34 protein-coding genes and 3 pseudogenes (1 of these 37 only partly in view) are annotated in these 42,518 nt (G+C 72.4%); 18 read left to right on the forward strand and 19 right to left on the reverse strand.

Going from position 1 to position 42,518, the window contains the following annotated elements:
* Together ACZ5VC_RS24045 and ACZ5VC_RS24050 are read right to left on the reverse strand one after the other, a co-directional pair.
* A protein-coding gene (locus ACZ5VC_RS24045) for a hydrophobic protein (protein ID WP_469122086.1) crosses the window boundary here: on the reverse strand, window positions 1–9 show its beginning. Its footprint begins 162 nt before the window's first position; 9 of the gene's 171 nt are visible here — the first part of the coding sequence; it begins with the start codon at window positions 7–9; its stop codon lies off the left edge, out of view.
* A 42-nt stretch (window positions 10–51) separates the two neighbouring features.
* Complete coding sequence (locus ACZ5VC_RS24050) at window positions 52–402, reverse strand: PRC-barrel domain containing protein (protein ID WP_469122087.1); 351 nt, start codon at window positions 400–402, stop codon at window positions 52–54.
* 405 nt (window positions 403–807) lie between these two features.
* Here ACZ5VC_RS24050 and ACZ5VC_RS24055 point away from each other — a divergent pair.
* The 5 genes and pseudogenes from ACZ5VC_RS24055 to ACZ5VC_RS24075 all read left to right on the forward strand — a co-directional run.
* Window positions 808–1,149, forward strand: a pseudogene (locus ACZ5VC_RS24055) (CBM35 domain-containing protein); the annotation flags it as partial.
* A gap of 212 nt (window positions 1,150–1,361) precedes the next feature.
* The gene (locus tag ACZ5VC_RS24060) at window positions 1,362–1,751 is read left to right on the forward strand and encodes a cellulase family glycosylhydrolase (RefSeq protein ID WP_469122088.1); all 390 of its coding nucleotides are present in this window, start codon (window positions 1,362–1,364) and stop codon (window positions 1,749–1,751) included.
* Between the two features lie 100 nt (window positions 1,752–1,851).
* Complete coding sequence (locus ACZ5VC_RS24065) at window positions 1,852–2,604, forward strand: PIG-L deacetylase family protein (protein WP_469122089.1); 753 nt, start codon at window positions 1,852–1,854, stop codon at window positions 2,602–2,604.
* A 44-nt stretch (window positions 2,605–2,648) separates the two neighbouring features.
* On the forward strand, window positions 2,649–3,260 hold the full coding sequence (locus ACZ5VC_RS24070) for a hypothetical protein (RefSeq protein WP_469122090.1): 612 nt from the start codon (window positions 2,649–2,651) through the stop codon (window positions 3,258–3,260).
* 93 nt (window positions 3,261–3,353) lie between these two features.
* Window positions 3,354–4,187, forward strand: a complete 834-nt coding sequence (locus tag ACZ5VC_RS24075; RefSeq protein ID WP_469122091.1) for an enoyl-CoA hydratase/isomerase family protein — start codon at window positions 3,354–3,356, stop codon at window positions 4,185–4,187.
* Window positions 4,188–4,229: 42 nt separating this feature from the next.
* Here the strand turns inward: ACZ5VC_RS24075 and ACZ5VC_RS24080 are convergent, their stop codons facing one another.
* Window positions 4,230–5,120, reverse strand: a complete 891-nt coding sequence (locus tag ACZ5VC_RS24080; protein ID WP_469122092.1) for an SDR family oxidoreductase — start codon at window positions 5,118–5,120, stop codon at window positions 4,230–4,232.
* Between the two features lie 178 nt (window positions 5,121–5,298).
* Here ACZ5VC_RS24080 and ACZ5VC_RS24085 point away from each other — a divergent pair, with 178 nt between their 5' ends.
* The 6 genes from ACZ5VC_RS24085 to ACZ5VC_RS24110 all read left to right on the forward strand — a co-directional run bounded on the left by ACZ5VC_RS24085 (window position 5,299) and on the right by ACZ5VC_RS24110 (window position 11,423).
* On the forward strand, window positions 5,299–5,907 hold the full coding sequence (locus ACZ5VC_RS24085) for a helix-turn-helix domain-containing protein (protein WP_469122093.1): 609 nt from the start codon (window positions 5,299–5,301) through the stop codon (window positions 5,905–5,907).
* Between the two features lie 95 nt (window positions 5,908–6,002).
* A complete protein-coding gene (locus ACZ5VC_RS24090; protein ID WP_469122094.1) occupies window positions 6,003–6,971 on the forward strand; it encodes an NADPH:quinone oxidoreductase family protein in 969 nt (322 codons plus the stop codon).
* Window positions 6,968–8,155, forward strand: coding sequence for an acyl-CoA dehydrogenase family protein (locus ACZ5VC_RS24095; protein WP_469122095.1), 1,188 nt, complete (start codon window positions 6,968–6,970; stop codon window positions 8,153–8,155). The genes ACZ5VC_RS24090 and ACZ5VC_RS24095 overlap by 4 nt, the downstream gene beginning before the upstream one ends.
* A complete protein-coding gene (locus tag ACZ5VC_RS24100) occupies window positions 8,152–9,228 on the forward strand; it encodes an acyl-CoA dehydrogenase family protein (RefSeq protein ID WP_469122096.1) in 1,077 nt (358 codons plus the stop codon). The genes ACZ5VC_RS24095 and ACZ5VC_RS24100 overlap by 4 nt, the downstream gene beginning before the upstream one ends.
* Before the next feature lie 236 nt (window positions 9,229–9,464).
* Window positions 9,465–9,659 (forward strand): hypothetical protein, encoded by a 195-nt coding sequence (locus ACZ5VC_RS24105; RefSeq protein ID WP_468709793.1) that lies wholly within the window; start codon window positions 9,465–9,467, stop codon window positions 9,657–9,659.
* 147 nt (window positions 9,660–9,806) lie between these two features.
* A complete protein-coding gene (locus ACZ5VC_RS24110) occupies window positions 9,807–11,423 on the forward strand; it encodes a hypothetical protein (protein WP_469122097.1) in 1,617 nt (538 codons plus the stop codon).
* 67 nt (window positions 11,424–11,490) lie between these two features.
* On the opposite strand, the gene ACZ5VC_RS24115 is transcribed toward ACZ5VC_RS24110, so the two are convergent.
* The 4 genes from ACZ5VC_RS24115 to ACZ5VC_RS24130 form a co-directional block, all read right to left on the reverse strand.
* A complete protein-coding gene (locus tag ACZ5VC_RS24115; RefSeq protein WP_469122098.1) occupies window positions 11,491–12,282 on the reverse strand; it encodes a VOC family protein in 792 nt (263 codons plus the stop codon).
* Between the two features lie 120 nt (window positions 12,283–12,402).
* Complete coding sequence (locus ACZ5VC_RS24120; protein ID WP_469122099.1) at window positions 12,403–13,641, reverse strand: phosphodiester glycosidase family protein; 1,239 nt, start codon at window positions 13,639–13,641, stop codon at window positions 12,403–12,405.
* Window positions 13,642–13,980: 339 nt separating this feature from the next.
* Entirely contained in the window at window positions 13,981–14,688 is a 708-nt protein-coding gene (locus ACZ5VC_RS24125) for a hypothetical protein (protein WP_469122100.1), read from the reverse strand.
* Window positions 14,685–16,319, reverse strand: coding sequence for a protein kinase domain-containing protein (locus ACZ5VC_RS24130; protein WP_469122101.1), 1,635 nt, complete (start codon window positions 16,317–16,319; stop codon window positions 14,685–14,687). The genes ACZ5VC_RS24125 and ACZ5VC_RS24130 overlap by 4 nt, the downstream gene beginning before the upstream one ends.
* Window positions 16,320–16,689: 370 nt before the next feature.
* Between ACZ5VC_RS24130 and ACZ5VC_RS24135 the strand changes: the two are divergent.
* Window positions 16,690–16,943 (forward strand): annotated as a pseudogene (locus ACZ5VC_RS24135) (fasciclin domain-containing protein); the annotation flags it as partial.
* An 83-nt stretch (window positions 16,944–17,026) separates the two neighbouring features.
* On the opposite strand, the gene ACZ5VC_RS24140 reads toward ACZ5VC_RS24135, so the two are convergent.
* Window positions 17,027–17,254 carry a DUF5133 domain-containing protein gene (locus tag ACZ5VC_RS24140; RefSeq protein ID WP_468709783.1) on the reverse strand — a complete coding sequence of 76 codons (228 nt, stop codon included), beginning with the start codon at window positions 17,252–17,254 and terminating at the stop codon, window positions 17,027–17,029.
* A 230-nt stretch (window positions 17,255–17,484) separates the two neighbouring features.
* Between ACZ5VC_RS24140 and ACZ5VC_RS24145 the strand changes: the two genes are divergently transcribed.
* The 3 genes and pseudogenes from ACZ5VC_RS24145 (at window position 17,485) to ACZ5VC_RS24155 (ending at window position 22,158) form a co-directional block, all read left to right on the forward strand.
* Window positions 17,485–19,038 (forward strand): SDR family oxidoreductase, encoded by a 1,554-nt coding sequence (locus ACZ5VC_RS24145; RefSeq protein ID WP_469122102.1) that lies wholly within the window; start codon window positions 17,485–17,487, stop codon window positions 19,036–19,038.
* An 82-nt stretch (window positions 19,039–19,120) separates the two neighbouring features.
* Window positions 19,121–20,493, forward strand: a pseudogene (locus tag ACZ5VC_RS24150) (cryptochrome/photolyase family protein).
* 81 nt (window positions 20,494–20,574) lie between these two features.
* On the forward strand, window positions 20,575–22,158 hold the full coding sequence (locus ACZ5VC_RS24155; protein ID WP_469122103.1) for a molybdopterin-dependent oxidoreductase: 1,584 nt from the start codon (window positions 20,575–20,577) through the stop codon (window positions 22,156–22,158).
* Between the two features lie 332 nt (window positions 22,159–22,490).
* Here ACZ5VC_RS24155 and ACZ5VC_RS24160 read toward each other — a convergent pair whose 3' ends face one another.
* The 5 genes from ACZ5VC_RS24160 to ACZ5VC_RS24180 all read right to left on the reverse strand — a co-directional run bounded on the left by ACZ5VC_RS24160 (window position 22,491) and on the right by ACZ5VC_RS24180 (window position 30,978).
* The gene (locus ACZ5VC_RS24160; protein ID WP_469122104.1) at window positions 22,491–23,441 is read right to left on the reverse strand and encodes an NlpC/P60 family protein; all 951 of its coding nucleotides are present in this window, start codon (window positions 23,439–23,441) and stop codon (window positions 22,491–22,493) included.
* A gap of 142 nt (window positions 23,442–23,583) precedes the next feature.
* Window positions 23,584–27,477, reverse strand: a complete 3,894-nt coding sequence (locus ACZ5VC_RS24165) for an nSTAND1 domain-containing NTPase (protein WP_469122105.1) — start codon at window positions 27,475–27,477, stop codon at window positions 23,584–23,586.
* Between the two features lie 149 nt (window positions 27,478–27,626).
* Window positions 27,627–27,992, reverse strand: coding sequence for a hypothetical protein (locus ACZ5VC_RS24170; protein ID WP_469122106.1), 366 nt, complete (start codon window positions 27,990–27,992; stop codon window positions 27,627–27,629).
* 213 nt (window positions 27,993–28,205) lie between these two features.
* Entirely contained in the window at window positions 28,206–30,230 is a 2,025-nt protein-coding gene (locus ACZ5VC_RS24175; protein ID WP_469122107.1) for a phosphocholine-specific phospholipase C, read from the reverse strand.
* A gap of 244 nt (window positions 30,231–30,474) precedes the next feature.
* On the reverse strand, window positions 30,475–30,978 hold the full coding sequence (locus ACZ5VC_RS24180) for a metallophosphoesterase family protein (protein WP_469122108.1): 504 nt from the start codon (window positions 30,976–30,978) through the stop codon (window positions 30,475–30,477).
* 306 nt (window positions 30,979–31,284) lie between these two features.
* Here ACZ5VC_RS24180 and ACZ5VC_RS24185 point away from each other — a divergent pair, with 306 nt between their 5' ends.
* A complete protein-coding gene (locus tag ACZ5VC_RS24185; protein WP_469122109.1) occupies window positions 31,285–31,866 on the forward strand; it encodes a LuxR C-terminal-related transcriptional regulator in 582 nt (193 codons plus the stop codon).
* Window positions 31,867–31,916: 50 nt separating this feature from the next.
* Here ACZ5VC_RS24185 and ACZ5VC_RS24190 read toward each other — a convergent pair whose 3' ends face one another.
* The 4 genes from ACZ5VC_RS24190 to lanKC all read right to left on the reverse strand — a co-directional run bounded on the left by ACZ5VC_RS24190 (window position 31,917) and on the right by lanKC (window position 39,063).
* Complete coding sequence (locus ACZ5VC_RS24190) at window positions 31,917–33,716, reverse strand: ATP-binding cassette domain-containing protein (protein ID WP_469122110.1); 1,800 nt, start codon at window positions 33,714–33,716, stop codon at window positions 31,917–31,919.
* Window positions 33,713–35,461, reverse strand: coding sequence for an ABC transporter ATP-binding protein (locus ACZ5VC_RS24195; protein ID WP_469122111.1), 1,749 nt, complete (start codon window positions 35,459–35,461; stop codon window positions 33,713–33,715). The genes ACZ5VC_RS24190 and ACZ5VC_RS24195 overlap by 4 nt, the downstream gene beginning before the upstream one ends.
* A gap of 714 nt (window positions 35,462–36,175) precedes the next feature.
* Window positions 36,176–36,304 (reverse strand): mycelium formation morphogenetic lantipeptide SapB, encoded by a 129-nt coding sequence (gene ramS / locus ACZ5VC_RS24200; protein ID WP_468709768.1) that lies wholly within the window; start codon window positions 36,302–36,304, stop codon window positions 36,176–36,178.
* 35 nt (window positions 36,305–36,339) lie between these two features.
* Window positions 36,340–39,063: a class III lanthionine synthetase LanKC gene (lanKC, locus tag ACZ5VC_RS24205; RefSeq protein ID WP_469122112.1), complete on the reverse strand. Its 2,724-nt coding sequence runs from the start codon at window positions 39,061–39,063 to the stop codon at window positions 36,340–36,342.
* A gap of 186 nt (window positions 39,064–39,249) precedes the next feature.
* Here lanKC and ACZ5VC_RS24210 point away from each other — a divergent pair, with 186 nt between their 5' ends.
* Window positions 39,250–39,633: a hypothetical protein gene (locus ACZ5VC_RS24210; RefSeq protein ID WP_468709765.1), complete on the forward strand. Its 384-nt coding sequence runs from the start codon at window positions 39,250–39,252 to the stop codon at window positions 39,631–39,633.
* 113 nt (window positions 39,634–39,746) lie between these two features.
* Here the strand turns inward: ACZ5VC_RS24210 and ACZ5VC_RS24215 are convergent, their stop codons facing one another.
* Together ACZ5VC_RS24215 and ACZ5VC_RS24220 are read right to left on the reverse strand one after the other, a co-directional pair.
* The gene (locus ACZ5VC_RS24215; RefSeq protein WP_469122113.1) at window positions 39,747–40,010 is read right to left on the reverse strand and encodes a hypothetical protein; all 264 of its coding nucleotides are present in this window, start codon (window positions 40,008–40,010) and stop codon (window positions 39,747–39,749) included.
* A gap of 100 nt (window positions 40,011–40,110) precedes the next feature.
* Window positions 40,111–41,370: a PP2C family protein-serine/threonine phosphatase gene (locus tag ACZ5VC_RS24220; RefSeq protein WP_469122114.1), complete on the reverse strand. Its 1,260-nt coding sequence runs from the start codon at window positions 41,368–41,370 to the stop codon at window positions 40,111–40,113.
* Between the two features lie 257 nt (window positions 41,371–41,627).
* Here ACZ5VC_RS24220 and ACZ5VC_RS24225 point away from each other — a divergent pair, with 257 nt between their 5' ends.
* A complete protein-coding gene (locus ACZ5VC_RS24225) occupies window positions 41,628–42,263 on the forward strand; it encodes an acetoacetate decarboxylase family protein (RefSeq protein ID WP_469122115.1) in 636 nt (211 codons plus the stop codon).
* Window positions 42,264–42,518: the final 255 nt, after the last annotated feature.

Raw genomic sequence — 42,518 nt, forward strand, 5'->3', positions numbered from 1 at the left:
TGGAACCATGGCAGTTTCTCCTCACCTTCCCGCGTCATACGGTCTGTGCGATCACATATGACGGTTCGCGTAGTACTGCTCGATGAGCTGGATGAAAGCGACGTCGCTCTCGTGGCGACCGCTCTCGAAGTCGGGCGAGTCCTTGACCTCGTCCCTGGTACAGGCCACGTGCACGGTCTCGCTCTCCGGGTCGACGCGGGAGACCAGGCCCGCCGGAATGAGTACCTTCCTTCCGAAGATCCACGGCCCCGTGTCGACGACGAGGTACGACTTGCCCACGTCCTCGGAGTGCTTGTCGATCTTTCCGATGGACCCGTCGGCCGCCTCGACCGCGTAGCCGACGAGTGCCTCCCCCGGCGCGTGGCCGGTGTTCGGTGAGAAGCCCCAGATATCGGCCTGCATGATGTCCACCTTTCGTACCTCACGCTCGTTTCTGCGGTTACCCCGTCACAGGGCCGCAAACATCAGGCGTCCGCCACCGAATCGAAGCCCAACCGCGTCGCGCGCCACGCCCTGCTGCGCGTCCGCGTCCCACCGGGCGGCGCAGGGCCTCGTGGATCTTCGCCGGGGGACCCACCCCATCCATGCGGCGCGCCGGCTCATCCACCGCGCCCTCCCCGCCGGCGAGCCCCGGAGCACACGGAGATTGTCATGGCCCTTGCGAAGCCGGAGGCCGGCTGCCATCCCAATCGGTTAGGAAAGTTTCCTTCCAATTGAAACGCCTCGCCGACCGGGAGACCCCATGAGAACGGCACGACTCCGCCCACGCTCCTCGCAGGCCCCGGCACCCTCGTCACCGCACTGCTCATCGGCCTCACCACCGCGCCACCCGCGCCCGCCTCTCCCGTCACCCACGAAGCCGAGACCGCGACCGTCTCGCGGGGCGCCGTCGAGTCCGACCACACCGGGTTCACCGGCACCGGATTCGTCAACTACGACAATGTCAGCGGCAGTTACACCGAGTGGACGCTCAACGCCGCTCAGGCCGGCACCGCGACCCTCACCCTGCGCTACGCCAACGGCACCACCACCGACCGCCCCATGGACATCACCGTCAACGGCGCCGTCGTCGCGGCCGGAAAGGCGTATCCCAGCACCGGCGACTGGACCTCCTGGACCACGGCCGGCCTCACCGCCACCCTGAAGGCCGGGACGAACACCATCCGGGCCACCGCCACCACCGCGAGCGGCGGTCCCAACGTCGACCACCGCACCGTCGACACCGCGAGCGCACCCGGCGGCTCCACCCCGATTGCGATCAACGGACAGCTCAAGGTCTGCGGCACCAAGCTGTGCAACCAGTACGGCAAGCCCATCCAGCTGCGCGGCATGAGCAGTCACGGTACCCAGTGGTACAGCCAGTGCCTCACCGGCGGCTCCCTCGACGCGCTCGCCAAGGACTGGAACGCCGACGTCCTGCGCGTCTCCACCTACGTCCAGGAGGGCGGCTACGCACGCTCTCCCGGGCCGCCGACAAACTCCCCGTCTTCGTCACCGAGTTCGGCACCCAGAACTACGCGGGGGAGGGCGGCAACGACTTCACGATGTCGCAGCGCTACCTCGACCTGATGGCGGCGAAGAAGATCAGCTGGGTCAACTGGAACTACTCCGACGACAACCGCTCCGGGGCCGTCTTCAAGACCGGCACCTGCAGTAACAACGGCCCCTGGACCGGCACCACTTCGCTCAAGCCCGCCGGTGTCTGGGTCCGTGACCGGATCCGTACCCCGGACGGCTTCCCCACGGGCTGACCGCCTCTCCCTCCACGCCCCCGTCCGCCCAGCCGATGCGTCGAGCGGGCGGGGGCCACGGAGTTCGGCGAGTGTGAAACCTCTTCCGTATCCTGCGCGCATGAACGAGTACAAGATCGAACAGCTTCATCCGATGCCCGAGGACTGGCAGCGCGCCCTCGCCGTCGTCGCCCACCCCGACGACCTCGAATACGGCTGCGCCGCCGCCGTCGCCGGCTGGACCGACGGCGGCCGCGAGGTCGCCTATCTCCTCGCCACCCGCGGCGAGGCGGGCATCGACGCCTTTCCCCCGGCCGAGTGCGCCCCCCTGCGCGAGGCCGAACAGAGGGCGAGCGCCGCCGTCGTCGGTGTCTCCACCGTCGAGTTCCTCGACCACAAGGACGGTGTCATCGAGTACGGGACGGCGCTGCGCCGGGACATCGCCGCGGCGATCCGCCGCCACCGGCCGGAACTGGTCATCACCCTCAACCACCAGGACACCTGGGGCCCGGCCGTCGGCGGCGTCTGGAACACCCCGGACCATCTCGCGGTCGGCAGGGCGACCCTCGACGCCGCGGGTGACGCCGGCAACCGCTGGATCTTCCCGGAACTCGTCGAGCAGGGACTGGAGCCCTGGAACGGTGTCCGCTGGGTGGCCGTGGCGGGCTCGTCGACCCCCACCCACGCCGTCGACGCGACACCCGGACTCGAGCGTTCCGTCCAGTCCCTCCTCGCGCACCGCGCGTACATCGAGGCGCTGACCGACGAGGACCCCGAGCAGTACTGCCGGACGTTTCTGACCGGCAACGCGCAGGCCGCGTCCGCGCGCTTCGGCGGCCGTCCGGCCGTGACATTCCAGCTGTTCAGCCGCTGAGAAGTCGTCCTGGAAGGCCGGATCAGTGATCTACCCTCTCGGGTGTGACGACCTTGATGATCTACGGCGGTGAGACCGACGCGACCGCGCCCGGCCTCCGCACCGGGGGGCTGCCGCTCGTTCCGGACGGCTTCGCCTGGCCGCTGTGCCGCAGCTGTGACGGAGCGATGCAGTTCCTCCTGCACCTGCCGCTCGACGCCGACGGCGCGGTGGTGTCGGTGTTCATGTGCCAGAACAACCCGGGCCTCTGTGACGAGTGGGACCCCTTCGCCGGGGGCAACCGGGCCCTGTTGTTCCCCGTCGAGGGTCTCGCCCCGGCCGCCGTCCCCGAGCAGGGCGAGACCCTGCTCGGGGCGATATCCGCGCTGGACACCGACGAGGCCGAAGGGGAGGACTACGGCGAGGCGCTCACCGCGTGGGCGGACGGCGACAAGCACCGCGCCGCGTCCGTCCTCGGCCAGCTCGGCGGTGAGCCCGCCTGGCTGCAGAACGACGAGACACCCCAGTGCCCCACCTGCGCCGCGCACATGAGCTTCGAGGCGCTGTTCGAAGAGGGGTACGAGCACCGGACGGCGGCCAACTTCGGCGGCGGGGGGCTCGGGTACGTGTTCAGCTGTGTGCCGTGTCGCGAGGCCGCGTTCCTGTGGCAGCGGTGACCGGCGGCTGACGCGCCGGCCGTCGTCCCTCTGGCAACCTCCGCTCCCCACCCATATTCTGACGATCCATCAGGTAATGGGTCGGGGGGTACGGTGATCGACACGCTGAGCAGGGAGATCGCGGACGGGGAGGAACGCATCACCCTCACCGTCCATGACGGCATCGGCGTCCTCACCCTCTGCCGCCCCGACACCCTGAACGGCTGGAGCTGGGAATCCAGCCGGCAACTCGGCCTGATGGCGGACCGGATCCGCTTCGACGACACCGTCCGGGCCGTGCTGTTGCGCGCGGAGGGCCGGGCCTTCTGCGCGGGCATCGACGTCACCGCCCCCGGCGGCGGGATCAACGGCCGCACCCCCGCTGAGCGGGCCCACCGTTATGACGAAGGCATCCGCTGGGTGCACGAGCGCTTCGCCGCCTTCGCCAGGCTGCCCCAGCCCGTCGTCGCCGCCGTCCATGGCTACTGCCTCGGCTTCGGCTTCGAACTGGCGCTGATGGCGGACATCCGGATCGCCGCCGACAACGCCGTGTTCGCCCTCCCCGAGGCTCACATCGGCGTGGCCGTCGATGCCGGCGGGGATCTGCGCATCGCCCGGGAGGCGGGCGCGGGCTGGGCCAAGTACCTCGCCCTGACCGGCCGTCGCATCGACGCGGCCACCGCCGAACGCCTGGGCCTCGTCCAGCTGGTCACTTCGCCCGGTGACTTGGCGGCGACCGCGCGGGAGACGGCCGCCGAGATCGCCGCCAACGCGCCCCTGGCCGTCCGCTCGATCAAGCGGGACATCGACGCCTATGCCGACACCGGAATGGCCGCCGCCCTGGACCGCACGGCGCTGAGCGCGGCGCTCACCCTGACCTCGCAGGACGCGGCGGAGGGCTATGCGGCGAAGGCGGCCCGCCGGCCCCCGCGGTTCCAGGGAGGGTAGAGCACCGGGGGCGCGCCCGGACCCCAGGTGCGCCCACCGCTCTCAGTCCTGGCGGTACGGGCCCCGGCCCAGCTGGTCCCTCACCGTGACCACCGGATCGTTGACCAGTGCCCGCCGCTGCCAATTGGCCCCGTCCACCACCAGCGTGTGTCCGGTGATGAACCGTGCGTACGGCGACGCCAGGAAGGTCGCCGCCCACCCCAGTTCCCGTGGCCGCCCCACCCTCAGGGCCGGCTGACGGGCGTCCTTGTCCCGCGCCCGTTCGAGACCTTCGCGGATGTCGGCCGTCATGTCCTCGTGCGGTATCAGCCCCGGGACCAGCCCGTTCACGCTGATCCCGTACGGCCCCCACTCCACGGCGAGGGTCTCGACCAGGTTCTTCACCCCGGCCTTGGCCGCCGCGGAGTGCGCGAAGCCGGGCCCGCCCGTCCACGCGTACGACGCCCCCACGTTGATGACCGCCCCCGGTGTGCCGGCTGCCAGATGGCGGCGCGCGAACTCGCGCGTCATGAACCACGTCCCGGTCAGCGTGATGTCGACGACCGCCCGCCAGGCGTTCGGGGACATGTCCTCCGCCGGTGCGGGGAAGTTGGCGGCCGCGTTGTTCACCAGGACGTCCGGAGTGCCGAGCGCCACCCCTGCCGCGTCGAAGACCTCGGAGATCCGCTCCGGCTCCCGGATGTCGCAGACGGCCGTGACCACCCGGCCCCCGAGGGCGACCAGTTCCTCCCGCGCCGCCTCCAGACGCCCCGCCGTACGCCCCACGATCACCAGATCCGCCCCCAGTCGTGCGAACTCGGCGGCGACCGCCTTGCCGAGCCCCGACCCGCCACCGCTCACCAGCACCACGCTGCCGTCGTACGTCCCGGGCGGCAGCGCGCTCGCGCCGAGCGGGGGAGGGGAGGGCAGTCCGGGCAGCGTCTCGTCCGTCATGACCGCATCGATACCGGCTCGGGGCGCAGACCACCATGGCCGTGCCGCCGGAATCGAGGCGGGGTGCCGAACCGGGGGTGAGGCACACGGCATGAGCGAGAACCGGTACGACGTAGTGGTGGGGTCGCTCCGGACCGGCGCCCTTGACAAAGTGTGTTGCCGTTTCCGCAATGGACGCATGGAGAACAACAACGGCGACGACGGCCGGATCGACGCGGTACTGGCGGAGGTCGGCCCGAGGCTGCGCGCCCTCAGACGGGAGCGCGGGGCCACCCTGGGCGCGCTCTCCGAGGCCACCGGAATCTCGGTCAGTACCCTCTCCCGGCTGGAGTCGGGCCGCCGCAGGCCGAGCCTCGAACTGCTGCTGCCCATCGCCCGCGCCCATCAGGTCCAGCTCGACGAGCTGGTCGGCGCGCCGCCCGTCGGCGACCCCCGCGTCCGGTCCGAGCCGATCGTGCGGCACGGCCGCACCATGCTGCCGCTCACGCGCCAGCCCGGCGGACTCCAGGCGTACAAGGTCGTCCAGGAGGCCGGCTCCGACGAGCCCGACCCGCGCACGCACGAGGGGTACGAGTGGCTCTATGTGCTCTCGGGGCGGCTGCGGCTGGTGCTCGGCGAGCACGATGTGGTGCTCACCTCGGGGGAGGCGGCCGAATTCGACACCCGGGTGCCGCACTGGTTCGGTCCGGCGGGCGGGCCGGTGGAGTTCCTGAGCCTGTTCGGGCCCCAGGGGGAGCGCATGCACGTCCGGGCGAGGCCGAAGAAGTCCGGGTCCGGAAAATCCTGAGGCCAAGAACTGGCGGTGGGCTGTTCCCGTCGGGCAAGCGACCGCTTAGTATGCGATTGAGCGTGGTACTGCCCGAGTCTTTGTGGAGGCCCTCAATGCAGGCATGGCGAGTGCACCGGAACGGCGAGCCGAGCGAGGTGATGCGGCTCGACGAAGTGGACCGGCCCACCCCGGGCGATGGGCAGCTGCTCCTGAGGGTCCGTGCGGCGAACATCAACTTCCCGGACGCGCTGCTCTGCCGCGGCCAGTACCAGATCCGTCCGCCGCTCCCCTTCACTCCGGGCGTCGAGATCTGCGGTGAGACCGAGGACGGCCGGCGCGTGATCGCCACGCCCGCGCTGCCCCACGGCGGATTCGCCGAGTACGTCGTCGCCGACCGGGCCGCCGTACTGCCCGCTCCCGACTCCCTCGACGATGCCGAGGCGGCCGCACTGCACATCGGCTACCAGACCGGTGTCTTCGGGCTCCACCGCCGTGCCGCCCTCAAGGAGGGCGAGACCCTGCTCGTTCACGCCGCCGCCGGTGGCGTCGGCAGCGCCGCCGTGCAGATCGGCAAGGCCACCGGCGCCACCGTCATCGGAGTCGTCGGCGGACCCGAGAAGGCCGCCGTGGCCCGCGCGCTCGGCTGTGACGTCGTCATCGACCGGCGCTCCGAGGACGTCATCGCCGCCGTGAAGGAGGCCACCGGAGGCCGGGGCGCCGACGTCATCTACGACCCCGTCGGCGGCGACGCCTACCAGCAGTCCGCCAAGTGCGTGGCCTTCGAAGGCCGGATCGTGGTCGTCGGATTCGCGAGCGGCACCATCCCCGCACCCGCCCTCAACCACGCCCTGGTCAAGAACTACTCGATCGTGGGCCTGCACTGGGGCCTCTACGCGCAGAAGGACCCGGCGTCCATCCTGCGCTGCCACGAGACCCTGACCGAGTACGCGGCCAAGGGGCTCATCAAGCCGCTCATCGGCGACCGGGTGGCCTTCAAGGACGCGGCGGCCGCCGTCCAGCGCGTCGCCGACGGTACCAGCACCGGCCGCCTGGTCGTCCTCCCGGAAGGAGCCGCCGCATGACCGACGCCGACGAACTCCGCACTCGTACGCAGGAGTTGCTCGCGTCCCACCCGCCCGCGACCACCGACCGCACCGACTTCCTCAAGGCCCGGTTCGACGCCGGTCTCGCCTGGGTGCACTACCCGGAGGGCCTCGGCGGCCTCGGCGCGCCGCGCTCCCTGCAGGCCGTCGTCGACGCCGAACTCCAGGCGGCCGGCGCACCCGACAACGATCCGCGCCGGCTCGGCATCGGCCTCGGCATGGCCGCGCCCACCCTCCTCGCGTACGGCTCCGACGAAGTGAAGCGGCGCTTCCTGCGGCCCCTGTGGGTCGGCGAGGAAGTGTGGTGCCAGCTCTTCAGCGAGCCCGGCGCCGGCTCCGACCTCGCCGCGCTCGCCACCCGCGCCGTCCGCGAGAGCGAGGACGGCGACTGGATCGTCGACGGACAGAAGGTGTGGACGTCCAGCGCCCATGTGGCCCGCTGGGCGATCCTCATCGCCCGCACCGACCCGGACGTCCCCAAGCACCGCGGCATCACGTACTTCATCTGTGACATGTCGGACCCCGGTGTGGACGTACGGCCCCTCCGTCAGATCACCGGCGAGGCGGAGTTCAACGAGGTCTTCCTGACCGGCGTACGCATCCCCGACGCCCACCGCCTCGGAGACATCGGCGACGGCTGGCGGGTCGCCCAGACCACGCTGATGAACGAACGCGTCTCGATCGGCGGTGCCCGTATCCCGCGCGGGGGCGGCATGATCGGGCCCGTCTCCAGGACCTGGCGCGAGCGGCCCGACCTGCGCACCCACGACCTCCACCAGCGCCTGCTCACCCTCTGGGTCGAGGCCGAGGTCGCCCGGCTCACCGGCGAACGGCTGCGCCAGCAGCTCGTCGCGGGCCAGCCCGGACCCGAGGGCAGCGGCATGAAACTCGCCTTCGCCCGGCTCAACCAGGAGATCAGCGGCCTGGAGGTGGAACTCCTCGGCGACGAGGGCCTCCTCTACGACGACTGGACGATGAGCCGCCCCGACCTGGTCGACTTCACCGGCCGCGACGCCGGCTACCGCTATCTGCGCTCCAAGGGCAACAGCATCGAGGGCGGCACCAGCGAGGTGCTGCTCAACATCGTCGCCGAGCGGGTCCTCGGGCTGCCCGCCGAGCCGCGCAACGACAAGGACGTCGCTTGGAAGGACCTCGCGCGATGACGGACCTGCTCTACTCCGAGGCCGAGAGCGACCTGCGGGCCGCCGTTCGCGCCCTGCTCACCGACCGCGCCGGCGCGAACGTGCTCCTCGGCCGGCTCGAGACCGGCAACCCGTACGTCCCCGGGCTCTGGAAGGCCCTCGCCCAGGACATCGGCGCGGCCGGACTGCTCGTCCCCGAGAAGCTCGGCGGACAGGGGGCCACCCACCGGGAGGCCGCCGTCGTGCTTGAGGAGCTGGGCCGCGCCGTGACACCGGCGCCGTACCTCACCAGCTCCGTCGTCGCCACCGAGACGCTGCTCGCGCTGGACACCGGCAGGCCCGACGTGGCCGAGGTGCTCGGCGCCCTGGCGTCCGGGCGCCAAGTCGGCGTTCTCGCCGTACCGCTGGCCACCGCGCCGGAGGACGAGCCACCGGCCGGCGACACGGTCAGCGGCGTCGCGGACGCCGCTGCCGCCGACATCCTGTTGGTCCTGCGGTCGGACGGCCTGTACGCCGTGCCGGCGGCGGAGGCCACCCTCACCCCGCAGACGCCGCTCGACCTGACCCGGCCGCTCGCCACACTCACGGCCGGCGGCGCGAACGGCACCCGCCTCTCGGACGCCGGGACCGCCCGCGCGGCCGTAAGGCGCGGGCTGCTGGCCGGCGCGGGGCTGCTCGCCTCCGAGCAACTCGGTCTCGCCGAGTGGTGTCTGGAGGAGACCGTCCGGCACACCCGGGAACGCCACCAGTTCAACCGGCCGGTGGGCTCCTTCCAGGCGCTCAAGCACCGGATGGCGCAGCTGTGGCTGGAGGTCGTCTCCGCCCGCGCCGCCGCCCGCAACGCGGCGGACGCGCTGGCCACCGGCAGCCCCGATGCCCCGCTCGCCGTGGCCGTGGCACAGGCCTACTGCTCCCGGGTGGCGGTGCACGCCGCCGAGGAGTGCGTGCAACTGCACGGTGGCATCGGCATGACCTGGGAGCACCCGGCCCATGTGGCCCTCAAGCGGGCCAAGTCGGACCAGATCGCGCTGGGTTCGGCGGGTCGGCACCGCGAGGCGCTGGCCGTCCTGGCCGACCTCCCGGCCCCCGGCTGACAGTCGCCGGAAGTGGTCCTCTCCGGCTCCTACGCGCCGGAGGGGGCCCGTCCCGGCCCCGTCCCCGCCCCCAGTGACCCGCCCACCGGGCCCACGTAAACGACCCACGAACGAAGTCGCCACACATCAGCACCCGTTCGGCGGACACGCCGTACGGCCGGATGACGGTCCCGTTCCGCCACACTGGCCGCCGAACGCCGCATTCACCGTGCGGCACAAGGAGGGTGAGGGACACGATGGCTGTTTCCATCTCGGTCGTACTGCTTCTGCTGATCCTGGCAGTGATCTTTCTCCGCAACGGCGGGCTCAAGGTCTCCCACGCACTGGTCTGCGCGCTGCTCGGCTTCTTCCTCGCCGGTTCCAGCATGGCCCCGACCATCGCCAACGGCGTCGCCGCGACCGCGAACGTGGTGAGCAGTCTCAAGCCGTGACCGTACAACCGCACTTCGCACGGACAACCGCATACTGCACGATCACGAAGTGCCCGTGAAACGCGGAGCAGTTCCATGTACATCTCTGTGACTCGGCCCTAACGTCGGGCGGCGGCGCGACCCCGTACACGCCACCCGAGGAGCCGCATGTCACCCCACGGAACCGCCCCCGATCCCCGCAGAGCGCGTCTACGGGAACGCGCCCGCTCCCTTGCGCTGCTGCTGATCGTCACCACGACGGCGTTCACCGCGGCCGCTCCGACCGCCGTCGCCGAGGAGATACCCAAGGCGCCGGGACACCGCCTCGTCGACTCCTACCGCGGCGCGCCCGCCGCCTCGCGTCCCGTACCGGGCGACGCGCCGCCCCAGCACCCCCATCTCGCGCCCAACGGCCGCAGCGGCATGCACGCCGACGCCGCCGGGAGCGGCACCCACCCCTACGCGGGGCCCCTCGGCCGCAACCCGACGGTGACCAGTGCGAAGATCGCACCGCTCGGCGGCGAATGCGCCACCGCCACGTTCGACTCGGCGGGCCGGCTCGTCACCGTCTGCGGCACCTTCTCCGGCTTCCTGCTCAAGCTGCTCGATCCCCGCACCCTGGACACCCTCGCCGAGTACAAGCTCCCCCAGCGCTCCTCGACCGTCGAGGCCATCACCCGGCTCGACTTCTCGAAGATCTTCAAGGACACCTCCGGCGGCGCCTACTTCTACCTCGACGACCAGGACCGCGTCGTCCTCGCCGACTCCCGCCGGCACGTCCTGCGGATCGCCCACCGCCAAGCCCCGGACGGAGGCCGGCGGTTCGTCGTCGTCGACGACTGGGACCTCACCGCGCACGTCCCGCACGACTGCGTCAGCTGGACCAACCCGTACCCCAGTGGTGTCTGCGACCCGGTCACCTCCGTGATGCCCGACTGGCAGGGCCGCGTCTGGTGGGTGACCCGGCTCGGCCGTATCGGCACCGTCGACCCGGCGACCGCGGCCGTCCGATCCGTACGCCTGCCCGGTGAGGAGATCCAGAACTCGTTCTCCGTCGCCGAGGACGGCGTCTCCATCGTCTCCGACCACGCCCTGTACAGCTTCCGGGCCGCCGCCGACGGCACACCGGTGATCCAGTGGCGCCAGACGTACGACCGGGGCGCCGGCACCAAGCCCGGCTCGGTCAACCAGGGTTCGGGCACCACTCCCGACCTGTTCGGCAAGGGCGAGCGCTATGTCGCGATCACCGACAACGCCGACGACCGGATGAACGTCCTCGTCTACCGGCGCGGCACGGACGTCCCGGCCGACCGGCGTCTGGTCTGCAGCGTCCCGGTCTTCGGCTCCGGCGCCTCCACCACCGACAACTCGCTCATCAGCTGGGGAAACAGCCTCGTCGTCGAGAACAACTACGGCTACGAGAATCCGGCGTCGCTCACCTTCGGACGCAGCGTGGTCGGCGGCGTCACCCGCATCGACGTGCGCGAGAACGGCAGCGGCTGCGACACGGTCTGGCAGAGCGCCGTCCGCTCGCCCTCGACCGTCCCCAAACTCTCCACCGCCAACGGGCTCCTCTACTTATACGAGAAGGAGCCCAACGCCCTCGGCATCGACGCCTGGTACCTCACGGCCGTCGACTTCCGCACCGGTGAGCGCCGCTGGCAGCGGCTCACCGGGACCGGCCCGCTCTACGACAACAACTGGGCGCCGATCACCATCGGCCCCGACGGCACCGCCTACGCGGGCGTCTTCAACGGCATCGTCGCCGTCCGCGACCAGGACTGAGCACGCACGCGGACGCCCGGGACCGAAAAGGCCCCGGGCGCCGCACCTACGTGGACCACACCACCCGTCACACCATCTCGGGCATCTCGCCCTCGGTGGTGCTCATGTCGATCACGGCGAACGCCGCACCCTGAGGGTCGACGATCGCCGCGAACCGGCCGAACGGACTGCCCATCGGCCCGAACACCAGCTGCCCGCCGTGCTTCTGAGCCTTCGCCACCGCCGCGTCGCAGTCGTCCACACCGAAGAACAGCTGGATGAAGGAGGGGATCTCCGCGGGGAAGTCCTCCGGAGTCATTTTCATCCGCCCGAGCAGCGGGTCCTCGCCCAACGAGAAGATCTTGTAGTCCATGTGTTCGGCCGCCATCTTCTGCACCTGGTAGCCGAAGACCGCGGGGAAGAAGGCGTCCGACTTCTCCGGCGTCCGGGTGAAGACCTCGGCCCAGACGAACGAACCCGTCTCGCCCTTCTTCTCGAACCCCTCGTGAGCGCCCGGCTGCCACACACCGAACGTGACCCCGCTCGGATCCTGCGCCAGGCACATCGAGCCGAAGTCGCCGACCTGCATCGGCTCCATGAGCAGGGTGCCGCCGTTGTCACGGATCTTCGCCGCGGTCGCGTGGACGTCCGGCGACGCGAGATAGAGACACCACGCCGACTGGCCTTCCTGGCCCGGCATCGGCGGGACGACGGCGGCGACCGCCTTGCCGTCACTGTAGGCCTGGGTGTAATTGCCGAACTCCGACGACGCCTCGCCGAAGGACCAGCCCAGCACGTCACCGTAGAAGCTCTTCGCGCCCTCCACGTCGGAGAACATCGCGTCGGCCCAGCACGGCAGGCCTTCAGGTTGTGCGGCCATGACTGTGACTCTCTTCTGTCCGGTCGGTTGACTGTTCTGCAGCCACGCTAGCCAGGGGCCCGGCTTCCCGCGCGGTGACGGAGTGCCGCCCGGGCACGGAACTCGTGATCACGGAGCGTGTCAGGCGCCGGCGTAGACGCCGATCCCGTTCGCCACCGCCCGCTCGACGCCACCACTCGGATGGTTGCGTACGGTCACGGTCGCCGCCCCGGCCGACCGGCTGACCAGCGTCGAAGAGCCCCCTCCGTCCAGGCTGAACGCGTCCACCGCCCCGAGGTCGGCCATCAGCTCGGCCGCCTCGGCGACGGTCAGCCCGCTGCGGAACTTCTCCGCGCCGTCCAGGGCGAGCAGCAACAGACCGTGACCACCGTCGGAGATGCCCGCCGCGGTGCGGACCGCCGCCGTGACCGTGTCCAGACCGGCCAGCGGTTGCCCGCCGCGCAGCACCGGGAAGCCACCGATCGCGAAACGGAACGGCACCTTGGACGCGGTGGCCACCAGACTGTGCCGTACGGTCACCGGGTCACCGACCTTCAACGCGCGCAGCGCCCGCGCTCCGGCCTCGCGGCCGACCAGCACCTCGGTGCCCTTGGGGATCCGGCCCCGCCCGGGGGTCGTGGCGACCGCGACGACACGCCCGGAGCGAACGGTCACCTCGCGGGTCTCCGCGCTGCACGGCGCGGCCCGGTTCGTGTCCGTGCCGCAGGTCGCCCGCAGCCGGGACGACTCTCCCCAGTCCGCGGTGAACGCCCCGACCGATCCGACGGGCAGCGCGTACTGGTTGAGCCCGCCCAGCGGCAGTTCCCCGGCGGGCAGACGCGCCGCCCCGTCCAGGGTCAGACGGTCGAGCCGTGCCACGCCGTCCGTCCCCACACCCAGGACGTCACGCGTCGAGGTGCCGGGCGGTAGAGCGGGGCCGAAGCGCTGGCCCTTCGGCACCGCGGCCTTGATGGCCCGCCCGTTCGAGACCGCCGGGCCGACCGGCGCGCCGGTCGCGTCCACGTCCGCGTGCTGGGTCTCGGAGATGTGGAAGAAGTCACCGTTGATGCCGGCCACCGCACCCGATCCGTTCGCGAGGGCGGACACCTTCGCGCGGGCGCCGACCACGCCCGGGTAGAGGAGGGCCACCGACACGCCGGGTTCACGCAGATCGACCTCGAGCAGATGCGCCCTGACCGGGCCCCCGTCCGCGACCGCATCGACCTGCCGGTAGCGGACCCCCGGAGCGACATCGGTCCAGACGGTGGCGGCGGCCACGGGCGCGGCGCCGACGGGACCGGTACCGAGGAACCCGCACCAGCCCAGACAGACCGTCAGAAGAACGAGAACGACGCGGAACGGAGTACGACGACGTGGCACAGTCCCCCCAGGGGTACGGGCAACTCACCCTGATCCCGGGGAGATGCCCGCCCTGGGGATCCAGGATCCGACCGGCCGGGAACGGGCCTCGACATCCAGAGGCCGACCGGCTCCCGCACACCTTCCACCACCGGGGAGGCCAAGGGCACGACCGACGCGCCGGTTCACAACCCGCCGCCGGAACGACCCATCGACACGCCGCCCTCGCATCACCCGCCCGGCTGATGGAAGATCGTGGTCGCGCATCGTCGCAGACGGGGGCACGCGTCCGTGAAGCATGCCGTACGCGAGCGCTGTCACCCCTGCCGCGGGTCAACCGGGCCTGCCCCCCCAGGGCGCTCAGGCGCACGCGTAGGCAAACTGCCCGACGACCCTGTGCCGGGAAGGGGAGGTGATGACCAGGGTGGCCGACGCGCGGTACTCACCCTGGCCGTGGAACGTCCACAGCAGGTGCAGCCGCGCCTGCTTCTGACCACTCGTCAGGGTTTCGGTCAGCGGCGCCGAGGTGGTCCCGTCGCTGCGCTCCCACCGGTAGGTCAGCGTGCCGGGCCGTCCGTCGGTCGTCACCATGCCCACGATGTCCGCGGTGCTGTCACAACCGAGCGTTTCCGTGGTCGTGACGGCGACCTCCTTCACGACCGGCCCCGGGCCGTACCGCTGCCAGGCGAGGAACGCCAGCACGGCGAGGAGCACCACGCCGGCGAGTGCGTACCGGCGCGCTCCCGTGCGGCGGCGCTCGGGTGGGGGCTCCTGGCCCGGGCGCTGCCCGGGCAGGGTGCCGTGCCAGATCTGCGGCGTCGTGGCGTCGCCGTACCCGTGATGCCGGGCGGCGGCGGCCGTCACGCCCGGGCCGAAGCGCAGGACCTCGCCCTCCACGCGGTCGGGCGTGACAGCGAGCGTCGGCGGGTCCAGGACGGGCGTGGGGCTTCCGGGTTCGACCGGCGCGGTCCCCGGTTCGAACCAGTGGCTGCCCAGGACGGTGGCGCTGTAGTCGTCGCTCCCGGCCTCGTCCGGCCGGCGGTTGTAGGAGTCCCGTGGATCGTTCATGAGATCGTGCACCGCCGGATGAAGATCTGTTGCGAGGAACTGCCGTTTCCGGCAGCCGGATTCGTCGTCGCGCGCACACCCCAGTAGCAGCCCTGCCCCTGGAAGGTGTGGGTGAGGGTGACCGTGTACTGCGTCGCTCCACTGCGCCGAACGCTCTCCACGCTCTCCTGCGCGCCCAGCTCACCCTTCGCGTCCCCGGTGAACCAGGCGATGTCGAGGGTCACCGGTCCGGTGCCGTCGGTCGACACGTCGAACGTGGCGGTGGCCCCGTCGGCGCTCGTCTGCCGCAGGCCGGTGACCGAGACCGATGTGACGCTCACCGGGGGAGTACGGGGCGGACTGGAGGTGGGTTCCGTCGGGGGAGGGGACGTCGGGGGCGGGGACGCGGAGGTCGGCTCGTACGACGGCGTGGGCGGCGCCGGCTCGGTACTCGTGTCGCCGGAGGCGGACGCTTCCGGACTGTCGGTCACCGTCGGCGTCGGCGTCGGCGTCGGCGTCGCGGAGGCGGAGTCCGACGGGGCGGGCCCGTCCGAGGGCGACGGGTCCCCGGTCGCGGTGGGCAGCGCGCTGGTGGTGGCGACGGCCTGGGTCGTCGTCCGCCCCGCGCCTTCGTCACCCGCGCGGGCGGCGACGGCGACCAGAACGGCGACCACCAGAGCGGCCACTCCGGTCAGCACCCCCTTCAGGCCCGGCCTCACACCAGGAACCGGCCGTTCGGGAAGGGTCGTCGTGGCGAGTTCGGTGGTCCCGGCGGGCGCGCCACCGGCCGAGGGGAGGAGCAGCGGCAGCAGGGCGACGAGCGCGGCGAGCGCGCGCCGGCCCCGCTCCTCCCAGTCGGGCCCGTAGGCGGCGGTCGCGATGCTCTCCAGCTCCGTGACGAACGCGGCCGCGTTCTCGGGCCGTTCCTGCGGCTGCTTGGACAGTCCCCGCCGGATCAGGGGGCGTACGGGTTCCGGCGCGTCCCCGTCGGGGACCGGCGCGCCGATGTGCTGCAGCGCCAGCTCGGCGAAGCTGTCGCCCGAGTACGGCTTTCGGCCCGTCAGACACTCGTAGAAGGTCGCGGTCGCCGCGTAGACGTCGGCCGCCGGCGACGCGGGCTCCCCGGTCCACTGCTCCGGAGCCATGTAGGCCGGAGTGCCGGCGACGCCCGGGGTGCTGCCACGGCCCGCCGCGATACCGAAATCGACCAGCTTGGACGAGCCGTCGGGCGACACGAGGACGTTCTCGGGCTTGTAGTCGCGGTGCACGACCCCCGCCCGGTGGGCGGCGGCCAGGCCGAGCAGCGACCCCTTGAGCACGACCAGCGCCGCCTCGGGACCGGTGGAACCCTCCCGCGACAGCAGCGTCCGCAGGGCGATGCCGTCGACCAGTTCCATCACGATCGCGGCGCCCGAAGGTGCCTCGACGTACTCGTAGAGGCCGACGACGTACGGCGTATCCAGACCGCCCAGGAGCCGTGCCTCCGCCCGGAACGCATGGACGAATGCGGTGTCCGCCCGCAGGCGCTCGCTCAGATACTTCACGGCCACCGGCACGCCGGTGGCGTCATGGACGGCGAGGACGACACGTCCGCTACCACCGGAACCAAGCTCCCGGGTCTCGGTGTACCCGGGCACCGTCCATGTGCTCATTGCGCCCCCTCGGCGACGCGGTGGCATGTGCGCGACCGCTGCTCGGCAGCTCACCCACCTTCCTCAAGGGGGACACGGTTCCGGCACATCCGGTTCCAGCCGGCGGCCGGCGAGTGTCGGCCGGTGAAGGCCGGTGCGGGCCGGGGACTTCCGGGGGGCGCCCCGGCCCCGTCATGCCTGCGGGAAGTCCAGCAGAGCCAGCGGCGCCGAGGTGGGCGCCGGGGAGCCGCCGCGCGGTTCGACGGTGATGCCGATGCCGATGCCGGACACCGGGTTCACCGGCCACCGCCTGATCGCGGGACGTGGACACGACCACGGTGCCCACCGCCCCGTCACCCAGCCGGGCCGTCGACACGTGCGCGTCGGGCGCCGCTCCGATCCGGACAAGGTCCTCGCGGACAAGGGGACGCTGACCAAGATCCTCACGTACCACGTGGTGGGACAGAGCTGACGCCCGCTCAGCTGGAGAAGGGATCGTACGAGACGCCCCAGAAGGGCATGCCGACCACCTCGGGCCCTGGTGAGGACTACCAGGTCAATGACGCGTCGAAGGTCGTCTGCGGCAATGTCCCGACCGTCAACGCGACGGTCTGCGTCGTCGACACCGTGCTGATGCCGAACTGACCCCCGAGCTCCTCGCGGTCGACGCGCACGGGCCGCCGCGGCTGTCCGCGGCGGCCCGTGGCCGTGGGGGGAGGGGAAAGGTCTCAGACGGTGAGCAGCGAGTCGTCCTCGGGGCGCGCACCCGGGAGCCGGTGACGGGCCGCCACGAGGGCGGCGTCCACGTCACGGGTGCCCGTGGCGATGCACAACGTGTAGGCCACGTCGTCCATGCGACGCCGCACCTCCGCCGAACCGTCCTCCGCGTGCAGGATCCTCAGCGTCTCGTACTGCTCGACCAGATTGCTCAGCACCACAGGATGGGCCATCAGCACGGCAGCTGCTCTCCCTTCACACGACAGGCGCGGATCGCCTGGAGTGGTGCCCCACTACCCCGGGTCCCGTCACCCATGCCAGGTGATCGCCGGGACGCGCGGAACGTGGCCGGTCTCACCCCTGCCGGCGGACGCCACACGATCGGCCCAGTGAAACCGGTCGCCGCGCCTTTCCCGCGCCGGCCGGGGAAGAGAACCGGCGAAGCACCCAGCCGGAACGGAGCACCCGCATGACCGACGCGCCGACCAAGGACGCACCGCACGACACCCCCGCGCCGCGCTGCCTGGTCACCGGGGCCACCGGCTACATCGGCGGGCGGCTCGTCCCCGAACTGCTGGACGCCGGCCACCGGGTCCGCTGCATGGCGCGGTCACCCGACAAACTGCGCGACCACCCCTGGGCGCGCCGGGCCGAGGTGGTCCGGGGCGACGTCACCGACGCCACCTCGCTCGCCGAGGCCCTGCGGGACATCGACGTCGCCTACTACCTCGTCCACGCGCTCGGCACCGGACGCGGCTTCGAGCGCACCGACCGGGAGGCCGCCCGCACCTTCGCCGACCAGGCCCGGGCGGCCGGGGTGCGCCGCATCGTCTACCTCGGCGGCCTCACCCCGCGCGGAGTGCCCGCCCAGAAGCTCTCCCCGCACCTGCGCTCCCGGGCCGAGGTCGGCCGGATCCTGCTGGAGTCGGGCGTCCCCACCACAGTGCTGCGCGCCGCCGTCATCGTCGGCTCCGGCTCGGCCTCCTTCGAGATGCTCCGCTATCTCACTGAACGCCTGCCGGTCATGGTCACCCCCAGCTGGGTGCGCACCCGCATCCAGCCCATCGCCGTACGGGACGTGCTGCGCTACCTCGTCGGCAGCGCCCGGATGCCGGACGACGTCAACCGCGCCTTCGACATCGGCGGCCCCGACGTACTCACGTACCGCGACATGATGCGCCGGTACGCGGCCGTCGCCGGACTTCCGCGCCGCCTCATCGTGCCCGTACCCATCCTGAGCCCCGGGCTCTCCAGTCAGTGGATCGGACTGGTCACCCCCGTGCCCCCGGCCATCGCCAGGCCGCTCGCCGAGTCGCTGCGGCACGAGGTCGTCTGCGACGAGCACGACATCGCCACCCATGTCCCCGACCCACCCGGAACACCCATCCCCTTCGACACGGCGCTGACGCTCGCCCTCCAACGCGTCCAGGACGCGCAGGTCACCACCCGCTGGTCCTCCGCCTCCGTGCCCGGCGCGCCGAGCGACCCGCTCCCCACCGACCCCGACTGGGCGGGCGGCAGCCTCTACACCGACCTTCGCGAGCGCACCGTGGACGCCACGCCCGAGGCGCTGTGGCGGGTGATCGAGGGCATCGGAGGGGAGAACGGCTGGTACTCCTTCCCGCTCGCCTGGGCCGTCCGGGGCTGGTTCGACCGGCTCATCGGCGGTGTGGGACTGCGCCGGGGCCGCCGCGACGCCGCGCGTCTGCGCGTCGGCGACTCCCTGGACTTCTGGCGGGTCGAGGAGATCGAACACGGCCATCTGCTGCGGCTGCGCGCCGAGATGCGGCTCCCGGGCCTCGCGTGGCTGGAGATGTACGCCGAGCGGGACGAGAGCGGACGTACGCGGTTTCGGCAGCGGGCGCTGTTCCACCCGCGCGGACTGCTCGGCGAGCTGTACTGGTGGGGCGTCTCGCCGTTCCACTCCGCCGTCTTCGGCGGCATGGCCAGGAAGATCGCGGAGACCGCCGCGGCCGCCGACGTCGCAGGCGGCACCGACGCCGGTGCGGGCCCGGCGCGTTGAACCCCCGCGTGCCCGGCCGCTTCGACGGCACCGCACACCGTGCGGCGCCCCGCCGCCCCGTACGAACGCCAGGAGTGGCGCCATGAACGTCTCGGTTGTCCTGTCACCTCGGATCTGCGGATCCACGACCACCCGCCCCTGCGCGCCGCGCTCGCCTCGGGCGGCGAGGTGGTCCCCCTGTTCGTACGGGACCCGGCCGTCGACCGGGCCGGATTCGCCGCGCCCAACCGGCTCGCCTTCCTCGCCGACTGCCTCGGCGACCTCGATGCCGGGCTGCGCGAGCGCGGCGGGCGGCTGGTGGTGCGCTCGGGCGATCCGGTCCGGCAGGTGTGTGCCGTCGCGCGCGAGGCGGGAGCCGACGACGTCCACATGGCGGCCGGGTGCAGCGGCTTCGCCCACAGCCGGGAGGAGCGGCTGCGCCGGGCCCTGGAGGCGGACGGGCGCCGGCTCCATGTCCACGACGGCGTGATCACGGCGCTGCCGCCGGGCGCCGTCGCCCCGGGCGGCTCCGGTCACTTCGCCGTGTTCACCCCCTACTTCCGGCGCTGGTCGCTGGAGCGGCTGCGCGATCCGCTCCCCCCGCCCCGCACGATCCGGGTGCCGTCCGCGGTCGCCTCGGAGGAGATCCCCACCCGCGCCGGTGTGCCGTCGGTCTCCGAGGGCGTGGCCCCCGGCGGGGAGAGTGCGGGCCGCGGGCGGCTCACCGACTGGCTGGCCCGCCACGGCGACGACTACGAGGGCCGCCACGACGATCTCGCGGGCGACGTGACCTCCCGGCTCTCGCCGTATCTCCACTTCGGAGCGGTGTCCGCCACCGAGGCCGTCCACCGGGCGAGGGCCAGGGGCGGCCCGGGAGCCGAGGCGTTCGTACGGCAGCTGTGCTGGCGGGACTTCCACCACCAGGTGCTCGCCGCCCGCCCGGAGACGTCCGCCGAGGACTACCGCACGCAGCACGACCGCTGGCGGCGGGGAAAGGAGGCCGAGGAGGATTTGCGGGCATGGAAGGAGGGCCGCACCGGCTACCCCGTCGTGGACGCCGCCATGCGCCAGCTCGCCCACGAGGGCTGGATGCACAACCGGGGCCGGCTGATCACGGCGAGCTTCCTGACCAAGACGCTGTACATCGACTGGCGCGCGGGGGCCCGGCACTTCCTCGACCTGCTGGTCGACGGCGACCTGGCCAACAACCAGCTCAACTGGCAGTGGATGGCGGGCACGGGCACCGACAGCCGGCCCAACCGGGTCCTCAACCCGGTGCTCCAGGGCAAGCGGTACGACCCCCTCGGCGCGTACGTACGGCGCTGGGTCCCCGAGATCGCCGAGCTGCCCGGCGCGACCGTCCACGAACCCTGGAAGCTCACGGGCCCCGAGCGCGCGCGGTACGCCTATCCCGATCCCCTCGTCGATCTCTCCGAGGGCCTCGACCGCTTCAAGCGTGCCAGGGGCAAGCTCTGAGCCGGATCCGGGGCCCAGGGCGTTTCGGCCGACCGGGCGAACGCACCCATCCACGAACGCTTCCGTGCCGAATCAAGGAACATGACCCCACAGCCCGTGCGCGAGCCCACCCGGACCGACCGGCTCCTGGCCGCCGTCGCCGGAGTGCTCGCCGGATACGTCTCCCTCGCCGTCGCCGAACTGGCCGCCGCGGCCGTCCGTCCGGAGGCGGCCCCCGTCGCCGCCGTCGGGGGCGCGGCCATCGACCTGACCCCGGAGGCCGTCAAGGACTGGGCGATCCGCAACTTCGGCGAGAGCGACAAGCTCGTCCTCCAGTCCGGCATCCTCGTCGTCCTCGCCGTCCTGGGCGTGCTCGTGGGTCTGCTGGCGCTGCGTCACCGCCGGTCCGGCGCGGCGGGGGTGCTGGTCTTCGGCGTCATCGGCGCGATCGCGGCAGTGACCCGGCCGGACTCCACCTCCGTGGCCGACGCGCTGCCCTCCCTGACCGGCGCGGTGGCCGGCGCGGCCCTGCTGTACGTACTGATCGGCCGGCTGCTCGCCCCCCGGCCCTCGCTCGCCCCGGTCACGGCCGTCCAGGCGGGCCGCCGGAGCTTCCTCCTGGTGGCCGCGTCGGCGGCCGTGGCCTCCACTGCCGCCGCCCTGGCGGGCCGGGCACTCGGCGGCACCCGGGCCGAGAACGCGGTCGCCTCCCGCGCCGCCGTCCGGCTGCCCCGCCCGATTTCGTCGGCCCCGCCCGTGCCGCGCGGGGCCCAGCTCCGCGTCGAGGGCGTCAGCCCGTTCGTCACCCCGAACAAGGACTTCTACCGGGTCGACACCGCCCTCGTCGTCCCCAAGGTCGACGCCGCCAGGTGGCGCCTGCGCGTCCGCGGCCGGGGAGTGACCAAGGACCTCACGCTGACCTTCCGGGACCTGCTCGCACGCGAGGTGATCGAGCGGGACATCACCCTCGCCTGCGTCTCCAACGAGGTCGGCGGGCCCTATGTGGGCAACGCGCGCTGGCTGGGAGTGCGCCTGGCCGACGTGCTGCGCGAGGCGGGGGTACGGCCGCCGTCGGCTGGCGGGCCGGCCGACCAGCTCGTCGCGCGCTCGGTGGACGGCATGACGATCGGCACCCCCGTCGAGGACGTGATGGACGGGCGCGACGCCCTGCTCGCCTTCGGCATGAACGGCGAACCACTGCCCTTCACCCACGGCTTCCCCGTCCGCATGATCGTCCCCGGCCTCTACGGATACGTCTCCGCCTGCAAGTGGATCAAGGAGATCGAACTCACCACCTTCGACGCCTACGACGCCTACTGGGTCAAGCGTGCCTGGGCCCGCAGAGCGCCGGTCAAGACGCAGTCGCGCATCGACACGCCCAAGCCCTTCGCCAGGCCCGAGGCGGGCACCGTGATGGTCGCCGGTGTCGCCTGGGCCCAGCACCGGGGCATCGAGCGGGTCGAGGTACGCGTGGACGACGGGCCATGGCACGACGCCACCCTGGCCACCGCGGACACCCGCGACACCTGGCGGCTGTGGTCCTACCCGTGGGCGGCGTCCAAGGGCACCCACACGCTCACCGTCCGGGCCACCGACGGCGCCGGCGACGTCCAGACCGAGCGCCGCACGCCCACCCTGCCGGACGGGGCGAGCGGTTGGCACTCCGTCGAGGTCACCGTCGAATGAGCCCGCCACCCAGGCCGCCCCTTCGGATCACGTTTGCTGGATGGGACCTTCAGCACCTGGTGCCTGCGGCGGTGGAGGGGCCGCGACCACTTCGTGGGGCGGGACCAGCCAGAATGCCGTCGCATGGCACACCCAGCACCGGACTGGTCGCAGCTCGGACACGCGTACGGGCCCGCAGATGACATCCCCGTCCGGGCATGCAACCTGTCCGGAGCGCGGGACGCGGTTCCGCATCTCCGAAGGCATCGCCCACTGGTCGGCGATCCCGCCACCGCCCACCAGGGCTTGGTGATCGGTCCGGCGGCAATGGCTCGATCCGGGCCCACTGGGCGTCACTCAACAGCACGCCCTGGCCAACGATCCGACGATCCGAACGAAACGTCCGGGGCCGCGGGGCGGTCGGCACCACAGGTGGGTACTCCCTCCAGCCACGCGGGCCCCTGGATGTAGATGTTGGTGACCCATGCCCTGTAGTCGGGCAAATAGGACCAGGCGTCGTTCGTGTAGCCCTCGGCGGCGACCGACTCCGCGTGCTTCTGGCACTCGACCCGGATGGTCGTCGCCCCGGGGAAGGCGTAGACCCGCGTGGCGCCGGTGGACGGCAGTGCCTTCGTCCACACACCGGTGCCCCAGGTCCGGAAGACGTGACCGGTCACCGGTCCCGTGTTGACGCGCACCGCCCCGAAGTAGTCACCGTTCAGCCGGACATCGCTGACCATGAGTTTCGTACCGGACTGGCGGGCTTCCACCATCTTGCCCGCGCCCAGGTAGAGGGCGATGTGGTGAAGGTCGCGGGAGGTGCCCCAGACCAGCAGGTCGCCGGGGAGCAGCGGGCCCAGGCCCTGTGCGGCGGTGAAGCGCTCGGCGGCGCGATGCGTGTAGTACTGGGCGCTCGCCACCCCGTTGAGAATGTCCGAACCGGCGGCCTGGGCGTAGGCGTGGCGGACCAGCCCCGAGCAGTCGAAGCCCAGACGCTCGGGATCGTGCTCGCTGGCCGGGTCACTGGGATCCACCTGCCCGTAGGTGGCGCCGGGCTGCGGACCGTGGCCCCCTCCCCACGTGTACCAGACACCCGCCGCCACCTGCGCGCACGCGGCGGCGACGGCGCGCTCGGCCGCCGCGGAGGCCCCCGGAGCCAGGACGGCACACGAGCCGTCGGCCGCCGCGGCCGCACGAACGGCCGCGGGAGAGCCGGTGGTTGAGGCGACCGCCGAGGCGGGCGGCGACAGAAGGAAGGCCAGAAGACCGACGAGTGAGCCGATGAGACCTGATCGGCGAAGCATGCGAGGACCTCGTTTTCCGTGTGGAGTGGTCTGGCGGGGAAAAGCCTGGTGGCCGCGGTGCCCCAGGTCGAGGACCCCGCGTCACCCCACCCCAACGGGCAACGGGAAACACCCGGGAAACCGGCTCCGACCAGGCACGCCGTCAGGGACGTGCGCACGCGGGGTCGAGGGAGACGGAAAGGCCCGGCATGAGCGTCGCCCGCTCCTCGGGGGCGATGCCGTCGCGCAGCCGGCAGATCTCCGCCAGCCGCGCCCCGACGTCCAGGTCCCACAGGCGTACGGTCCCGTCGTTGCTGCCGCTGGCCACGGTCCGCCCGTCGGGGGAGAAGACGACGCCCCACACCGCGTTCGTATGGCCCGTCAGGGCGGCCCACAGCCGGCGTCCGGCCAGGTCCCACAGCCGCACCGTACGGTCGTTTCCGCTGCTCGCCAGCGTGCGTCCGTCGGGGGAGAAGGCGATCCCGCGCGCGGAGCCCGTGTGGCCCGTCAGCGCTCCCACGAAACGGCGCTCGCGCGCGTCCCACAGGCGCACGGCCCCGTCGTTGCCGCTGCTCGCGAGAGTCCGTCCGTCCGGGCTGAAGGCCACGGCCCGTACCGCGCCCGTATGACCCGTGAGGGTGGTCAGCGGCCGCCGCGCGGCGACATCCCACAGACGCACCGTCAGATCGTCACCCGCGCTCGCCAGGGTGCGCCCGTCGGGGCTGAACACGACATCGTTGGCGAAGTCCGTGTGCCCGGTCAGCGTGGCGAGAGGCCGGCGCCCCGCCACGTCCCACAGGCGGACCGCCCCGTCGGAACCGGCCGAGGCCAGCGTTCTCCCGTCCGGGGCGAAGGCGACCGAGAAGACGTTCCCGCTCCGGCCGGTGAGGGTGGCGAGCGGCCGCCGCCGCGGGACGTCCCACAGGCGGATGGTGCCGTCCGAGCCCGCCGACGCGAGCGTCTTCCCGTCCGGTGCGAAGACGACCGAGAACACGGTCTCCAGATGACCGGTGAACGTCGCCAGGAGCCGCCGCGCGGCGACCTCCCACAGCCGTACCGTGTGATCGGCGTTGGCGGTGGCCAGCAGCCTTCCGTCCGGGCTGTACGCGGCCTTCCAGATCTCCGTGAACGGACGTGACGTCAGCACCGCGCCCCGCAGGTCCCAGAGCACCACGGACTGGTCGAACGCGGCGGTGGCCAGCATCGTGCCGCCCGAGTCCACGGCCACCCCGAGCACATAGTCGGTGTGCCCGGACAGCGTCGAGGCCAGCCGCCCGCTGCGCACGTCCCACAACCGGGTCGTACCGTCGCCGCCCGCGCTGACGACCGTCGTGCCGTCGGGCGTGTAGACCACGCCGTTGATGTCGTCGCTGTGCCCGGTCAGCGTGGCGGTGGTCCGGCGCCCGGCGGTGTCCCACAGCCGCACGGTCCGGTCGACGCCGCCGGTGGCGAACGTGCGCCCGTCCGGGGCGAACGCCGCCCCCAGCACCTCGTCGGTGTGACCTTCGAGTACGGCGAGCGGCCGGGCCTGCGCCGTGTCCCACAGCCGTACGGTCCGGTCCGAGCCGGCCGAGAGCAGCGTCCGGCCGTCGGGGGAGTACGCGAGGGCGTTGACCCGGCCGGCGTGGCCGGGGAGGGAGGCGACGGCCCGGTGGCCCGGTGCAGAGTCCCACAGGTGGATCGTCCCGTTCGCGGACCCGGTGGCGAGCGTCCGTCCGCCGGGTGCGAAGGCCACCGCCCGGGCGCCCGCGGTGCGGGCCGGCAGAACGGCCGTGGTGCGGCGCCCGACGGTGTCCCAGAGCCGCACCGGTCCGTCCGTCGACGTCGCCGCCAGCGTCCGGCCGTCGGGGCTGAAGGCGATCGCGCGCACCCGCCCCGGCACCCGGAACGCCGAGGTCGGGCGCCGGTCCGCGACGCGCCACAACGTCACCGTCCCGTCGGAACTGGCGGTCGCAAGCGAGCGGTTGCCCGGCGCGAAGGCCACCGCGTTGACCGCCCCGCCGTGCACGCCGAGGCGGGCGGAGAAGGGCTGGGACTGCGTGCTGAGCAGGGCCCCGCGCGCCTCGGTTGTCGCCCCCGTGCGGTACGCCTCCTCGGCGAGCAGCATCGACGCCTCGGGCTGCCCGGCGGCCAGGGACGTGGACCGCACGGCCAGGGCCTGCGAGCGGGCGATCCGTTCCTGGTCCAGCGCACCCGCGCGCTGCTGGTACGCCAGACCTCCGGCGGCCAGGGCGACGGCGAGCAGGACGACGAGCGTGGCCAGCATCCCCTGCCGCAGGCGGATCTGACGCCGGGCCTGCTTCAGCCGGCCGTCCTCCTCGGCCCGGCTCGCCCGCAGGAAGGCCTCCTCCTGGAGGCTGAGCCGGCTCCTGCCGTCGAGCTCCTCGGCCCAGGAGCGGACGGTCTCCAGCCGGGTCCCCCGGTAGAGGGCGGAGGGATCACGACCCTCGCGCTCCCATTCCGCGGCCGCGTGTGCCAGTTGCTGATGGATCAGCAGCCCGGCCCGGTCGGCGTGGATCCAGCCGTGCAGCCGCGGCCAGGCGTGCAGCAGGGCCTCGTGCGTGATCTCGACGGTGTCGCTGTCCATGGTGATCAGCCGGGCCCGGACGAAGGCGTCGAGCGCGGCCGCGGCGCCGTCCGCGTGAGCCAGCTGCTCCATCAGGGCCGTACGGCTCATGCGGCGCCGTGTCTCCCTGGTGCCGTCGGCGACATGGACCAGCCGCACCAGGATCCGGCGGATCGTCCGCTGCTCGGCCGGGTAAAGACGTGCGAACACGTTCTCGGCGGTGCGCGCGATCGCGCCCTGGATGCCGCCGGTGCGTTCGTACCCGGCGACGGTCAGCGTGGCGCCGTCGCGCTGCCGCCAGGTCGCCATCAGCGCGTGGGACACCAGTGGCAGGACCCCTGCCGGCGTGTAATCGGGCCCGCCCTCCCGGTCCGCCGCCCCGCGTTCACGCCGAAGTCCGGCGTCGCGCAGAAGCAGGGACAGCAGTCCCGGCTCCAGGGTGACACCGGCGAGCTCCGCCGGGCGCGTGATCGACTCCCGCAGCTCCGCCACCGACATCGGGGGCAGCACGAACAGCCCACCGGTGAAGACCGTGGCCAGCTCGGGAAGGTCCAGACAGCTGCCGGAGAAGTCGGCCCGCACACCGAACACCACGACGGCCGGTACGGTCCCGGCCACCGGGGCCCGGGAGGTGGAGACCGCGCAGAGCACACGGACGAACGCCCGCCGCTCCTCCTCGTCCGGGCAGAGGGTGAACAGCTCCTCGAACTGGTCGACCAGGAACACCGCACGCACGGCGGGAGGGTGCCGGTCCCCGTGCGCCGCGGGAGCCTCGTCCGACAGCCGGTGGACGGCTTCGAGCAGGGCCTCGGGCCGTTCCCGTAACGTGTCGCCGGTCAGGCCGAGATCGCTGCCCAGGACCTTCGCCGTACACTCCAGCAGCTCCTCCAGCGGACGGGCCGTCGGTGTGAACGGCACCACCGGCCATGTCTCCGCACCGGGCATCGGGAAACCGCCGGGGCGTCGCAGAGCCGGTACGAGACCGGCGTTGAGCAGGGACGACTTGCCGGCGCCGGACGGGGCGACCAGCATCAGCGGTCCGCTCCCGATCCGTTCGAAGACCCGCTCGACCAGCGCGGCCGTGGCGCGCTCCCGGCCGAAGAACCGCTCGGCGTCCCCCGTGGTGAAGGCGGGCAGGCCCTGGTAGGGGCAGTCGTCGTCCGACCGGGGCCCGCCGGTGGACGGGCAGCTCGCCGGTCCGGTGCCCGGCGGGGCCGCTTCCCGGAGCAGGGCGAGCAGCTCACCGTCCGCCCGCAGCACCTGGTCGCAGCGGCGGGCCACGTCGGGGGTCACGCGTTTCGAGCCGGTCTCGATCTTGCTGAGATAGCCCTTGCTGTAGTGCGTCTGACGCGCGAGGTCGGCGAGCGACAGACCGCGTTGCACCCGCAGACGCCTGAGCTGGGTGGGGAAGGACACCGCGGCGTCGTCGGGCATTTCGTGGTGGTGGTCGGTCTTCCCTGCGAGGTCCGGGTCCCCCAAGACATCCCCCATGGCGAAGTGCGCCGAGGCTGTGAGACGGCAGGGGTCAGGCTACAGCGGGGGAGGGACCGCGGACGGGAGCTCCCGGCCGGTATGACGAGAACACGAAAGCTTCCGAAGCCACCCGAGGGCGGCTCCGGAAGCGGTGCGACCGACGGGTGTTACGGCCGGTGGAGGGTGATCGAGTTGATCGGCGTCAGGTCGGCGTAGACGCCGGTCTTGGCGGCGATGCGGGAACCGCAGCCCGCGCCGTTGTAACCGGTGCACAGACTGGCGGTCGCACCGCCGGTCTGGTTGTTGAGCACCCAGTGGTTGCCGAACTGGTTGCTCAGGTTGTGGGGTCCGTAGCTATAGAAGACGTGGGTCGGAGAGACGGCGGGGTTCTGGTTCTGCGGGTAGATACAGACCGCCCCGTCCGGGCATCCGGCCCAGACGTCCGCCGGCTTGGCCTCGGCCGTGGTGTGGAACGCCATCACGGCCGCGGCCGTGGTCGCGAGGGCGGCGAAGCCGCGGAGCACCTTGCGCATTTTTTTCCCCCTTGCGGGTTTTGCCTCGTGCTGACGACCTCAGCCTTCCGCCGGCGCGGACCGGGGTCGACGGGTTTCCTGTTGCCCGTCCGCCCGCCGACCGGGAAACCGGCCGGGACCAGGTGTTTCGCGCCGCGGAGGGCAACCGCCGGGGGACCGTTCGGGGGACCCGCCGCGAAGCCCCCCGGAGGACCCGCGCGGAGAATGTGTGCGCTAGCCGGTGATGCTCGGGCCGCCCGTCTCGATGTGCCCGGTGTAGCGGCGCGACCAGGTCCCGTCGATGTCGGCGAGGACCGTGAAGTCATACCAGCCGCCCTGGTAGGCCACCGCGTTGAAGAAGTCCTCGCGCGAGGAGTTCGCCGCGACCGTGTACGTCCACGGGCCGTCCGTACGGTAGGCGTTCGACCGGATGATGAAGGTGACCGGGGACGCCGAGGAATTGGTCATCCTGAAGTAGATCGCCGTCTTCCCGGTGCCCGGCTCGGTCGCGAAGCGGGCCGCCACCTCGATCGCCCGGCCCGCCTTGGACGCGTCGCCGAGGAAGCGGCGCAGGAAGCGATTGGGGCCCATCATCGAGATGTCGTACTTGCCCGAGCCCGAGCCCGTCCCGATGTTGAAGTAGTCCGAGGACGTGGTGCCGGGGCCGACGGTGTACTGCCAGGCGGCGGTGTCGCGGTACTGGTGCGGGTGGATGGTGAAGTGGGCCGCGCTCCTGGCCTGCGCGCCCTGGTTCGTCATCGAGAACCAGGCCAGGATCTTGCCGGCCGCGCCGAACTCGAACCGGTCGAGGTTGCCGTTGACCTGGTACGGCACTGCCCGGGCAGGCCGGGTGCCGGGCTCCTGCGCCGGCAGGGTGTTGTCCTGGGGGACCGGATTGGGCAGCGGGCCGCAGGTGGACTGGCCTATGACCTTGGCGGTGGAGGGCAGATTCGCCGGAACGCCGTGGACGGGGTGGGAGAAGTCGAAGACGCCGGTGAGGTCGCCGGTGACCCTGCGCCGCCAGGCGCTGATGTTCGGGCAGGCGGCGGGCTTGCCGAGGGCCGCAGTCCAGGTTTCCATGAAGCGCAGGACGGAGGTGTGGTCGAAGACCTCGGAGCTGACCCAGCCGCCGCGCGTCCACGGGGACATGACGACCATCGGGACCCGGAAGCCGAGACCGACCGGGACGCCGTCGATGTACTCGCCCGGGGTGCCGGGCGGGGCGACCGGCGGGGGCACGTGGTCGAAGAAGCCGTCGTTCTCGTCGTAGTTGAGGAAGAGGACGGTCGCGTCGAACACCTCGGGGTTGGCGGCCAGGGCGCGGTAGACGAGGTCCACGAAGTGCGCGCCGTCGCCGGGCGGGGCGTACGGGTGCTCGGAGAAGGCCTCGCTGGCCACGACCCAGGAGACCTGGGGGAGAGTGCCGGCGACGACGTCGGCGCGGATCGCGGCGGCGATGTCGTCGGGGGTCGAGCCGGTGACCTTCGGGACGGAGCCCATGCCCCGGTCGTACAGCGGGTCGCCGGGGCGGGCGTCGGTGAACTTCTTGAAGTAGGCCAGGCCGTTGTCGCCGTAGTTGTCCTGGGCGTTCTGGTAGACCTTCCAGCTCACTCCGGCGCGCTGCAGGGCCTCGGCGTACGTCTCCCAGGTGAGCCCGGACTCGTCGCCGCCGTCCTTGCTGGAGGCATCGATCTTGCCGCTCCACAGAAAGGTGCGGTTGGGGCCTGTGGCGCTGAGCGTGGAGCAGAAGTACGCGTCGCAGACCGTGTAGTTGTCGGCGAGGGCGTAGTGGAAGGGGATGTCGCCGCGGTCGAGGTACCCGAGGGTGCGGGTGTTGCCGACCCCGAGGACCCAGTTGTCCATGCGGCCCTTGTTCCAGGCGGCGTGCTGCGAGGTCCAGCTGTGCGGCAGGTCGCCGTTGCACTGCGCGAGGGTCTCGCCGTCGACGCCACCCGCGGGCGGGGTGGCGCTCAGCTTCCACGGATACTGGCGCCCGCCCCAGTTGGGCTGGTTGAACGTGCTCCAGCCGCCCGGGAGGTTGCCCGCGGCCCGGTCGCCGAAGCCGCGGACGCCGCGGAGCCGGCCGAAGTAGTGGTCGAAACTGCGGTTCTCCTGCATGAGGATCACGACGTGCTTGACGTCGGTGATGGTGCCGGTGGCGGCCGCGGCGGCGGCCGACGCGGCCACCGGCGGCAGCGCCGCCCCCGCGACGAGCCCTGCCCCGATGCCGACGAATCCCCTGCGACTGATGGGAGTCATGCCCCGCCTCTCGCGTCACTGCGTGCCCCAGCGGCACACCGGGGACAGAGTGGGGGAGCGGAGCTTAAAGGTCTACATCCGTGCAGTAAGCCTTGGGTCAACTTCCAAAGAACTACGGGGCCGCCGACTATGACTGCCCGTGGTCAGGGGAACGGGACTCCTTGTGAACGGTCCTGAGGTTTGGTCATCCTTCGGACCAATGCCCCTTCCCGGTCCTCCGGTCCGTGCCAGGTCCTGACATCGATCAGAGCCGGCCCGGCAGGCGGTGGAGGGTGACCTCACGCAGTCGGCCGCCCGCCGCGACCGCGGTCATGTACGTGCGGTGGGGCTGACGGCGCCGGTCCGTGGGCGAACCGGGGTTGAGCAGTCGCAGGCCCCCCGGTGCCGTGGTGTCCCAGGGGATGTGGCTGTGACCGAAGACCAGGACGTCCAGATCGGGAAACCGCTCGGCACACCGGCGCTCGCGCCCCTGCGCCCCACCCGTCTCGTGCACCACCCCGAACCGAACCCCGCCCAACTCCACCCTGGCGACCTCGGGCAGCCGCGCACGCAGCTCCGGACCGTCGTTGTTGCCGAAGACGCCCACAAGCCTCCGGGCCCGTGCCTCCACCAGCTCAAGGGTCTCCACGTCTACCCAGTCCCCGGCGTGGATCACGACGTCGGCCCGTTCGATCCGGTCCAGCAGCTCGGGAGGGAGCGCCTTGGCCCGTGTCGGCAGATGGGTATCGGACGTGAGCAGCAGTTCCATACGCCCATCATCGGCCGCCCGGCCCGCCGCGGCAGCGGAGGTGCTCCCGTAAAGCCGAGTGGTCGATGAGGGCGCAGTGTCCGACCCGCACTCCGCCGCGACACACACTTCACCCGCGCAGCGGAGATCGCCGAACGGTGGCACGGCCCACGGGTCTCACGCGATAACGCGCCCCCTTGTGCTCCCGAGCGCCGGTTCTGTCTCGTGTTTCCCGGGCACTCGCGGGAAAGGCGCGGCGGAGAGTCCGGCAGGCCGAGAGACGGCTGCCGGAGACACGAAGGGGTGGGCATGATTCGGGTCCTGGTCATGTATGACGAAAAGCTGCTGCGGTCGGCTCTGGTGGAGCTCCTGCGGTCGGACCACAGACTCGATGTGTCCTCCGCGTCCTCTCTCTCGGAGCGGCAGGCCGTGGGGAGCCTGCCGCACGATGTGTGTGTCGCCGACGCAGACTGTCTGGAGGCGCCGACCTGGGAGGACAGCGATGTGGAGTCCCGTACGCGGGACGAGGCCGCGCTGCTGGTGCTGGCCACCGCGCAGAAGCCGGGCGGGCTGCGCAAGGCGTACGACGCCGGCGCCCTGGGGTTCGTCGACAAGAACGGCTCCACCTGCCGATTACTCGAAGCGGTGCACACCGTGGCCAAGGGCGAGCGATTCATCGACGAATCGCTCGCCTTCGGCTTTCTCGAGGCGACGCATATGCCTCTGACCAAACGTGAGCTGAGCGTGTTGTCCCTGGCGGCTCAGGGCTCGTCGATCGCCGAGATAGCCGGAACGCTGCATCTGTCGTCCGGAACGGTACGCAACTACATGGCCAGCGCGATCCGGAAGGTCGGCGCCCGCAACCGGGTGGACGCGATCCGCATCGCGCAAGGGGCCGGCTGGACCTGAGCGGGCCGCAGGATGCCGGGCCCCGCTCCGTCCAGCGGGTCGTCGGCGGGTCAGCGGCCGTCCGCGCTCCAGTGCCCCATCAGATCGCGGTAGAGAGCGCACCCGCCGAGGAGTTCGTCGTGCGTCCCGCACATGGCGTCGGTTCCGTCCAGCACGAGGATCCGGTCCGCGCGCAGGGCCGACGAGAGCCGGTGGGCCACCACCAGGAGCGTGCCCGGCCGCTCGGCCAGGGCCTGTTCGGCGTGCGCCTCGGCCGCCGGATCGAGATGACAGGTGGCCTCGTCCAGCAGGAGCAGGGGGGCCGGGGACAGATAGGCCCGGCCGAGGGAGAGCAGCTGGCGCTCGCCCTGGGACAGGACGGCGGGTTCCACGACCGCGTCCAGGCCGCCGAGACGGTCGACGAGCGGCCCCAGGGCGAGGGCGTCGACGGCCGTCTCGACGGCGCCGGTCTCCGCGTCGGGGGCGAAGTGCCGCAGATTGTCGAGGACGGTCCCGGTGAAGACGTAGGCCTGCTGGGGGATCAGCGCACGCAGCGGGGCGAGTTGAGAGGCGTGGCGGCCCTCGACGGGGTGGCCCGCGAGCCGGACGCTCCCCTCGTCCGGGGCCAGAGTGCCGGCGATGACGGCGGTCAGGGTCGACTTGCCGATCCCGCTCGGTCCCACGACGGCGAGGTGCTCACCGTCCTCGACCCGCAGGCTCAGCCCGTCGAGGACGGGGCGGGCGCGCGGGCCGTAGGACACGCGGACGGAACGGACCTCCAGCGCGGGGACATCGGGCCGCCGGACCGGCGACAGGGGTACGGGCGTGGGCGAGGGGACGCGAGCCGGAAGGGCCGCCGGTCCCGCCGAATTCGCTGGAGGCGCGGCGAAGCGGTCGAGCACGATCAGCAGGCGGGTCCCCGCGGCCCCGATCGCGGTCATGAGCGTGTGCAGCGCGGGGAGCAGGGACTGAACGAGGTAGGTGAGCGCGCCCAACAGCGCGCCGGCCGTGACGCCTTGGCCGAGCAGCCACGGTACCGTCGCGAGCAAGAGCACCACCGGCAGCTGGCCCGCCACGCCGAGCGCCAGCGTGCGCACGGCGGCCCAACGCGCCAGCGCGCGTGCGGCGGCCGCCGTCTCCCCGGTCAGCTCGCCCGCCTGCGAGGCCGCCGTTCCCTGGGTCCCGGAGGCGACGATGTCCCGCAGGGCGGCCCGCACGGCACCGGCGCGATGCCCGAGGGCTTCGTCGGTGTCCAGATACCGCCGCTGCGCGGCGGCCATCGGCCGCAAGGTGGCCACGAACAGCGCCAGGCCCAGCACGAGCGGCCCCACGACGACCAGCAGGAACTGCGGCGCCAGCGAGAACAGCCCGATCAGGGCCCCCGCCGCGACGAAGACGAAGGAACGCGCGGTGAGCACCAGCCCGGCGAAGCTGTCCCGGGCGATCTCGGTCTGGTTCGTCAGGCGGGAAACGGCGGCGCGATCGGCCCGTTCGGGCGCGGTGACGGCCCCGTGCAGGGCGTGGCCGACCACTCGCCGTACGAGCCCGTCCCTCAACGGCTCGGTCAGATCAGCGAGTTGCGCGAAGACACCCCGGATGACGGGTGCCCCGGCGACGATCGCCACGGCGGCCGCCGCCAGCCACAGCAGTCCCGCCGATGTGTCCCCGGAGAGGAAGCCGTCGTCCAAGGAGTGGGCGACACAGAATCCGCCCAGGAAGGTCTGGACGGATTCCGCGAGCGACAGGGCCGCGAGCCTGAGCAGGGTGCCTTTCCTCGGAGCGAGGAAGCGGCGCGCGGGAGTCAGGACGCGGCGCAGCGCGCCGGCACCGGACGAGGGGGCAGTACGGGGCGAGGGGGCGGCCGGCTTCACAGGACCGCCCCGCCCGGGGCCGTGCCGACGCGCGGGCCGCAGGACGCGGCGGCGCCCGGCACGCGGGTGTCCATCGCCTCCGTGTCCGCCGCGTCCGTGACCGCCCCGTCGGTGACCGCCGCCCCCGTGGCGTCGAAGACGGCCCGGTACGCCGGGTCCCGCCACAGCCTCCGATGGGTGTCGACCGCGCGAAGGCGGCCTTTCTCCAGCCAGACCACCAGATCCGCCCGGGCGGCCACGGAGAGCCGGTGCGCGACGAGAAGCCGGGTACCCGGCCGGACCTCGCGGGTCAGCACGCGATCCACCTCGCGTTCGGTCGCGGTGTCGAGACTGGAGGTCGCGTCGTCGAGGATCAGGAGCCGCCCCGCGTGCGCGAACGCCCGTGCCAGGCCGAGGCGTTGGTACTCGCCGCCCGAGAGGGGAGCGGCGTCGAGCGGAGTGCCGTACCCCTGCGGAAGGCGGCGCACGAACCCGTCGGCGCCCGCGGCCCGCGCCGCCCACCGCACCTGCTCCTCCGACACGGCTCCGGCTCCGCCCCCGATCGCCTCGGCGACCGTCCCGCCGACGAAGACGGGGCGTTCGAAGGCGTAGGTGACGTCCTCACGGAGCGCGTCGCGCGACACCTCGTCGAGGCGTACACCGTCGAGGAGGACATGGCCTCGGTCAGGCTCGATGAGGCGGCCCGCGACAGCGGCCAGCGTCGACTTGCCCGCTCCCGACCGGCCGACCACCGCGGCCGTGACACCGCCGGGCAGCGCCAGGTCGACGCCGCTCAGGAGCGCGGCGCCGTCGCGGACGACGTGGACACCGCGCAGTTCGAGGGCGCCGGGTCCGCCCGGGGGCAGTACGGCGCCGCCGTGCCGCAGCGCGGGCAGATCCTCCAGCTCGGCGGTACGGCGGGTCGCCGCGCGCCCGCGTACGAGCGCGCCGAGCGAGGTGGCGACGCCCCCGACCCCTGCGGCCAGCGCCGCGTACCGCGAAGCCGCGAGCAGGTCGCCGACCCCGATGTCCCCGGAGGCCAGCCGCACACCGCACGCACCGAGGACACCTACGGTCAGCAGGGGCATGAGGGCGCCACTGTTCGCGACGGCCCGGCCGTGCAGCGCCCACATGCGGCGCCCCTGACGGCTCAGTTCGGCGAGCGGCGCGAGAATACGGGCCCGCTCGCGCGGGGCGGTCCCGGCGGCGGCGATGGTACGGGCCCCCTCGAGAGCCTCCAGCAGGCGCGAAGCGAGGTCCGCCTGCACCCGCTGGTAGCGGCCGACGCTGTCGGAGGCGTCTCGGGCGAAGGCGCGCAGGACGAGGGCGAGGGCGGGAAGGCCCGCCACGAAGACGAGGGCGACCCAGACGTCGATGACGAACAGGGCGACGAGCGCCCCGGCGGGCATGAGCAGGGACGCGGCGAGCGAGGCCGCGGCGGCGGGGACGGTTCCGGCGTCGGTGGCGTTGGCGGAGAGACGGGTGGCGACGTCGCCGGGGGAGTGACGCGCTGCCCGGTCCGGCGCCGTCGACAGCAGACCGTCGAGGGCGCGCACCCGGATCCGGGCGGTGGCCCGCGCGTTGGTGAGGCCCGTGAGCAGGGCGCCCCCGGCATCGAGGAGCACCTCGGCGGCGAGCAGGGACGTGCTCAGCGCGAGCCAGCGGCCCGCGCCGGGCTGCGCGCGCAGCAGCAGGTCGAGGGTGCGTCCGAGGGCGGCGGGCAGAGCGAGCGCGGCGGCCGCCGCGGCGAGGGAACAGAGAAGCACGGCGAGGGGGAGGACCCCACAGTGCCGGGCCGTGGCAAGGAGGGCGCGGGCGGGGGTACCGGCGTCAGAGGCGGGGACGGCGACCTTGCCGTCGGGGCCCCGGCCTTGGGCTGGGGGGTCAGCGACCGCGTCGGCGCCCTTCCCGTCGGGGCCCCGGCCCGGAGTTGCGGTGTCAGCGGCCAAGTCCCTGCTCGGGTCTGTGGCGTCAGCGGCCGGGTCGGCGACCTTGCCGGCCGTGTCCCGGCCTTGGGCTGTGGGGTCAGCGACCGCGTCGGCGCCCTTCCCGTCTGGGCCCCGGCCCGGAGTTGTGGCGTCAGCGGCCAAGTCCCTGCTCGGGTCTGTGGCGTCAGCGGCCGGATTGGCGACCTTGCCGGCCGTGTCCCGGCCCGGAGTTGTGGCGTCAGAGGCCTGGTCCGTGACCTCGTCCTCCTGGCCCCGGCCCGGGGTTTTGCCGGCGGGGATCGGGCACGAGCGCTGGGCATCCGGAGCCGGGCGGGGCGGCTCCGCGGCCCGGGGGGCACGGAACCCGCGTCCACCGGCGGAGCGGTTCCGTCGCCTCGCGGTCATGTACGCGGCCTCCTCTGCGGGCGTTGTCCGGTCGTGCGCCGGGTCCTGTCGGACCCGGCACGCGAGGGCGACGCCCCGGGCGCGTCCGCCCGGGGCGTCGTGCTCGGCGTCGGCGGACGGTGGTCAGCCGACGCCGAGCGGGGAGCCTCAGTTACAGGTGGTGACGCTCAGGCTGCTGTCGCCGCAGAGCAGGAGGCTGGCACGGCTCCCGGTCTCGACGTCGCCGATGGCCTCTTCCTTGGGGGTCTCCATCGACTGAAGGTCGAGCAGGTTCATGATCGTTTCCTTTCGTTCATGGGGACGGTGGTGCTTCACTGCGACCCCTTTTGGGGCCGGTTCTGGGGCCGCCGGAGAGGCGGCAGGAAGGGAAGTCGAGCGGGACGGTCACCGAGGGCCGCCGCCAGCGCGAGCAGGCAGCCGGCGGTTCCGGTCGAGACGTCCATGGAGAGCCGCATCATCTGCTCTCCGGGGAAGCAGAGGTCTCCGCGGTGGGACATGGCGTGCCAGGCGAGGGCGTCGACCTGTCGCCGTACGTCCGCCGGGGTCGTCCCCGGCCCGCCCGCCGTGGTGCGGCTGAGATACAGCACCATGCCGGCGGCGCCCCGGTACAGGCCCGGCTGGGCGTAGAAGGTCGCCTGGGCGGCTCGTAGGATTTCGCTCCGTGCGCTCTCGAAGGCGTCGTCGGCGCGGTGGGCGAGGAAGTCGTCGAGAACCATCCCGATGCCGACGCTGCCCGCGCCGAGGTACGGCATCGTGCGCCAGCCCTCGTCGACCTGGAGCGTGCCGCTCGCACTCCGTACGCACCGCTCCAGGTCCTGCCGGAGCGCGTCGCCCGCCAGGTCGAGGAGGGAGGTGTCGCCGGTGCGCTCGTACAGACGGAGGAAGAGCAGGGCCGCGCCGGACGCGCCGTGGAGCAGTCCGGCCCGGGAGGGTCGTTTCCGCGCGTCCCGCACGGAGTCCCGCCCCGCCCCGCCGGCCGGCCGCGGGCCGGGCGCCGAGAGTCCCGGAAGAGCCCGTGCCGTCAGCTCCGCGCAGCGCATCGCCGCCGAGTGCAGGGCCTCCTCGCCCGTCGTCGCGGCGAGCGCGTCGAGGGCGAGGCCGAGCCCGGCGGTGCCGCTGTGCAGCTCGTGCGAGAGGTCTTCCCACGGCTGTGCCAGGGCGAGTTCGGCCAGTTCGAGGGCTCGTCCGGTGTGGCCCAGGTACTGGAGGGTCCAGGCGATGCCGGCGAGGCCGTCGTGGAAGCCGAGGGGAGTCCCGGAGGCGGGCTCCTTGGTGCGCTGCAGTAACCATTCTTCTGCGGCGGGGCAGCGTTCGGCGCCGCTCTCTTCGAGCGCGTACAGCACTCCGGCGGCCCCATACCCGAACGACTGTCCGCCCCCGGCGGTGGCGAACTGCGCGATGTCGCCGGGGAAGCAGCGGTCTTCCCGGTCCGGCGACGCGGAGGCGAGGATCGCGCGCACCAGGGAGTCCCGGCTCGCCGGCCAGTCACCCGGCTCGACGGGAAGGTAGCCCCCGGCCGCCCGTTTCCGGGCCGGCGCCCCGGCGCCCTCGCTCCTGTCCCCTTGGTGTCCGGAGTCGTCGTTCCCCACGCCTTCGTGGCCGGTGTCTTCGTATCCGTCGAGGATTTCCCGTACCGCCTCGTCCAGAAAGGCGCGCGGGACCGGGAACTGACGCGCCACCACCTCGGCCAGGTGCTCCGCCTTGCGCCGGTCCACGGCGAAGAGGCTCGTGAGCGGTATGAAGAGCGCGAGCCGCAAGCACGCGAGGGCGTAGCGGTCGACGGCGAAACCGCGCCGGTCGGCCGGGGCGACGAAGGCCGGGTTGGCCACGGTCTGACGCCCCCCGTCGTCGATGTGGTGGGCGGCCTCGAAGTCCAGCAGTACGACGGACGATTCGTCCTCGGACACCATGACGTTGAACAGATGGAGGTCGTTGAACACCACACCGCGCGCGTGGATCGCCTCGACGGCCCGCTCGACCAGCTCATGGATGCGCAGCGCCCACGCGGTGTACTCGGTCAGGCGCCGGGTGTCCGGATCGGCCTCGATGAGCGGGTGGCGCAGGGCGAAGAAGGAGTTGAGCGGCCTGCCCTCGATGTGTTCCAGGACGAGGAAGTGGTGCTCTCCGACGACGAAGGCGTCACGGACCTCGGGTGTCCACGGCAGGCCGGAGAGCCGTTCCAGGGCCGCCTGTTCACGATGAAGGCGCGCGACCGCGTCGGCGCCGTCGGCGGCCAGCCCCGCGTGGGGCCGCGCCTCCTTCAGTACCACCTTCTCGCCCGTGCGGGTGTCCCGCGCCGCGTAGACGCCACCGCCGTTGGAGAAGTGCAGCGCCTTCTCGATGGTGTAGGGCATGTCCGCGACCGTCACCGCCGCACGGGCCTCGAGGTGCGGGCGCAAGAACTCCGGCGGCGTGACCCACGGCGGTGTCCGGAACACCGGCTCGCGCACGTCGGGTACGAGTTCGCCCGCGGCGTTCTCGATGGCCGGCCGCAGATCCCCCTGGTCGTCGTAGCAGTGACGGCGCGTGAAGCTGCCGTACCGCAGATGGACCGGGCCCTGGCCCCAGCGCAGATCGCTGAGAATGTACGGGCCGGGTTCACCGGCCAGCAGCTCGGCGAGCTCCCCCGCGATCTGTTCGGCCTGTTCTTCGCCGGCCGGATAGACCGTGATGAACTTGCCGCTGCCCGCACGGTCCGCGTACTTGGCGTTGCGCTGGTGCAGGAGGTAGCGGCTCGGCACGAACTTGAAGGCGATGCCGTGGGCGAAGCAGTACGCCCACACCCGGTCGACGATCGTCTCGGCGTTGTCCAGCGTGGCCGACACATGGATCTTCCAGCCCTGGGCGGGCAGTTCGGCGTCGACCGGGCGGAAGGCGAGCCAGTCGCCCGCCTGGTTCCGCTGCCAGCCGGAAGGGGCCGGGCGGCGAGCGGCCTCGTAGAGGGAGCTGCCCGCGTTGTCCGCGAAGGCCAGACGGTGCGGCGCGTCGTAGAAGTACCGGTCCGCATCGCAGAAGACGGCGTACCCCTTGTTCACGCGCACTCCCTCGGTCGATGACGAGAACGACGGTGTCATGGGGCGGCCGAGCACCAACAGTCACCGCTGTCACGTTCTGCGTGTGCGAAACGCACGAGTAACCGGTGAGCGGCCCACGGACCTTGAAAGAGGAGGGGGAGTCGAGGAGAGCTGTTTAGCCGGACGCATTCTGCCTATACGAGTCGTATGGCCAACGACAGTGAATCCACGACCGCGAAGAAGGCAGCCCGCACTGGCCGGGGTGGCACCTCGACCGCCCGCCGTACGGCGACGCGCGCTGCCGACACCACCAAGAAGACGGCCGAGCGTGCCGAGGGCACGGTCGTGTCGGCGCTGCCCGCGAGCGTCCAGAAGATGGGCGAGCGCGGACGGGAAGCCGCCGTTTCCCTGGGGAAGACGGCTGTCGGCAAGGCATCGACGGCCTACACGGTGATCAAGAACCGGAAGCTGATCGCCGCCGGGGCAGGGGTGGGAATCGCCTCCCTCGCCAGCGGCGCGTTCCTCGCCGGTCAGCGCACCGCTCGCGCCGGCCAGGGCCCGATCACCCGCTACACCGGCGGCCGCTTCTGAGCGCCGTTCCTTCCCCCTCCGCCACAACTGGCAGCAGCCGCCCCACGGGGCGGCTGCTGCCAGTTGTGCGGTCGAAATGCGGCCCGCGCCTCAATGTTCCGCCGTGTTCCGCCTCAGTGTTCCGCGCGGCCCGGCTCCCGGTGCCGGCGGTGACTCCCGCGACGCGACCACCGCTTGGGGCGCACCCCGTTGACCAGGCACACGAGGAAGAGCGCGCCCATGACGCCCCCGGGTACGTACGACCGTGGTCCCCGGTCCCCGGGCCCCACCAGGAGCAGCAGACAGACGGCCAGACAGATCAGTGCCAGCGCGATCAGACCGGCCGAACTGGCCCGGTCGTCCGGCGTCCTCGTGCCGCTTCGACGAAACATGGTCACCTGCCGCCTCCCTGCGTCGACTGCATGCCCGTCTACCCCCTCACGCCGGAAAATCCCCGCAGGGGGGAGGGCGGAAGACGGAAGGCGGAAGGTGATGTGCTCACTCGAGGTCGGCCGCCCGGTGGGCGCCGCCGTGCCATTCGCAGAGCAGCACCGTGGCGTCGTCGTTGAGTTTCCCGTCGTGATGCTCGAGTACGGCGCGGACGAGCCGCCGCAGGGTCTCGGGCACCGGCAGGCCGTCGCTCTCGTGGCGGATGATGAAGTCCACGAAGCGGTCGCGTCCGAACTCGTTCCCGTCCGCGTCCCGGGCCTCGGTGATGCCGTCGGTGTAGAGGAGCAGCCGGTCGCCCGGTTCCAGCTGCTCCCGGCCCACGACGACGGGGAGCCCGAGCTCGGTCCCCATGGGGTGCGTGGGCGGGCACTTCAGGTTGGTGTTCCAGCGGCCGCCGCGGATCAGCACCGGGGGCGGGTGACCGCAGTTGATCCAGGTCAGCAGCCCGGTGTGCAGTTCGAGGTCGGCGAGGATCCCGGTGGTGTACCGGTCGTGCGCGAACTGTGCGAGCAGCATGCTCTCGATGCTGTCGCGGGCCTCGGTGATGCCCGCGCCGTGGCGCCGCCGGTTGCGGCTCGTGGCCATGGCGAGATTGGCGGTCAGCCCGGCCGCGGTGTCGTGGCCCATGGCGTCGAAGACGGCCAGATGCGCGATGTCGCCGGCCAGGGCGTAGTCGAACGCGTCCCCGGCGGTTTCGTAGGCGGGTTCCATGGCCGCCGCGATCGTCACCCGGTCGTTGGCGAAGGTGCGCGGGGGCATCAGCGTCCACTGCATCTCGGCGGAGACCGACATGGGGTTGACCCGGGTGAGGCGGGCGAAGGAATCGCTGTTGGTGCGCTTGGAGACGAGCAGCATGCCCATCAGCGAGGCCAGGTCCCGCATCGCCTCCTCGTACTCGGCACCCGGCGGGCCGGCGAGCGGGAATTCGCCGAGCAGACCACCGCCGCCTTCCCCGGCCGCGCCGCCGGCGAGGTCCGGGTCGCCGTCGAGGTCCACTCGGAGTACGCCCAAGCGCTCCGTGCCGTCCAGGACCGGCAGCCAGTACTCGCGAGAGCCGTCGACCGACGCCGTCTGGACCCGCATGGTCTGGAACGCCCGGCCCGCCAGCGTGGCGTCGATGCGCAGCTCCTGCCCTCCCCGCCCGGCGTCCGGTCCTTCGCCCGTGACCTCCCGCAGTACCTCTTCCTGCAGGTCGGCCACGTAGACGCGCACATGCCGCAGACCGATCTCGGCGGCGTGGCGGGTCATCAGCGCGGGGAGCTGTTCGAAGGTGGCGAGATGGCTCGCGCGCAGCAGCGCCCGGACCATGTGGGCAGAATCATGACGCGTCACCATGGCGGGACCCGATCGGACGGGGGACGGCCCGCGTCCGCCCGTCGGCACGCTGCGAGGAGGCCGGTCCTACTGCACGGCAGACGAAAACGAGGAGCCCTGAACGGCTGGTCATCACCAGCCTAGACCCGCTTCATCGAACGAGCGCCGTTTCCCCGGCCCGCCCGCCCCGGCCCGTGGCCCACCGTTGCCCACGCCCTCGCGCGCGGGGCCGGCACCCCGAAAGGACCCCCGTGACGGCCTACCCGCCCGAGCCCTGGCATCTCGCCGGGCAGATGTACGTGTCCTTCTGGCTCGTCCCGCGACGCACCCTCCCCGACGCCTTCCCGCCCGGCATCCGGCCCGTCACCCTCGCCGGGCGGGCCGTGGTCGCGGCCGCCTGGGTCGTCTACGAGCGGGACAGCGTCCTGCGCTACGACGAGCTGCTGAGCGCGGTCCTCGTACGGGAAGGGGCCCGCCTCCGAGCCACCATCACCGACATCTGGGTGGACAGTGCCTCCTCCATGACCGGCGGCCGGGAGCTGTGGGGCATCCCCAAGGAGCGGGCCACGTTCGATCTGGACCGCACGGAGGGCCTGAAGGCCGCTGCCGAGGACACCGAAGGGACGGTCGCCACGGCGGTGTTCGGCCGGGCCCGCCGTCTGCCGTGGCGCCTGCCGCTGAGGTACCGCGTCGCACAGACCCTCGAGGGGCGCCTCAGGACCACCCCCGTGCGCACGTGGACCTCGGTCTCCCCGGCCCGAGCCCGTTGGTCCTTCCCCACGGGCGGACCTCTGCGCCTGCCGGCTCGCGCACCGGTGCTCAGTCTGGTCCTGCCGGACTTCGAGCTGGAATTCGGCACGGCGACGACCGATCCGCCCGGCTCCTAGCCGCCCGGCCCCGGTGCGCCGATCGCCGTCCCCGGAGGTGCGGGGGCGTCCGTGGGTGTATGCAGGATCCATGGGGTCTCGACGACTCTCCGGGAGCCACCGTCGGTCATGGGAGCCGGGACACGCACTGCTGGCGGTACCGCTCGGCTGATCGTGGTCGTCACGGCGGGGGGGGGGGGGGGGGGGGGGGGGGGGGGGGGGGGGGGGGGGAGGAGGGGGGTGGCGAGGAGGGCGGGGGAGGACGTAGGTGGGGTG

The organism is Streptomyces sp. NPDC033174 (genome assembly GCF_055577795.1).

What these genes read in the sequence shown, in the direction of transcription:
- ACZ5VC_RS24105 (WP_468709793.1), top strand. Translation starts at nt 9,465, where the DNA reads ATGGCTGTTTCCATCTCGGTCGTACTGCTTCTGCTGATCCTGGCAGTG.
- ACZ5VC_RS24170 (WP_469122106.1), bottom strand. Translation starts at nt 27,992, where the DNA reads ATGCGCAAGGTGCTCCGCGGCTTCGCCGCCCTCGCGACCACGGCCGCG.
- ACZ5VC_RS24095 (WP_469122095.1), top strand. Translation starts at nt 6,968, where the DNA reads ATGACCGACGCCGACGAACTCCGCACTCGTACGCAGGAGTTGCTCGCG.
- ACZ5VC_RS24160 (WP_469122104.1), bottom strand. Translation starts at nt 23,441, where the DNA reads ATGCTTCGCCGATCAGGTCTCATCGGCTCACTCGTCGGTCTTCTGGCC.
- ACZ5VC_RS24100 (WP_469122096.1), top strand. Translation starts at nt 8,152, where the DNA reads ATGACGGACCTGCTCTACTCCGAGGCCGAGAGCGACCTGCGGGCCGCC.
- ACZ5VC_RS24085 (WP_469122093.1), top strand. Translation starts at nt 5,299, where the DNA reads ATGGAGAACAACAACGGCGACGACGGCCGGATCGACGCGGTACTGGCG.
- ACZ5VC_RS24130 (WP_469122101.1), bottom strand. Translation starts at nt 16,319, where the DNA reads ATGAGCACATGGACGGTGCCCGGGTACACCGAGACCCGGGAGCTTGGT.
- ramS (WP_468709768.1), bottom strand. Translation starts at nt 36,304, where the DNA reads ATGAACCTGCTCGACCTTCAGTCGATGGAGACCCCCAAGGAAGAGGCC.
- ACZ5VC_RS24110 (WP_469122097.1), top strand. Translation starts at nt 9,807, where the DNA reads ATGTCACCCCACGGAACCGCCCCCGATCCCCGCAGAGCGCGTCTACGG.
- ACZ5VC_RS24175 (WP_469122107.1), bottom strand. Translation starts at nt 30,230, where the DNA reads ATGACTCCCATCAGTCGCAGGGGATTCGTCGGCATCGGGGCAGGGCTC.
- ACZ5VC_RS24090 (WP_469122094.1), top strand. Translation starts at nt 6,003, where the DNA reads ATGCAGGCATGGCGAGTGCACCGGAACGGCGAGCCGAGCGAGGTGATG.
- ACZ5VC_RS24180 (WP_469122108.1), bottom strand. Translation starts at nt 30,978, where the DNA reads ATGGAACTGCTGCTCACGTCCGATACCCATCTGCCGACACGGGCCAAG.
- ACZ5VC_RS24050 (WP_469122087.1), bottom strand. Translation starts at nt 402, where the DNA reads ATGCAGGCCGATATCTGGGGCTTCTCACCGAACACCGGCCACGCGCCG.
- ACZ5VC_RS24210 (WP_468709765.1), top strand. Translation starts at nt 39,250, where the DNA reads ATGGCCAACGACAGTGAATCCACGACCGCGAAGAAGGCAGCCCGCACT.
- ACZ5VC_RS24145 (WP_469122102.1), top strand. Translation starts at nt 17,485, where the DNA reads ATGACCGACGCGCCGACCAAGGACGCACCGCACGACACCCCCGCGCCG.
- ACZ5VC_RS24065 (WP_469122089.1), top strand. Translation starts at nt 1,852, where the DNA reads ATGAACGAGTACAAGATCGAACAGCTTCATCCGATGCCCGAGGACTGG.
- ACZ5VC_RS24115 (WP_469122098.1), bottom strand. Translation starts at nt 12,282, where the DNA reads ATGGCCGCACAACCTGAAGGCCTGCCGTGCTGGGCCGACGCGATGTTC.
- ACZ5VC_RS24080 (WP_469122092.1), bottom strand. Translation starts at nt 5,120, where the DNA reads ATGACGGACGAGACGCTGCCCGGACTGCCCTCCCCTCCCCCGCTCGGC.
- ACZ5VC_RS24220 (WP_469122114.1), bottom strand. Translation starts at nt 41,370, where the DNA reads ATGGTCCGGGCGCTGCTGCGCGCGAGCCATCTCGCCACCTTCGAACAG.
- ACZ5VC_RS24165 (WP_469122105.1), bottom strand. Translation starts at nt 27,477, where the DNA reads ATGGGGGATGTCTTGGGGGACCCGGACCTCGCAGGGAAGACCGACCAC.
- ACZ5VC_RS24125 (WP_469122100.1), bottom strand. Translation starts at nt 14,688, where the DNA reads ATGAACGATCCACGGGACTCCTACAACCGCCGGCCGGACGAGGCCGGG.
- ACZ5VC_RS24185 (WP_469122109.1), top strand. Translation starts at nt 31,285, where the DNA reads ATGTATGACGAAAAGCTGCTGCGGTCGGCTCTGGTGGAGCTCCTGCGG.
- ACZ5VC_RS24155 (WP_469122103.1), top strand. Translation starts at nt 20,575, where the DNA reads ATGACCCCACAGCCCGTGCGCGAGCCCACCCGGACCGACCGGCTCCTG.